Source organism: Streptomyces sp. NPDC048415 (genome assembly GCF_040651675.1).
GTDB lineage: Bacteria > Actinomycetota > Actinomycetes > Streptomycetales > Streptomycetaceae > Streptomyces.
The window spans coordinates 1-41591 of sequence record NZ_JBEZKJ010000075.1 but is presented as its reverse complement, the minus strand read 5'-3'; the positions used below and the strand labels follow the sequence as shown (position 1 = coordinate 41591).

General features: G+C 70.8%; 38 protein-coding genes. 6 read left to right on the top strand and 32 right to left on the bottom strand.

The features are described 5' to 3' along the window. Nucleotides 1-139: 139 nt before the first annotated feature. Nucleotides 140-1849: an NAD(P)/FAD-dependent oxidoreductase gene (locus AB0D27_RS34240; protein WP_362516408.1), complete on the bottom strand. Its 1710-nt coding sequence runs from the start codon at nt 1847-1849 to the stop codon at nt 140-142. A 45-nt stretch (nt 1850-1894) separates the two neighbouring features. Continuing rightward, the gene (locus tag AB0D27_RS34235) at nt 1895-2683 is read right to left on the bottom strand and encodes a carbon-nitrogen hydrolase family protein (protein WP_362516407.1); all 789 of its coding nucleotides are present in this window, start codon (nt 2681-2683) and stop codon (nt 1895-1897) included. Nucleotides 2684-2952: 269 nt separating this feature from the next. Between AB0D27_RS34235 and AB0D27_RS34230 the strand changes: the two genes are divergently transcribed. Further along, a complete protein-coding gene (locus tag AB0D27_RS34230) occupies nt 2953-3531 on the top strand; it encodes a Repetin (protein WP_362516412.1) in 579 nt (192 codons plus the stop codon). A gap of 79 nt (nt 3532-3610) precedes the next feature. Here the strand turns inward: AB0D27_RS34230 and AB0D27_RS34225 are convergent, their stop codons facing one another. From AB0D27_RS34225 to AB0D27_RS34205, 5 genes are read right to left on the bottom strand one after another with little or no spacing between them, the layout of a single operon-like run. Further along, nucleotides 3611-5086: an HAD-IA family hydrolase gene (locus AB0D27_RS34225; RefSeq protein ID WP_362516405.1), complete on the bottom strand. Its 1476-nt coding sequence runs from the start codon at nt 5084-5086 to the stop codon at nt 3611-3613. A 40-nt stretch (nt 5087-5126) separates the two neighbouring features. Further along, nucleotides 5127-6188, bottom strand: a complete 1062-nt coding sequence (locus AB0D27_RS34220; RefSeq protein ID WP_362516403.1) for an ABC transporter ATP-binding protein — start codon at nt 6186-6188, stop codon at nt 5127-5129. A 3-nt stretch (nt 6189-6191) separates the two neighbouring features. Further along, on the bottom strand, nt 6192-7010 hold the full coding sequence (locus AB0D27_RS34215) for an ABC transporter permease subunit (RefSeq protein WP_362516401.1): 819 nt from the start codon (nt 7008-7010) through the stop codon (nt 6192-6194). After that, entirely contained in the window at nt 6998-7906 is a 909-nt protein-coding gene (locus AB0D27_RS34210) for an ABC transporter permease subunit (RefSeq protein ID WP_362516399.1), read from the bottom strand. The genes AB0D27_RS34215 and AB0D27_RS34210 overlap by 13 nt, the downstream gene beginning before the upstream one ends. After that, nucleotides 7903-9060 carry an extracellular solute-binding protein gene (locus AB0D27_RS34205; RefSeq protein ID WP_362516397.1) on the bottom strand — a complete coding sequence of 386 codons (1158 nt, stop codon included), beginning with the start codon at nt 9058-9060 and terminating at the stop codon, nt 7903-7905. The genes AB0D27_RS34210 and AB0D27_RS34205 overlap by 4 nt, the downstream gene beginning before the upstream one ends. 211 nt (nt 9061-9271) lie before the next feature. On the opposite strand from AB0D27_RS34205, the gene AB0D27_RS34200 reads away from it, so the two are divergent. Further along, on the top strand, nt 9272-10012 hold the full coding sequence (locus AB0D27_RS34200) for a GntR family transcriptional regulator (RefSeq protein ID WP_362516396.1): 741 nt from the start codon (nt 9272-9274) through the stop codon (nt 10010-10012). Between the two features lie 8 nt (nt 10013-10020). On the opposite strand, the gene AB0D27_RS34195 is transcribed toward AB0D27_RS34200, so the two are convergent. Together AB0D27_RS34195 and AB0D27_RS34190 are read right to left on the bottom strand one after the other, a co-directional pair. Continuing rightward, complete coding sequence (locus AB0D27_RS34195; RefSeq protein WP_155054451.1) at nt 10021-10473, bottom strand: Lrp/AsnC family transcriptional regulator; 453 nt, start codon at nt 10471-10473, stop codon at nt 10021-10023. 30 nt (nt 10474-10503) lie between these two features. Beyond that, the gene (locus tag AB0D27_RS34190) at nt 10504-11985 is read right to left on the bottom strand and encodes an amino acid permease (RefSeq protein WP_362516394.1); all 1482 of its coding nucleotides are present in this window, start codon (nt 11983-11985) and stop codon (nt 10504-10506) included. A 391-nt stretch (nt 11986-12376) separates the two neighbouring features. On the opposite strand from AB0D27_RS34190, the gene AB0D27_RS34185 reads away from it, so the two are divergent. Next, nucleotides 12377-12658 (top strand): hypothetical protein, encoded by a 282-nt coding sequence (locus AB0D27_RS34185; RefSeq protein ID WP_362516392.1) that lies wholly within the window; start codon nt 12377-12379, stop codon nt 12656-12658. Here the strand turns inward: AB0D27_RS34185 and AB0D27_RS34180 are convergent. The 6 genes from AB0D27_RS34180 to rpe all read right to left on the bottom strand — a co-directional run bounded on the left by AB0D27_RS34180 (nt 12641) and on the right by rpe (nt 17549). Beyond that, nucleotides 12641-13051 (bottom strand): hypothetical protein, encoded by a 411-nt coding sequence (locus AB0D27_RS34180; RefSeq protein WP_362516391.1) that lies wholly within the window; start codon nt 13049-13051, stop codon nt 12641-12643. The genes AB0D27_RS34185 and AB0D27_RS34180 overlap by 18 nt on opposite strands. Nucleotides 13052-13157: 106 nt before the next feature. After that, a complete protein-coding gene (locus tag AB0D27_RS34175; RefSeq protein WP_362516389.1) occupies nt 13158-14600 on the bottom strand; it encodes a GuaB1 family IMP dehydrogenase-related protein in 1443 nt (480 codons plus the stop codon). A 106-nt stretch (nt 14601-14706) separates the two neighbouring features. Then, the gene (locus tag AB0D27_RS34170; protein ID WP_362516387.1) at nt 14707-15084 is read right to left on the bottom strand and encodes a barstar family protein; all 378 of its coding nucleotides are present in this window, start codon (nt 15082-15084) and stop codon (nt 14707-14709) included. Continuing rightward, entirely contained in the window at nt 15081-15485 is a 405-nt protein-coding gene (locus AB0D27_RS34165) for a ribonuclease (protein WP_362516385.1), read from the bottom strand. The genes AB0D27_RS34170 and AB0D27_RS34165 overlap by 4 nt, the downstream gene beginning before the upstream one ends. A 255-nt stretch (nt 15486-15740) precedes the next feature. Continuing rightward, nucleotides 15741-16784 carry a sugar-binding domain-containing protein gene (locus tag AB0D27_RS34160; RefSeq protein WP_362516383.1) on the bottom strand — a complete coding sequence of 348 codons (1044 nt, stop codon included), beginning with the start codon at nt 16782-16784 and terminating at the stop codon, nt 15741-15743. A gap of 78 nt (nt 16785-16862) precedes the next feature. Then, nucleotides 16863-17549 carry a ribulose-phosphate 3-epimerase gene (gene rpe, locus AB0D27_RS34155; protein ID WP_362516381.1) on the bottom strand — a complete coding sequence of 229 codons (687 nt, stop codon included), beginning with the start codon at nt 17547-17549 and terminating at the stop codon, nt 16863-16865. A 134-nt stretch (nt 17550-17683) separates the two neighbouring features. On the opposite strand from rpe, the gene AB0D27_RS34150 reads away from it, so the two are divergent. Beyond that, complete coding sequence (locus AB0D27_RS34150) at nt 17684-19852, top strand: MMPL family transporter (RefSeq protein ID WP_362516380.1); 2169 nt, start codon at nt 17684-17686, stop codon at nt 19850-19852. Nucleotide 19853: 1 nt separating this feature from the next. Here AB0D27_RS34150 and AB0D27_RS34145 read toward each other — a convergent pair whose 3' ends face one another. Next, nucleotides 19854-21287 carry a transcription antitermination factor NusB gene (locus tag AB0D27_RS34145; RefSeq protein WP_362516378.1) on the bottom strand — a complete coding sequence of 478 codons (1434 nt, stop codon included), beginning with the start codon at nt 21285-21287 and terminating at the stop codon, nt 19854-19856. A 307-nt stretch (nt 21288-21594) separates the two neighbouring features. Beyond that, nucleotides 21595-22527 (bottom strand): methionyl-tRNA formyltransferase, encoded by a 933-nt coding sequence (gene fmt / locus AB0D27_RS34140; protein ID WP_362516376.1) that lies wholly within the window; start codon nt 22525-22527, stop codon nt 21595-21597. A gap of 407 nt (nt 22528-22934) precedes the next feature. On the opposite strand from fmt, the gene AB0D27_RS34135 reads away from it, so the two are divergent. Beyond that, on the top strand, nt 22935-23477 hold the full coding sequence (locus AB0D27_RS34135) for a hypothetical protein (RefSeq protein ID WP_362516374.1): 543 nt from the start codon (nt 22935-22937) through the stop codon (nt 23475-23477). Nucleotides 23478-23726: 249 nt separating this feature from the next. On the opposite strand, the gene AB0D27_RS34130 is transcribed toward AB0D27_RS34135, so the two are convergent. From AB0D27_RS34130 to pyrR, 15 genes are all read right to left on the bottom strand, one after another. Beyond that, entirely contained in the window at nt 23727-25874 is a 2148-nt protein-coding gene (locus AB0D27_RS34130) for a primosomal protein N' (RefSeq protein WP_362516372.1), read from the bottom strand. 209 nt (nt 25875-26083) lie between these two features. Next, nucleotides 26084-26317 (bottom strand): hypothetical protein, encoded by a 234-nt coding sequence (locus AB0D27_RS34125; protein ID WP_362516371.1) that lies wholly within the window; start codon nt 26315-26317, stop codon nt 26084-26086. Nucleotides 26318-26433: 116 nt separating this feature from the next. Further along, a complete protein-coding gene (metK, locus tag AB0D27_RS34120; protein ID WP_362516369.1) occupies nt 26434-27642 on the bottom strand; it encodes a methionine adenosyltransferase in 1209 nt (402 codons plus the stop codon). A 262-nt stretch (nt 27643-27904) separates the two neighbouring features. After that, on the bottom strand, nt 27905-29107 hold the full coding sequence (gene coaBC, locus AB0D27_RS34115) for a bifunctional phosphopantothenoylcysteine decarboxylase/phosphopantothenate--cysteine ligase CoaBC (RefSeq protein WP_362516368.1): 1203 nt from the start codon (nt 29105-29107) through the stop codon (nt 27905-27907). A 91-nt stretch (nt 29108-29198) separates the two neighbouring features. After that, the gene (gene rpoZ, locus AB0D27_RS34110; RefSeq protein WP_003982715.1) at nt 29199-29471 is read right to left on the bottom strand and encodes a DNA-directed RNA polymerase subunit omega; all 273 of its coding nucleotides are present in this window, start codon (nt 29469-29471) and stop codon (nt 29199-29201) included. A gap of 37 nt (nt 29472-29508) precedes the next feature. After that, nucleotides 29509-30102, bottom strand: a complete 594-nt coding sequence (gmk, locus tag AB0D27_RS34105) for a guanylate kinase (protein ID WP_362516366.1) — start codon at nt 30100-30102, stop codon at nt 29509-29511. 37 nt (nt 30103-30139) lie between these two features. Then, on the bottom strand, nt 30140-30463 hold the full coding sequence (locus AB0D27_RS34100) for an integration host factor (protein WP_016638838.1): 324 nt from the start codon (nt 30461-30463) through the stop codon (nt 30140-30142). A 310-nt stretch (nt 30464-30773) separates the two neighbouring features. Continuing rightward, nucleotides 30774-31616 (bottom strand): orotidine-5'-phosphate decarboxylase, encoded by an 843-nt coding sequence (gene pyrF / locus AB0D27_RS34095; RefSeq protein ID WP_362516364.1) that lies wholly within the window; start codon nt 31614-31616, stop codon nt 30774-30776. Continuing rightward, nucleotides 31613-32719, bottom strand: coding sequence for a quinone-dependent dihydroorotate dehydrogenase (locus AB0D27_RS34090; RefSeq protein ID WP_362516363.1), 1107 nt, complete (start codon nt 32717-32719; stop codon nt 31613-31615). The genes pyrF and AB0D27_RS34090 overlap by 4 nt, the downstream gene beginning before the upstream one ends. A gap of 54 nt (nt 32720-32773) precedes the next feature. Continuing rightward, the gene (gene carB, locus AB0D27_RS34085; protein ID WP_362516361.1) at nt 32774-36082 is read right to left on the bottom strand and encodes a carbamoyl-phosphate synthase large subunit; all 3309 of its coding nucleotides are present in this window, start codon (nt 36080-36082) and stop codon (nt 32774-32776) included. After that, the gene (carA, locus tag AB0D27_RS34080; RefSeq protein ID WP_362516359.1) at nt 36075-37232 is read right to left on the bottom strand and encodes a glutamine-hydrolyzing carbamoyl-phosphate synthase small subunit; all 1158 of its coding nucleotides are present in this window, start codon (nt 37230-37232) and stop codon (nt 36075-36077) included. The genes carB and carA overlap by 8 nt, the downstream gene beginning before the upstream one ends. Beyond that, on the bottom strand, nt 37229-37786 hold the full coding sequence (locus AB0D27_RS34075) for a hypothetical protein (protein WP_362516410.1): 558 nt from the start codon (nt 37784-37786) through the stop codon (nt 37229-37231). The genes carA and AB0D27_RS34075 overlap by 4 nt, the downstream gene beginning before the upstream one ends. Nucleotides 37787-37800: 14 nt before the next feature. Next, nucleotides 37801-39087: a dihydroorotase gene (locus AB0D27_RS34070; protein ID WP_362516357.1), complete on the bottom strand. Its 1287-nt coding sequence runs from the start codon at nt 39085-39087 to the stop codon at nt 37801-37803. Between the two features lie 4 nt (nt 39088-39091). Beyond that, a complete protein-coding gene (locus AB0D27_RS34065) occupies nt 39092-40069 on the bottom strand; it encodes an aspartate carbamoyltransferase catalytic subunit (protein WP_326788930.1) in 978 nt (325 codons plus the stop codon). 85 nt (nt 40070-40154) lie between these two features. Beyond that, the gene (gene pyrR, locus AB0D27_RS34060) at nt 40155-40745 is read right to left on the bottom strand and encodes a bifunctional pyr operon transcriptional regulator/uracil phosphoribosyltransferase PyrR (protein ID WP_362516356.1); all 591 of its coding nucleotides are present in this window, start codon (nt 40743-40745) and stop codon (nt 40155-40157) included. A gap of 253 nt (nt 40746-40998) precedes the next feature. Between pyrR and bldD the strand changes: the two genes are divergently transcribed. Next, nucleotides 40999-41499: a transcriptional regulator BldD gene (gene bldD, locus AB0D27_RS34055; RefSeq protein WP_067366005.1), complete on the top strand. Its 501-nt coding sequence runs from the start codon at nt 40999-41001 to the stop codon at nt 41497-41499. Nucleotides 41500-41591 lie beyond the last annotated feature (92 nt).

The window sequence follows — 41591 nt, the reverse complement described above, 5'->3', positions numbered from 1 at the left end:
CCGACGCGTCCACCGCTCCAACTCCGCCCGCTCGTCATCAGACAGCAGCAACGGCTCCAACTTGGGGCCCCGACGAGGAACTGACGCACCAGCAGTAGAAGTCATGCAACTTCTAACGATCAACTACTGGCGCAGGACACTAGTCCTCCGGCAGCTCGACGGGCGCGATCTCGTCGTAGACGTCGCCGGGACCGGGGTTGGTCGGGTCGGTCGTCCCGCCCAGCTGGTGCATGACGCCCCAGACGGCGTTCAGCGCGGTCTGCACGGCGCCCTCGGCCCAGCCGGCCGTCCAGGAGATGTCGTCGCCGGCGAGGAAGATGCCCCGCTTGTCCTCGGGCAGCGCGTCCTGCATGAAGTGGGTGAACAGGCGCCGCTGGTAGCGGTAGTGGCCGGGCAGGTTGGCCTTGAAGGCGCCCATGAAGTAGGGCTCGTTCTCCCAGGAGACGGTCACCGGGTTGCCGATGATGTGCTTCCTGATGTCGACCTTCGGGTAGATCTCGCCGAGCGACTTCAGCATGACCTCCATCCGCTCGTTCGCGGACAGCGGCAGCCACTTGAGGCTGTCGTCGCACCAAGTGTACGAGAGGCAGATGACGGCGGGCTTGTCCGGACCCTCGTCGAGCAGGTAAGTCCCGCGCGTCATACGGTCGGTGAGCGTCATCGACATGACGTCACGGCCCGTCGGATTTCCCCTGTCGTCGACGGCCTTGTCCAGCCAGAACGGCCGGTCGACGGGCACGAAGAGCTTGCTCGACTCCATATAGTGCGTGCGCTCCATCGCCGTCCAGTGGTCGATCGGGAAGAGCGAGTCGTCGCAGGCGATCTTCGAGAGCAGCAGCCAGGACTGGGCGGTGAAGATGGCCGCCTTGAACGTACGGATGTCACCGTTCGCGTCCGTCACGGTGATCCGGTTGCCGGACGTGCGGTTCAGGCGGGTCACGGCCGGGCGCGGAGTGCCGTCGTGCAGCTTGGCCAGCGAGGTCCCGTAGGCCCAGTGGACGATCTTCTCCGGCTCGCGCTCCCACAGGCGCAGCGGCAGCTGCTGGGAGCCGCCGACGATGCCGCGGTGGTGGTCGTCGGCCTCGGTGTAGACGACGCGCAGGATTTCGAGGATCGAGTTCGGGAAGTCGGTGTCCCAGCCGCCGGTGCCGAAGCCGACCTGGCCGAAGATCTCGCGGTGCCGGAAGGACTTGAAGGACTCCGACTCGCAGAGGAAGCCGTAGAAGGTCTGGTTGTCGAGCTTCTCGACGAGCTGGGACCAGATCTCGCGGATGCGCGGGACGTCGCGCTCGCGCATGGCCTGGTTCATGTCGGAGAAGTCGGCGCCCTCTTCGAGGCAGGCGTTCCAGGCGTTCATCACGTCGCGGTAGACCTGCGGCAGGTCGTCGACGGTGGTCGCGTAGTGCGACTCGCCCTTGAGGTCGACGACCGTCGAGGGCGTCGACTCGGCGAGCGGGTTGGGGAACGGCCGGGTCTGAAGGCCCACCAGGTCGATGTAGTGCTGGAGGGCGGTGGAGGACGGCGGGAAGCGCATCGCGCCCATCTCGGCGGTCAGCGAGGGGTCGCACCCCTCGAAGCCGACCGTGCGCAGCCGGCCGCCGATCTCGTCGGCCTCGTACACGACGGGCTTGAGGCCCATCTTCATCAGCTCGTACGCGGCCACGATGCCGGACAGACCGCCGCCGATGACCGCGACCTCGGTGCCGTGCTCGGTCGCGGGTATCTGGCCGAGGCCCGCGGGGTGCGCGAGGAAATCGTCGTACGCGTAGGGGAAGTCCGGACCGAACATGGTGATCGGCGGCTGCTGCACGTCGGCGTGCTGGACGGCGTTGGGCACCGTGGACGTCATGGGGTACGGACTCCTTGCGCGAAAGCTTTGAGGGGAAGGCTGGGGTTAGATCAGGGACCCGTAGAGGCCGGGGCGGCGGTCCTTCAGATACGGGTTCGCCTCGCGCGAGGCCGCGAGGAGGGCGGGGTCGGCGTCGGCGAGGACCAGTTCCTCGCCGCGCCCTGCGCGGGCGCGGGCGACCCCGTCGGGCCCGGCCAGCGTGGAGAGCCCGACGAACTCGAACTCCCCTTCAGGGCCGGTGCGGTTGACGTAGGCGACGTACATCTGGTTCTCGAAGGCGCGCACCGGGACGACCGACTCGGCGACGAACTGGAAGGGGTGCATCTGCGCGGTCGGCACGAGCAGCAGGTCGGTGTCGGCGAGGGCGTGCGCGCGGACGTTCTCCGGGAACTCGACGTCGTAGCAGATCATGAGGCCGACACGCAGTCCGCCGAGCTCGGCCTGGACGACCGGCTGCTCACCGGGAGTGAAGTGGTCGCGCTCGAAGCAGCCGAAGAGGTGGGTCTTGCGGTAATTCGCGAGACGGATGCCCTCGGCGGAGATCAGCTGCGCGGAGTTGTACACCTGCTCGCCGGCGCGCTCGGGGTAGCCGTAGGCGACGGCCACGCCGTGCCGGGTGGCGATCTCGGCGATCGCGGCAGCGGAGTCGCCGTCGGCGGGCTCGGCGAGGCGGGCGATGTCGTCGCCGATGGCGTACCCGGTCAGGAACATCTCCGGCGCCACCACAAGCCCGGCGCCCGCGACGGCGGCGCGGCCCGCGGCCTCGTCGAGCACCTTGAGGTTCTCGACGGTCGAGCCGGGGCGTCCGGAGCTCTGGAGCAGGGCGGTGCGCATGCGTTTCCTCACCGGTACGGAGGGTTTGGGGGGCCAGTTAGACGGTACGGTCGCGGGGCTCGGCCGGGCAAGAAGGAGCCGTTGCGCGCCACTGGACGGATCGTTGCGTGCGACGGATGCTCGGCGGCGATTCGTTGCGCGCCCTGGTCGTAGCCCGGATCCCCCTTGAGGCGCAGGTCACAGGCATGGGCCCCGCCGAACGGCGGAGGGAGGTGACATCCGCGGCACGATGTGGCCCGAGGGCGGCGACGCGACAGTGGTGACTGTCCATTTCACCAAGCAGAAAGGACCGTCATGAGCCGCCTTTTACCCGTCGTACGAAGGTCATCGCGCTCGGCGCCGCCGTACTCCTCTGTGCCGGGGCGGCCGGATCCGCCGTCGCGTCCGGCGCCCGACCGCAGGAGAAACGGGAGGCCGCCGCGCTCACCGGCACCGCCAAGCTGTACCGGTCCGCCGGGGACGACATCACGTTCTCCTTCGACGCGCACCTGGCGGCGAAGGACAACGACGACCCGATGAAGGCCACCGGCACCTTCCGGTGGAGCCACTACGCGGACGGCGACGGCGCCTGGGCGAAGGCCAAGGTGGACTGCCTGCTCACCGGCGGCAAGGTCGCCGTCGTCTCCGGAGTGATCACCGACTCCGACCTGCCCGGCGCGAAGGGCAAGCGGGTCGGCGTCACGGTCCACGATCTCGGCCACCACGACCGGCTGGGCTACAGCTGGGCGTCGGTCGGCAACCCGGTGGAGACCAAGGACCTGCCGAAATGCGTGAGCTCGGCGCCCTTCGAGAAGGTGAAGCAGGGCACGGGCGACTACACGGTCGTGCCCTGGCAGCCGAAGTTCTAGGTGTATTGATCACGAGCGTTGTTGACACTGGTCGGGTCTGTCCGGCGCAGCACGCCGCAGACGGGGGGCCGGACAGGCCCTAGCCGAGCCGGAACGTCGTGAGCACCGCCGCGTGGTCCGAGGGCCAGTCGTTGCCCTCCACGTCGGGCCACGCGCGCGGGGCGCCGGTGACGACGGTGCGGGAGTCGAGCACCCGCAGGCCGCGGTGCAGGACGTAGTCGATCCGGTCCTGCGGTTCGGGCCGCCCGCTGCCGTCCTCGTGCTCGACATGGATCGGCGACCAGGTGTGCCCCGGCTCCCGTAGAGGGTCCGGGTGGGCCTCGCGGTAGGAGTCCCGCAGGCCCGCCTCCGCGGCGGCCTTCGTCACGGGCCACTCGACGTCGGGCCAGTCCAGGTGCGAGGGGGCGTTGAAGTCACCGACGAGGACGACCGGCGTGGCGTCGTCGGCCGAGTCGGCGATCCGCCGCAGGATCTCCCGCATCTGACCGAGCCGCACCGCCTCGTGCGCGACCAGCTCGGCCGCCGGGAGTCCGTCGAAGCGGGCCTCGTAGGGGCCGTACGGCGTGTAGTCGAGGTGGGCGCTCCAGACGTCCACTTCCTGGCCGCCGTCCAGCAGGATCCGCGCCCCGGTCCCCCCGTAGAACCCGACGTCCGGGTCGCCGAGGCGGGCGGTGATCGGGTACCGGCTGATGATGCCGAGGTTCTCGCCGGCCCGGTGGTGGTGCCAGCCGAGCGCGACGGCGAGTTCCTCGGCCGAGTCGCCGTACGTCTCCTGGAGGCCGACCACGTCCGCGCCCGTCTCGGCGATGACCTTGAGCTGCTTCTCCCGGTGATCGTCGACCTTGGTGCCGCCGTACCAGAGGTTCCAGCTCATCACCCGCAGCTCGGGGGGCGCGACCATGGCCCGCAGCCGGGCCGGGGTCACCTCCTCCAGGCTGGCGAGGACGGTGCGGCCGGCGGCGGGGGCGATCGGTGCGAGGGAGGGCACCGCGAGCACGGCGCAGCCCGCCGACTCGGCGGAGGTGACGCCGGTCTGGGTGTCCTCGACGGCGACGCACGCGGCGGGGTCGACACCGAGGGCGCGGCAGGCGGCGAGGTAGGGGTCGGGGGCGGGCTTGGTGCGCTCGGTGTCGTCGGCGGTGACGGAGACGGCGAAGCGAGCGGCGCCGAGGGCTTCGAGCACCGTGTCGGCGACCGCGCGCGGTGACGCGGTCACGAGGGCGGTGGGGACGCCGTCGCGGGCCAGGGCGTCCAGCAGTTCGTTCGCTCCGGGGCGGGGCACGATGCCCGTGCGGACGCGGTCCGCGAACTCCCGGTGCAGCTCGGCGGCGGTCTCCTGCGCCGAGGCGCCCGTGATCCCGGCCAGCCATCCGGCGGTGTGCTCGACGGGCCTCCCGAGCACCTCCGGCTGGTCGGCCCCGGTCAGCGCGTGCCCGAGTCCGCCGGCCACCTGCTCCACCGCCTCCCACCACAGCCGCTCGGTGTCCACGAGCGTGCCGTCCATGTCGAACAGGACGGCTTGGAGGAGGAGTTGGGGGGTGGTGCGGTGGGTCACGGGGCTCTCTTTCGTCGAGTGGGGGGAGCGGGTGCGGAGGTCAGTGCGCGCGCTCGGCGACCAGCACCGGCCGCTCCGGCAGGCTCACCGTCACGGCGGCACCCGATACGAGCGTCGCGGCCTCGTGCGTGGGCAGGTCGGCCTTGGCCTCGGTGCCGTCGGCGAGCCGCACGGTGACCCGCGTGGCCGCCCCGAGGAACGCGGTGGCCACGACCCGCGCGTCACCGGCGTCGTCCGCCCGCACCCGCACCGCCTCGGGCCGCACGAGCACATCCACCTCCGCCGCGGCGGGCGCGTCGCCGTCCACCGGCAGCCGCTGACCGAGCACCTCGACCGTCTCGCCCTCCAGCCGCCCCGGGATCCGGCTCATCGTGCCGACGAACTCGGCGACGAAGGGGGTGGCGGGACGCCCGTACAACTCGGCGGGCGCCGCGCACTGTTCGAGCTTCCCGGACCGCATGACCGCGACCCGGTCCGCCATGGACAGCGCCTCTTCCTGATCGTGCGTCACGAAGAGGGTGGTGATGCCCAGTTCCTGCTGGAGGCGGCGAATCTCCTCGCGGAGCGTCAGCCGCACCTTGGCGTCGAGCGCGGAGAGCGGTTCGTCGAGCAGCAGCACGCGGGGCCGTAGTGCGAGCGCGCGGGCCAGTGCGACACGCTGCTGCTGGCCGCCGGAGAGCTGGTGCGGGAAGCGCTCGCCCTTGTCGGCGAGACCCACGAGGTCGAGCAACTCGGCTGCCCGTGACCGCCGTTCGGACGTACGCACCTTGCGCATCCGCAGTCCGAAGGCCACGTTGTCGAGCGCGCTCAGATGCGGGAAGAGGCTGTACGACTGGAAGACCATCCCGGCGTCGCGGCGGTGCGCCGGGACCCGTGTGACGTCCTCGCCGTCGACCAGCACCTCGCCCGCGTCGGGGTGTTCGAATCCGGCGAGCATGCGCAGCGCGGTGGTCTTGCCGCAGCCGGAAGGCCCGAGGAGGGCGAGGAGTTCACCGGGCTGGACGGTGAGGTCGAGTCCGTCGAGGGCGACGGTGGGGCCGAACTCCCGTCGCAGCCCCCGGAATTCAACGGTGGCGGCCTTTTCGAGCGTAGCGACAGTCATGGTTCATCCCCGGGAGGCGGAAGCGGTACGGGAGCGTCCGCCGAAGACGGCGAGCGCGAGGAGCAGTGCCCAGGTGACGAGAAGGCTGAGCACGGAGACGGCGACGGACAGCTGGGCCTGCGAGCCGCCGACGCTGTAGATCCACACGGCGAACGGCTGGAAGCCGAGCAGCTGGGCGACCGTGAATTCGCCGAGGACCAGCGCCAGCGTGAGGAAGGAGGCGTTGAGCAGGGCGCCGCGCAGATTGGGCAGGACGACCCGGACCAGGGCCTGCGGCCAGCCCGCGCCACAGCTGCGGGCGGCCTCGACGAGGGTGCGTACGTCGATCGCGCGCAGCCCCGCGTCCAGCGCCCGGTAGACGAACGGCAGCGCCATCACGACGTACGCGAGAACGAGTACGAAAGGGAAGTCGGGGTTCTGGATGGCCACGAACGTCTGGAACAGCGGGGTGCGGGAGAGGTGTTCGGGGCCCCACTTCAGGACGGTGGCGATTCCGGCGACGAACGCGATCGGCGGGACGACGAGCGGCAGCGAGCACACCACCTCCACGACCGGCCGCAGCCGGGGTGCGCCGAGTCGCAGTACGACCATGGCCGGCACCATCAGGAGGAGCACCACGGCGATGGTGGCGGCGGCCAGTTCCAGCGAGAGCAGCAGGCTGGAGACGAAGCCGTCGGTGGAGACGATCTGGCTGTACGCGTCGAAGGTGACGCCCTGCCCGGGCACGTCGACCGTGAAGATGACGGACGCGGCCAGCGGCACCAGGAAGTACAACCCGGCGAGGGCGAGGACGACCCAGCGCCACAGGTTCAGGCGAGCCATCGCGCACTCCGTCGTTGCAGGGGCAGGTAGACGGCCATGACCAGGCCCGCGATGAGGACCATGTCGAGGCTGAGAGCGAGCGCCACGTTCTCCTGGCCGACCAGGACGTTGCCGGAGATGGCGTCGGCGATCTGCAGGGTGACCAGCGGGACCGCGCTGCCCACCATGGCCGCGGCGGTGGCGTACGCGGCGAAGGCGCTGCCGAAGAGGAGCACCAGACCGCCGAGCAGTGAGGGCGCGAGCACGGGCAGGGCGACGTGCCGCCAGTACTGCACAGAGGTCGCGCCGTTGTTCTGGGCGGCCTCGCGCCACTGGGAGCGCAGTCCGTCGAGGGCGGGCGTGATGGTGAGGACCATCAGCGGGATCAGGAAATACAGGTAGACGATGACCAGACCCCAGAAGCTGTAGAGGTTCCAGCCCTTGTCCGCCAGGCCCAAGTGCCGTGTGAGCACACCGGAGTTGCCGAGGGTGGCGACGAAGGCGAAGGCCAGCGGGACGCCGCCGAAGTTGGCGAGGACACCGGAGGCGGTGAGCACGGCCTCGCGCAGGGCGCGGAAGCGGGAGGTCACCACGGCCTGGGCGAGCGGCAGTCCGAGGAGGGTCGCGATCCCCGCGGACACGGCGGACAGCTTGACGCTGCCGATCAGGGCGGTGAGGTAGGCGCCCTTGAGCGAGCCGGTCAGGTTGGCCGCGGTGTACGAGGTGGCGCCGGTGGCCTGGTCCTTGACGGTGAAGGCGCCGTTCAGCATGGCCAGGGCGGGGATTCCGAAGGCGATCGCCACGAAGACCAGCAGCGGCAGGACGGCGAGCCAGCCGGGGGCGCGGCGCCGCCGCTGCCGTTGATCGGCAACGGCGGGCGCCACGTCGGCCCCGGCCTCGGTGAGGACGGTGGTCATCCGGAGACGGCCTTGCCCCAGCCCTGGGCGAGCACGGTCTTCGCCTTGCTCTGCTGGGCCTCGGTCGGGAAGCTCGGCGTGCCCGAGACCGCGGGAAGCTTGGCGGCGGCGGTCTTGTCGAGCGTGCCCGCCTTCTGCATCGCGGTCATCAGGGCCGGACGCGCGTACCCCTTGAGCCAGAGGTTCTGGCCCTCGGGACTGTAGAGGTACTCCTGCCACAGGCGGGCGGCCGCCGGGTGCGAGGCATCCTTGTTGATCGCCTGGGAGTAGTACTGGGAGAACTGGCCGTCCGAGGGGACCGTGACCTTCCAGTCGACGCCCTTGGACTTGAACTCGTCGGCGTACCCGGCGTTCAGGTAGTCCCAGTCGATGCTGATCGGCGTCTCGCCCTTCTCGACGGTGGCCGGGGTGGACTCGACGGGCGTGTAGTTGCCGTTCTTCTTGAGCTTGGCGAAGAAGTCGAGGCCGGGCTGGATGTCGTCGAAGGAGCCGCCGCCGGCCAGCGAGGCCGCGTACACGCCGCCGAAGGCCGAACCGGACTTGGTGGGGTTGCCGTTGAGGGCGACCTGGCCCTTGTACTGCGGCTTGAGCAGGTCCTTGAAGGTCGTGGGGCACTGCTTGACCTTCTTGGCGTCGCAGCCGATGGAGATGTAGCCGCCGTAGTCGTTGTACCAGCGGCCCTCCGTGTCCTTCTGACCCTGGGGGATGTCACCGAAGGCGCTCACCTTGTACGGAGCGAGCAGGCCCTGCTGGGCGGCGCTCAGCGCGAAGGAGCTGCCCAGGTCCAGGACGTCGGGCGCGCGGTCCTGGCCCTTGCGCGACGTCACGGCGTTGATCTCGTCCTGGCTGGAGCCGTCCGGGTTCTCGACCTCGACCTTGATGCCGTACTTCTTCTTGAAGCCGTCGATGAGGGCGCCGTAGTTGGCCCAGTCGCGGGGCAGCGCGATCGCGTGCAGCGTGCCCTCCTTCTTGGCGGCCTTGACCAGGGCGTCGAGTCCGCCGAAGTCCGCGGCCGAGGTCGCGGTGGCCGCGCTCTTGCCGTTGGCGGTGGTCGCCTTGTCGTCGGGAGCGGCGCCACAGGCGCTCAGGGCGAGTGCGGCGGCGACGGCGAGGCCGCCGGTGAGGACGGCGGTCCTCGGCAGGAACACGGTCACGGTCTCTCCAGGAGTACGCACGAGGGTGAAGTGGAGCGAAGAACTTGTCTGAACAAGTTGGCCCCAGTAGGCCCGGCAATGGTGTCCGGTTCGTAAACTTTGGCGAAACCGTAACCCCTGATTCCCTGCACAATCCCGGCCCGCGACGATCACGTTCAGATCTCGATTAGGCTGATCACGCTGTGCACAGCAGTCGGATCAGAGGGGAAGCATGGCGGCGCGACACGAGGAGATCGCCGACGAGCTGCGGCGGGCGATCGACCGCGAGGAGTACACGGTGGGCAGTCTGCTGCCCGCGGAGACGGATCTCGCGACCCACTACGGCGTCTCGCGCGGCACCGTCCGCCAGGCCGTCGCGGCACTGACCGCCGAGGGGCTCATCGGTTCACGCCAGGGCGCCCGCCGCGTGGTGCTGGCCAGCCGCCGCAGCCAGAGTTTCGCCGAACTGCGCAGCTTCGCCCAGTGGGCGCGCGCGATGGGGCGCGAGGCGACGGGGCATGTGGTGACCCAGGAGTACCGTCCGGCGACCGCGGAGGACGCCGTACGGCTCCAACTTCGCGAAAAGGCCAGGGTGTTGCAGGTCCTGCGCGTCCGCGGCCTGGACGGCGAACCGGTCCTCCTCGAGCGGACGGTGTACGCGGACTGGATCGCCCCGGCCGTCGAGGCGATCGAGCCGGAGTGCCCCTCGGTCACCCAGCGCCTCTTCGACGACACCGGCCTGGTCTTCGCCTACGGCGAGCACGTCATCGACGCGGTCGCGGCGGGCGCCCAGGACGCCGACCTCCTCGGCGTACGCCGCACCAGCCCGCTCCTGCGCGTCCGCCGCGTCACCACGACACGCGAAGGGCGCCCGGTGGAGTGGTCCGACGACCGCTACCGCTCGGACGCCGTGAGCTTCAGCGTGCACAACTCGATAGGGAACAACGCGCTGGCGAGAAAGACGGCGGAGTAACGGCGCCCCTACGTGGGCGACCCGGACGAAAACCGCCGCAGCAGCGGTGAGAGGACGAGCACGGACTTCGTCCGCTCCACGAACGGCTCCCCGGCGATCCGCTCGAGGACCCGCTCGAAATGCCGCATGTCCGAGGCGAAGACCTGCACCACCGCGTCCGCGTCCCCGGTCACGGTCGACGCGGCCACGACCTCCTGATACCGCTCAAGACCCCGCCGGATGGTCTCCGGCGAGGTGTTGTGCCGGCAGTAGATCTCGACGAACCCCTCGGTCTCCCAGCCGAGCGCCGCCGGGTCCACCCGGACGGTGAACCCGGTAATGGCACCGGTGGCCCGCAGCCGGTCCACCCGTCGCTTCACGGCGGGCGCGGACAGGCCGACGAGTTGCCCGATGTCGGCGTAGGAGCGGCGGGCATCCTCGGCGAGGGCGTGCACGATGCGTTCGTCGAGATCGTTCAGCACTGCGGGTGATTCACTTTTCTGCGAGTGGTTCTACGGTTGCTCGGCGACGGGTTCCACGGTCGCCATACGTGACCGGCGATAGCCGTAACTGAAGTAGAACACGAGCCCGACGGCCATCCAGACTCCGAAGACCACCCAGGTGACGGCGGAGAGGCTGTTCATCATCCACACGCACAGCGCGAACCCGATCGCGGGCAGCACGGGCGACAGCGGAACGCGGAAGGTGCGCCGCATGTCCGGGCGCGTCCGGCGCAGCACCACGACGGCGATGTTGACCAGCGCGAAGGCGAAGAGCGTACCGATGCTGGTGGCGTCGGCGAGCTGACCGAGCGGGATCGCTGCGGCGAGGACACCGCAGAACAGCGAGACGATCACCGTGTTGGCCCGGGGCGTACCCGTCTTCGGGTGGACGCGCGCGAAGACCTTGGGCACGAGCCCGTCACGGGACATCGCGAACAGGATGCGGGTCTGCCCGTACAGCACGGTCAGGACCACACTCGCGATGGCGATGACGGCGCAGGCGGCCAGCAGCGTGCCCCAGAAGGACTGCCCGGTGACGTTCTTCATGATCTCGGCGAGCGCGGCCTCCGAGTCGTTGAACCGCTTCCAGGGCTTGGCACCGACGGCTACGGCGGCGACGACGACGTACAGCGCGGTCACGATGACCAGCGAGAGCATGATCGCGCGCGGCAGGTCACGCTGCGCGTTCTTGGCCTCCTCGCCGGCCGTGGAGGCGGCGTCGAAGCCGATGTAGGAGAAGAAGAGCGTGGCACCGGCGGCGCTGACGCCCGCCATGCCGAGCGGCATGAAGTGCTCGTAGTTGCCGGAGCGGAAGCCCTGGATACCGATGGCACAGAACAGCACCAGCGCGGCGATCTTCACGGCCACCATGATCGTGTTGGCGCGAGCGGACTCCTTGGCGCCGCCGAGCAGGAACGCCATCGCGAGCAGCACGACGATCAGCGCGGGCAGGTTGAAGATGCCTCCGTCACCGGGCGGCGCGGACAGCGCGTCCGGGATGGTGATGCCGATCGTGCCGTCGAGCAGCTCGTTAAGGTACTCGCCCCAGCCGACCGCGACGGCGGCGACCGAAACGCCGTACTCCAGGACCAGACACCAGCCGCAGATCCAGGCGATCAGTTCGCCCATCGTTGCGTACGCATACGAGTATGAGGACCCGGCAACCGGAATGGTGCCCGCCAGTTCGGCGTACGAGAGGGCGGAGAAGAGGGCTGTGAGACCGGCGATCACGAAGGACAGGGTGACCGCGGGACCGGCCTTGGGGACGGCCTGGCCGAGGACGACGAAGATGCCGGTGCCGAGCGTGGCACCGATGCTGATCATGGTGAGCTGCCACAGCCCGAGGGAGCGGCGAAGCGCGCCTCCCTCACCCTGGCCACCCTCGGCGACCAGGCGTTCTACGGGCTTGCGACGCATGAGACGCGCGCCTATGCCCGGGGACGGCGGGGCGGAAGTGGTGCGGGACTGCGGGGGTGCGCCTTGGTCGAGCACGCGCTGGCTCCTTCATCGCTGCCGGTCGGGACGGCGGGGACCGGCGGCACCCCTGCGAGCAGGAACCCACCGAGCGGGGTCCCCGCCACGCCTCTGTACAGCGCTTGACCCTACGAGTCCGACCTTCACGGGCGTAATGCAGCAACCTTGCGCATCTCCGCAAGATCGTTGCGTTCATCGCATCCCGGCGCATGTTCGTTGCGCGGGGCCTTTCGATGGTTGCGCGAGGCGCCTTTCAGGGGGTTCGCGCGGTTCCGGAAGCCGGCTGCATCGACACCTCGTCAGGTCTGTTTCACCCCCTTCGGCTTCACCCCCCGCAGCGCCTCGCGGAGAAGGTCGCCGCCGTCGACGTGCTCTCCGACGGGCATTCGGCGGCGCTGCCGTACGAACGGTGCGAGCGTTCCTGACGGTGCTCCGCCAGGGCCACCCGCACGCCCCGCTCCTGGTCGTCTCCCCCGCCGTACGCCCCGACGCGGACACGACCCCGAACCGCTTCGGCGCCACGCTGACGCACCTGCGCGAGGCGGCGGAGCGGGCCGCGCACGACGTACGCCCGCTTCCCGGAGGTGAACTCCTGGACGTGGCGCGCCTGGTGGACGGTGTGCACCCCGGAGACGAGGGGCACGCGCTGCTGGCTGAGGCGGTGGTGCGGGCGCTACGACCGCTCCGTTGAGCGCTCCTCCGGATCCCCCGCCACGGCCCGGGCCCGCGCCACGTCCGTCTCGTCGAACCCCATCTGCCCGGGCCGCCCGTACGCCGCTGCCTGCGCGTCGATCCAGCGGGTGTGGGCCTCCCACGCGGCCTGCTTGCTGGTGCCGAGGGCGGCGCCGATCTGGGACCAGGAGGCCCCGGACTCGCGAGCCGAGCGCACCGTGAGCTGACGGCCGTACGCCGCCTTGCGGGCGACCACCTCGCTCAGCGCGAGCAGCTCCAGCAGCCCGGCCCGGTCGAGCGCCTCGGCCTCGCTCCCGGCCCCGGCGAGCGACTCCCGCACCCGCAGTTCGTCCAGGCGGGCCACGGCGGTCAGCAGGGTGTACTGCGGCTCGATGCTCTGCGGTGTCGTCATGACCTCAGCGTCGCGTCAAGCAGCCTTGACGTCAAGAGGGCCTGACGATACGCGTACGGCCCCTGTTCCCGGCGGCGGGAACAGGGGCCGTAGGCAGGAGAGCGCGTCAGCTCCAGCTGGCGTGCAGCGGCTTGCCCTCGGCGTAGCCGGCCGCGCTCTGGATGCCGACGATCGCGTTCTCGGCGAACTCCTCGAGGGAGTTGGCACCCGCGTAGGTGCACGAGGAGCGGACGCCCGCGATGATCGAGTCGATCAGGTCCTCGACGCCCGGGCGGGAGGGGTCGAGGAACATCCGCGAGGTGGAGATGCCCTCCTCGAACAGCGCCTTGCGGGCACGGTCGTACGCCGACTCGTCGCTGGTCCGGTTCTTGACCGCACGGGCCGAGGCCATGCCGTAGGACTCCTTGTACGGGCGCCCGTTGGCGTCCTGGTGGAGGTCGCCCGGAGACTCGTACGTACCGGCGAACCAGGAGCCGATCATGACGTTGGACGCACCGGCGGCCAGCGCCATCGCGACGTCGCGCGGGTGGCGTACGCCGCCGTCGGCCCAGACGTGCTTGCCGTACTTCTTCGCCTCGGCGGCGCACTCCAGGACGGCGGAGAACTGCGGCCGGCCGACGCCGGTCATCATGCGGGTGGTGCACATGGCGCCGGGGCCGACACCGACCTTGATGATGTCCGCGCCGGCGTCGATCAGGTCCTTGACACCCTCGGCGGCGACAATGTTGCCCGCGACGATCGGGACCTGCGGGTCGAGCGCGCGCACCGTCCTGACGGCGCTGATCATCGACTCCTGATGGCCGTGCGCCGTGTCGATGACGAGCGTGTCGACGCCCGCGTCGAGCAGCTGCTTGGCCTTGCCCGCCACATCGCCGTTGATGCCGACGGCGGCGGCGATGCGCAGCCTGCCGCCCGCGTCGGTGGCGGGCGTGTAGAGCGTGGCGCGCAGGGCGCCCTTGCGGGTGAGGATGCCCGCGAGCTTGCCGCCCGCGTCCACGGCGGGGGCGTAACGGCGGTTGGCGTGGTCGAGCTTGTGGAAGGCCTCGCGCGGGTCGATGTCCGCGTCGAGCAGCAGCAGGTCCCGGGACATGACCTCGGACAGCTGCGTGAAGCGGTCCACGCCGTTCAGGTCGGCGTCGGTGACCACGCCGACCGGACGGCCGTCCTCGTCCACGACGACGCCCGCGTTGTGCGCGCGCTTGGGCAGCAGCGCCAGCGCGTCGGCGACGGTCTGGTGGGGGGCGAGGACGATCGGGGTGTCGAGCACCAGGTGGCGTCCCTTGACCCAGGAGATGACCTCGGTGACGACCTCGATCGGAATGTCCTGCGGGATGACGACGAGGCCACCGCGGCGGGCGACGGTCTCGGCCATCCGGCGGCCCGCGATGGCGGTCATGTTGGCGACGACGAGCGGGATGGTGGTGCCCGTGCCGTCCGGGGCGGTGAGGTCCACGCCCTGACGCGAGCCGACCGCGGAGCGGCTGGGCACCATGAAGACGTCGTCGTACGTCAGGTCGTACGCGGGCTGGATGTCATTGAGGAAACGCACGTGCTGCACATCCCAGTCGTTCGAGGTGACCCCCGGACAGGTCAGCCAGGGGGAAGAGCACGTACTTCATTGTCCCATGTCGGCCGGTATGCGTTGCCCGCACAGATCATCCAGGCTGGTCAGCGGGCAGTTGGTCGGATCCTCCAAGGGTGAGGACGACCGAGAGGACGGCGTCGAACTGCTGGTAGTGCCCGGAGGCCGACTCCAGGACCTCCTGGGCGATCTCCCACTCGTCGGGCCGCGCCTTCGCGTATTGCCGCCAGCCGCTCACCACGAGCAGTCTGCCCGGGCTCGCGGGCCCCCAGTCGGGGTCGCCCAGGGAGTCCGCGAGCGCGTCCCAGTTCCGCCCGAACCACTCCGGCAGGTCCAGGGCGCGCACACAGCGGGCCATGAAGCCGGCCTTGTCCGAGACACCGGTGAGGTCCAGGACGGTGAACTGCCATCCGGCCGCGCGGCACACCTGCGCGAGAGGACCGTGGCTCATCTCAGCACCGCCTTGAACGACTTGTAGTGATCATCGGTGTAGTAGATCTCACCGCTCTGCCCGGTGACAATGCGCCGGGCGCCCCGGTCCCGCTCACCTGGGGTTTTGACCGTGTACTCGTGGTAGTAGCCGCGCTGGTGCCGCGGCAGCAGCCGCTCGAAGTTGCCGAAGACGACGCCGTCCTTGGCGTAGGGGAAGGGGCCGCCCCGGTCGACGAGGGCGAGGGTCCGCCGTGCCTCGGCGGGCAGCTGGGCCGCCTTGACGGTGCCCATGCCCTGCGCCCAGCCGGGCGCGGTGGACGAGGTGGAGACGCTGTCGGTCGCGGAAGAGCACCCCGTCAGCAGAACGCTCAAGCAGAGGAACAGGCCCGCGAACACACGGGGGACGGACCGCAGCAGCATGACGCCGATGCTGCCACGGCCATCCGCTCCCGGCGCGCCATTGGGCCCGGAGGGGCCCGGAAAGGAAGCCATGGAACTGGGCCCGCGGCCCCGAAGAGCCACAGACCATCCGCCCGCAGCCCGCGGGCGGTCCCAGACCATCCGCCCGCAGCCCCGAGCGGTCACGGCCCGTCCGCCCGCAGCCCCGAAGAGCCACAGACCGTCCGCCCGCGGCCCCGAGCGGTCACAGACCGTCCGCCCGCAGCCCCCGAGCGGTCACGGCCCGTCCGGATCCGCCCTGTTGAGTGCCGGGCGGGGCGTCGGCCCCGCCGTCATGAGCACGTCCGCGGCCGACGTGTCCGTCACCAGGCTGGTGACGAGCCCCGACCGCAGCACCGCGTCGATGGCGGCCGCCTTGCGCTGACCGCCCGCGATGGCGACGACCTCGGGGATGCGGCGCAGCCGGTCGGCCTCGACCGTGATGCAGCGCTCGCCCAGGTCACGCCCGACTCGTCGGCCCTCGGCGTCGAAGAGGTGCGCGGACATCTCCGCGGCGACGCCGAGGGACGCGTAGTGGGCGCGTTCCTCGTCGCTGAGCATGTCGTGCACCGTGGAGATGCCGGGCTCCCAGGAGCCGATGGAGACGCAGGCGACCGTGACCTTGTCGAAGTACTCGAAGGCCCGGGCGATCCCGGTCTGATTGCGCAGCGCGGCCGCGGTGGCCGCGTCCGGCAGCAGCATCGGCGCGTAGATGGGGTGGGCGTCGCCCCCGGACACCTGGGCCGCCCGCCGCACCGCCTCCACCGAACCGCGCTCGGCGGTCCCGGCGTCGTACACACCCGTCAGCTGCACCACCGTGCACGGCGGGAGCCGGTCGAGCGCGGCCGCCATGTTGATGGTGGAGCGGCCCCAGGCCAGACCCAGCACATCGCCCTCGTTGACCAGCTCACCGAGCAGGTCGGCGGCGACCTCGCCGAGATTCTCGGGGTCGGGCGACTCCTCCGCATCGGCCGGGGACTCCACCACGACGGCGTGCCTGAGGCCGTAGCGGGCGCGCAGCGCGTCGGAGCGCTCCGCGTCCAGCTCGGCGGGGACGCGGATCTCGATCCTCACCAGATCCCGTTCGAGAGCGGTCTCCAGGACCCGGGCCACCTTGAAGCGGCTGACGCCGAACTCCTCGGCGATCTGGATCTTGGATTTGCCCTCGAGGTAGAAGCGGCGGGCCATGGCCGCCGCCTGCACCAGCTCAGCGGGTCCCATCCGCATGGCTGACCGGCCCGCCGACATACCCGACACGGCGATCTCCTCACTGCTGTTCACACTCTGGATTCGCCGTTCATCCTCGCAGATCCGGCGTACTTGATCAGCCCTGCTGGGCGCCGTTCACGTTCCCTTGGCTCAGTGGTCGCACGCCCATGCCGCGTGGGCGGTCACCGCCTCGGCCTGGGTGCGCAATGCACGTACCGCCTGGGCCGGGTCCGCCGCCCCGTACACGGCCGATCCGGCGACGAAGACGTCGGCTCCCGCCTCCGCGCACCGCTCGATGGTGGACGCCGACACACCGCCGTCGACCTGGAGCCACAGTTCGAGGCCGTGCTTGCTGATCAACTCGCGGGTGCGGCGGATCTTCGGAAGCATGATGTCGAGGAACGACTGGCCGCCGAAACCTGGCTCCACCGTCATGATCAGCAGCATGTCGAGTTCGGGAAGCAGGTCCTCGTACGGCTCGATGGGGGTCGCGGGCTTGAGCGCCATGGCGGCACGGGCGCCCTTGGCCCGGATTTCGCGCGCGAGCCGCACCGGCGCGGCGGCCGCCTCCGCATGGAAGGTGACGGAACCGGCACCCGCTTCGACGTACTGCGGCGCCCATCGATCGGCGTCCTCGATCATCAGATGGCAGTCCAGCGGCGTGTCCGTCGCTCGGGCCAGGCTCTCTACGACCGGCACACCGAGCGTGAGGTTCGGTACGAAGTGGTTGTCCATGACGTCGACATGGAGCCAGTCGGCGCCTTCCACCGCCTTTGCCTCCTCGGCAAGACGGGCGAAGTCGGCGGACAGGATGCTGGGGTTGATCTGCACGGCCATGCCCCAAGCCTGCCATGCCCCGGGCCGGTTGCTCTCCTCGGTCCAGACCTGGGCCGTTCTGCGGATGTCATACGACGGCCCGGCATGCCATGCTGGGCGGCCGACCGGCTCCAGACGCGGCTACGGGGGTGGCCATGACGGACGGGAAAGAGCGCCCTGTGGGCCAGGGACTCATCGGATTCCTGTGCGGGCGGCGCAGCAAGTGGCTGATCGTCGGCCTGTGGCTGGTGGCGCTCGTGGTGGCGGCACCGCTCGCCTCGAAGCTCACCGACGCCCAGGACAACGACGCGGCCTCCTGGCTGCCCGGGTCGGCCGAGTCCACCCAAGTCCTCGACACATCCGGCACGTTCAGGCCGGAACAGATCCCCGTGGTCGTCGTCTACGCCCGTGCGGGCGGACTGACCGCCCAGGACAAGCAGGCGATCGCCCAGGACGTCCAGCAGATCAAGGGACTCACGGCGCACGGCGTGCGCGGCGACGAGACGCGCGGCCCGGTCTACAACAACCCGACCGCGCCCGAGGCCGCCCAGATCCATGTGCCGATCACGATGGACGAGAAGGGCTGGGAGGAGATCGCGCCCGCCGTCGACTCCCTCCGTGACCAGGTCGGCAAGGGCAGCGGCGGGCTCGGCGTGCACATCACGGGCCCGGGCGGCACCTCCGCCGACTTCTCCAAGGCCTTCGAAGGCATCGACTCGACGCTGCTGTTGTCAGCAATGGGCGTCGTGATCGTGATGCTGCTGCTCACCTACCGAAGCCTGACCCTGATCTTCGTGCCGCTGATCGGTGTGGTCGCCGCGCTGTTCACGGCCCAGGCGCTGATCTATCTCCTCGCGCAACACGCGGGCCTGACCGTCAACGGGCAGAGCGCTGGCATCCTCACCGTCCTCGTCTTCGGCGCGGGCACGGACTACGCGCTGCTCCTGGTCGCCCGCTACCGAGAGGAACTGCGCCGCCACGAGGACCGCCACGAGGCGATGGCCCTCGCCCTCAATCGCGCGGGCCCAGCCGTACTCGCGTCCGGCGCCACGGTCGTCCTGAGCATGCTGGTGCTGCTCGCCGCCGAGATGAACTCGACGCGGGGCCTCGGCCCGGTGGCGGCCATCGGCGTGGCGGTCGCGCTGCTCGCCATGCTCACGCTCTTCCCGGCGCTGCTGCTGGTCTTCGGCCGCTGGATCTTCTGGCCGGCGATCCCGCACTTCGGCTCGGCCGACCCGACCGCGAGCGGCGTCTGGGCCCGCATGGGCCGCCGTATCGCCCGCCGCCCCCGCGCCGTCTGGGCCGCCACCGCGCTCGCCCTGGCCGCCCTCTCCTTCGGCCTCCTCCAACTGCACGCCAACGGGATCAGCAACGCGGACGCCTTCACCGGCAAGCCGGACTCGATCACCGGCCAGCAGATCTCCGAGCGGTACTTCCCGGCGGGCAGCGGCGATCCGCTGGTCATCGTCGCGGACCAGACCAAGGGCGACCAGGTCCGCGCCGCGGTGGCCGGTACGAAGGGTGTGGTGCCCGCCAGCATCACCGTGCCGCCGGGCACGAAACCCTCGTACGACGGCAAGGTGCTCTTCGAGGCGACGATGACCGCCCCGGCGGACAGCGACGCCGCGAAACAGACGGTCCAGCGCGTACGGGAGGCGGCGCACGCCGTGCCCGACGCGGACGCCCGGGTGGGCGGCGGGACCGCGGCCCTGCTCGACATGGACGCGGCGACCACCCACGACAACATCCTGATCATCCCGGCGGTCCTGCTGGTCGTCCTGCTGATCCTGGGCGCGCTGCTACGGGCTCTGGTGGCCCCGCTGCTGCTGATCGGCACGGTGGTGCTGTCCTTCGCGGCGGCACTCGGCGCCAGCGCGCTCGCCTTCCGGCACATCTTCGACTACGCGGGCGAGCAAACCGACTTCCCGCTGTTCGTCTTCGTGTTCCTGGTCGCCCTCGGCATCGACTACAACATCTTCCTGACCACCCGTATCCGCGAGGAGGCGGCCCACCAGGGCACCCGCGCGGGCGTGGTGACGGGCCTGGCGGCGACGGGCGCGGTGATCACCTCCGCCGGCCTGGTGCTGGCCGGCACCTTCGCCGCCCTCGGCACCCTCCCGATGGTCGCCTTCGCCGAGATCGGCTTCGCGGTGGCGCTGGGCGTCCTGCTCGACACCTTCGTGGTGCGCTCGATCCTGGTGACGTCGCTGTTCCTCGACATCGGGCCGAAGGTGTGGTGGCCGCACCGCCTCTCGCACGAGGACGGGTCGGCACGGCCTCCGGTGGCGTCCGCGGCACCTGAACCCGCGTCACGCCCCGACTAGATCACGCGGTGCGCCGGATGAGCGCCAGATACATGGCGTCCGTGCCATGCAGATGCGGCCACAGCTGTACGTCGGGGCCGTCGCCCAGCGCAGGCACGTCCGGCAGGAGAGGGTGGGCGTCGAGCAGCTCGGCGGAGCCACCGTCGTAGTGCTTGAGCACGTCGTCGACGACCGCGCGGGTCTCGGCGAGATGCGGCGAGCAGGTCGCATACCCGACGATGCCACCGACCCGTACGGAGTCGAGTGCCGTGCGCAGCAGTCCCCGCTGGAGCGGCGCGAAGCCTTCCAGGTCCTCGGGGCGGCGCCGCCAACGCGCCTCCGGACGGCGGCGCAGCGCGCCGAGCCCCGTGCAGGGCACGTCCATGAGCACCCGGTCGAAGGTGCCGGGCCGCCACGGCGGACGGGTCCCATCGGCCGCGATCACCTGATACGGCCCGGGATTCCCGGCGAGCGCCTTCGCCACCAGTCCCGCCCGGTGCGGCTGCTTCTCGGAGGCGAGCAGCACGGCCCCGCGCTGGGCGGCGAGTCCGGCGAGCATGGCAGCCTTGCCGCCGGGTCCGGCGCAGCCGTCCAGCCAGGCCTTGTCGGGCCCGTCGAGCGGCGCGTTCGCGAGGGCGAGCGCGACCAGCTGGCTGCCCTCGTCCTGGACGCCCGCACGGCCCTCGCGTACGGCGTCGATGGCGCCCGGCTCACCGCCTTCGCTGAGCCGCACGGCGTACGGCGACCAGCGGCCCGGCAGCGCGGACTCGTCCCCGATCACATCGAGGAGTTCATCGGCACTCGACCGCCCGGGCCTGGCGACGAGCGTCACCTCCGGCCGCTCGTTGTCGGCCTCCAGCAGATCCTCGATCCCGGCACGGCCGCCGCCCAGCGAGTCCCACAGCGCGGAGACGATCCAGCGCGGGTGCGAGTGCACGACGGCGAGATGCTCCTCGGGGTCCTCGTCGTAGGGCGGCGCGACCTGCTCCAGCCAAGCGTCGAGGTCCTGCCGCGCGACCTTGCGCAGCACGGCGTTGACGAACTTGGCCCGTCCGTCGCCGAGCACAACACGGGCGAGCTCGACGGAGGCGGAGACGGCGGCATGGGTCGGAATGCGCGTCCCGAGCAGCTGGTGCGCGCCGAGGTTGAGCACGTCGAGAACGGGCGGATCGACTTCCCTGAGCGGCCGGTCGACACAGGCGGCGATGACGGCGTCATACGTCCCCTGCCGGCGCAGCGTCCCGTACACCAGCTCGGTCGCCAGCGCCGCGTCCCGCCCGTCGAAGTCGCCCTTCTCGCGCGCCTTGCGCAGCAGCGGCGGCAGGACGAGGTTCGCGTACGCGTCCCGCTCGTCCACGGCCCGCAGCGCCTCGAAGGCGAGCATACGGACCGGGTCCTTCTGGGGACGGCGATAGGGCTTGCCGGGCTTACCCGCCCGACGGGACTGCTCACTCACGAAAAAGGTGCTCCGGATCCTGGATGGGTCAACCAGTCCAGCGTACGTCGGAAAGCGTTTAGCCCGTCCGGCGCTTGAGGACGAGCGCGAAGCGCGACAGGGGGGTCTGGGGGCGCAGCCCCCACATACGGGACGGGCAGGGGCGGAGGGGGCGAAACCCGCCGTGCCCGGAGTCTGCCCCGGGAACCGCCGTGCCCGGAGTCTGCCCCCCGGGAACCGCGCCGTGCCGGGCGGCTGCCCCCAGGAACCGCCTTACCGGGGGGCGTGGTTCCCGGGGTCCGCCCCCCGGGGACCACGCCCCCGGGGTTCAGACCCCCAGCCGCTCCCCGGAGGGAATCCGCACACCACGCGCCCAGTCCGCGGCCCGCATCGGCTTCTTGCCCTGAGCCTGAACCCAGTGCAGCTCCACCGCGTACGAACCCGTCCCGACGTACACGTTGTTCTTGCCGACGGACAGCTCCCCCGGAGCGAGATCCGTCCGCTCGGGCACCGTCGCGACCTGGATGAGCTTGAGCCGCTCACCACGGAAGACAGTCCACGCCCCGGGCGCGGGCGTGCACCCCCGCACGACCCGGTCGACGCGCAGCGCCGGGGCGGACCAGTCGACCCGCGCGTCCTCGACGGTGATCTTCGGCGCCATGGTGACCCCGTCGGCCGGCTGCGGCACCGCCTTGAGGGTGCCGTCCTCGATGCCGTCCATCGTCGCCGCCAGCAGCCCGGACCCCGCGAAGGCGAGCCGCGTGAGCAGGTCGCCGCTGGTGTCGGTGGGCCGGATCTCCTCGGTCACCGTCCCGTACACCGGTCCCGAGTCGAGCCCTTCCTCGATCAGGAAGGTGGAGGCACCGGTGATCTCGTCCCCCGCCATGATCGCGTGCTGCACGGGGGCGGCGCCGCGCCAGGCGGGCAACAGCGAGAAGTGCAGATTGACCCAGCCCTGGGCCGGGATGTCGAGGGCGACCCGAGGGAGCAGTGCCCCGTACGCCACCACGGGACAGCAGTCGGGCCCGATCTCGCTCAGCCGCGCCAGGAACTCCTCGTCCCGTGGCCTCACCGGCTTCAGCACCTCGATCCCGGCCTCCTCCGCCCGCTGGGCGACCGGACTCGCGACGAGCCGGCGCCCCCGCCCGGCCGGCGCGTCGGGCCGGGTGACGACGGCGGCCACCTCGTGCCGCCCTGAGGCGATCAGGGCGTCCAGAGCGGGAACGGCGACCTCGGGGGTTCCTGCGAAGACAAGCTTCATGGGTGGCGGTTGGCCTCTCGGGCGGGAGTTCTAGTCGGCCCGTCCGAATCCCGGCGTACGGGCCGTGCGGGGCAGCGCACCAGTCTATGCGGCGCGCGGCTTGGGGGCTCGGGTGTCCCGCGGTCGCCGTGTCCGGCTGGGCCCCGCACCGCCGCCGACGCCCGTCAAGAAGGCGCATCGTTTACGAGCGCCGCTCTTTTGAGCCTGACATCAAATCCCGAGGCCGAAGGCGAGGCGAGTCAAGCCTCCGCCGGGGGCGTACGCCTCAAGACGCGCCCCGTGCATATGCCCTTACGCCCCTGATGCGTGACCAGCGGAGCGAAAACGCGTTGGTCAAGAAAGAGTTGACCACAACGGGCCGCAGTCGCGGCCCGATCCTTTTCAACGCCGGTTCGAGAGGCTTGTTCATGGCCGACCACGCAACCCACGACGCCCAGGCTCGGGCCAGCCTGCACTTGCTGGTGCGGGACATCGAGCGGGTCCGCCGGCAGGTGGACGCACTGCGCACGCTCACCGCCCAACTGGGCAACGTCTACCGCCCGCGCCGCTCCGGCCCCTCCACGGGCTTCGTCGTCTACGGACGCGCCCCCGCCCCGACCGTCCGCCTCGCCCAGGAGCTGCGGGACAGCGTCGAGACCCTTGTCACGGCCGCCGTGGACTTCGACCGCTCACTCGGTTTCTCGTGGGACGCGGTGGGCTCGGCGCTCGGGGTCACCAAGCAGGCGGTGCACCGCCGTTACGGCGCACGCCGCGCCGCCGCCCAGGCCGCGGCGGAGGCGGAGCGCGCCACGGAGACGTCGGGCACCCGCACGGTGGCCGTCAACACCGGTATCCCCACGGTGCCGACCGTCCCCGCCGCTCGCTCCATGCCGACCCAGCCGACAGCGGGCAGCCCCACGCTCCGCGACGAGGTCAGGCCCACCGCGTTCCCGGGCCCGCGCAACGGCTGACCCGCTGCGCTTGCGTGCCTCCCGGAGCCGCAAGGCCCGGGAGGCAGCCCTGAGCTCCCGCCGGCGCCGGCACCCCTTTGCCTACGGCCTCCCACCGGTGCACCTCTACCGACAGCACGCCACCCGCACGCCTCTACCGACGGCCCGCCACCCGCACGCCTCTACCGACGGCCCGCGACTTCGTACGCCCTTACCGACGGCCCGCGGTCTTGCATCCCCTCACCGACGGCCCCCGACCCCCGTACGCCCTCACCCGATGTCGAGCGGATCGATCCGAATCCGTACGGGCTCGCTCCCCCCACGCGCCATCCGCGCCGCCTGCGCGGCCTTCAGCGCGGCCGCCAGCGCGGCACCGCTCCCCGGGGGCACGCGGATGAGCGCCCTCTCCCAGTGCTCGCCGGGCGGCGGCCCACCGACCCGCCGAGGCCGCCCCGCCTCGGTGTCGAGTACCGGCACGGGCCCCAATACCTCGGCGTCATGGGGCAGTTCGGCCGCGGTGAGAAACCCGGCGAGTGCCTCCGGTGTACCGGACACGGCCGCCATCCGGGAGACCGGCGGAAAGCCCAGCTCGGCCCGCTCGGCGAGTTCCCGCACCGCGTGTCCGACGGGATCCCACCGTACGAGCGCCTGAACGGGCCGCAGGGTCGGCTCGGCGACGACCACCACGGTGCCGCCGGCGCTCTGCGGACGCACGAGCGCCGCCGCCCCTGTCCACCGCCGCAAGGCGTCTTCACCGGCCCGCAGATCGGGGCGTCCGAGCATCGCCCAGCCATCGAGCAGCAACGCGGCCGCGTATCCGCCCTCGGCGACCGGCTCGGCGCCCGGGGTGCTCACGACAAGCGCGGGCGCCTCCGAGACGGTGTCGAGCACCTGCTCCCGCCCGGACGTCCGCACCGGCACGGCAGGAAACGCCCGCCCCAGCTCCTCGGCGGTCCGCCGCGCGCCCACGACCTGCGCCCGCAGCCGGAACCCGCCGCACTCGGGGCAGTGCCAGGCCGCCTCGTCCCGCCCGCACCACGCGCACCGCAGGGCGTCCGCGTCCCGCGCCTCGAGCGGCCCGGCGCAATGCCGGCACCGCGCGGGCGCCCGGCACTGCGCACAGGCCATCCGGGGAACGTACCCCCGCCGGGGTACTTGCACGAGCACGGGACCCTGCCGCAGCCCCTCCCTGATGACCTGCCAGGCGAGGGTGGGCAGCCGCGCGGCGCGGGCGGCCTCGTCCCGGGCCAGATCCCCGTCGCCGACGGTCCGAACCAGCGGCGCGGCCCCGCGCACCTGCTCCCGGTCCGCGGCCAGGGGCAGTGCCCACCCGCTCTCGACGAGTTGTGCGGCCTCCACCGTGCAGCTCCAGCTCCCCAGCAGGAACCCGCACTTGTCGCGGGAGGCGCGCAGCTCCAGCACCTCCCGCACATGCGGGAAGGGAGCGTTGTCGTCACTGTGACTGGCGTCTCCGTCGTCCCAGACGGCCACGAGCCCGAGATTCCGTACGGGCGCGAACATGGCGGCCCGCGTACCGACCACAGCCCGTACCGCCCCCCGCCGTACGGCGAGCCACTCCCGATACCGCCGCTCCTGCCCGGCGTCGGCGGTCAGCACCGCGTGCTGCCCCTCCCCGAGCAGGGCTCTGAGCGCGGCGTCCACGCGTGCGGCGGGCCGCCCGGCCGGTACGACGACCAGTGCCCCGCGCCCGGAGGCGAGCGTCGCCTGCACGGCCCGGGCGATCTCCTCCGCCCACTGGGGGCCGGGCAACGCGGTCCACACGGCACGCGGCGCCCCGCCGGAAGCGAGCGAGGCGAGGAACTCAGCCCCGCGCCCGTACCGCTGCCAGGTGCCCGGATCGGGCGCGGGAGGCGGCGGCGGAGCGTCGGGCGACTCCCGTGCCTCGGCCCGGGCATGCCGGGGCGGAACGGCCAGCTGCAGCACATCCGCGAGAGATCCCGCGTACCGGTCGGCGACAGCCCGGGCGAGACCCAGCAGCTCGGGCCCGAGCACCGGCTCGGGCGACACGACCTGGGCGAGCGCGGCCAGCGGTCCGGCATAGTCGGACTCGGCGACCCTCTCGACGAGGAACCCGTCGATCAGCCCGCCGCCCTCACGCCGCCCCTCCCGGACATTGCGCCCCCCGGCCCCGAACCGCACCCGGACCCGCACCCCCGGCTGGGCGGCCTCGTCCAGCTCCTCGGGCACGGCGTAGTCGAAGTACCGGTCGAGATGCAGCACTCCCTTGTCGACGAGAACCCGCGCGACAGGCAGCTCCTTCGCGACCGCGGCCCCCCGCCACGTCCGCGGCTTCGCCTTGGGCACCTTGGCTTTCCGCACAGCCTCCCGAATCAACGCGAGCTGCTCCGGCGGCGCGCCCTCCGCACCGCCACCCCCCTGCCTGTCCTCGCTGCTCACGCCTGCATTTCTACCAAACGCCACTGACACAGCTCCCGGCTCCGGGAACGTGACACCGGTTCATCAGGCCCCGACCGGCCCCGGCACATGGCGCGGCATGGACGGCGTGGCACGGCCCGAAGCCCTCCAGAGTGACGCCGGGGCGTTGGAAGAGCAGCACGGACAGATCGGGGTGACGTCGGGCCACCGCCCGCATGCTCCGCGCCTGCTCATGCGGCCTGTTGCCGCCCGTCCCGTCCCGGGCCGGGCGTCTCGATCTCCGGCAGGAGTCGCTCGACGAGGCCGTCGGGCAGCCCCTTCTCGTCGCCGACACACCGCAACCCGCGCCGACGCGTCGGCGAGGGCGTCGCGCACATCCCGGGCACGGGCGCTCCCCCGGCGTCGGGCCGGGTGGCTGCGGCCGTGCTCGCGGTACTCGCCGCGGCGGGCGCGCTGCTCGGCATCGGGCGCAGGCTATCCGCGAGCCGCTGCGGTACCCCGTCCCCCGAACGCCGCCGGCCCCGTACGACCGAGGCCCGGCACCCTTGACGGATGCCGGGCCTCGCCAGGTGAACCGGAACTACAGACCTACGGCCTTCCGCAGCGCCTCCACCCGATCCGTCCGCTCCCACGTGAAGTCGGGCAGCTCGCGGCCGAAGTGGCCGTACGCCGCGGTCTGGGAGTAGATCGGGCGCAGCAGGTCGAGGTCGCGGATGATGGCCGCCGGGCGGAGGTCGAAGACCTCGGCGATGGCGGACTCGATCTTCTCCGCGTCGACCTTGGCGGTGCCGAAGGTCTCGACGAAGAGACCGACGGGCTCGGCCTTGCCGATGGCGTAGGCGACCTGGACCTCGCAGCGCGCGGCGAGGCCCGCGGCGACGACGTTCTTGGCGACCCAGCGCATGGCGTACGCGGCGGAGCGGTCGACCTTGGAGGGGTCCTTGCCCGAGAAGGCGCCGCCACCGTGGCGGGCCATGCCGCCGTACGTGTCGATGATGATCTTGCGGCCGGTCAGGCCGGCGTCGCCCATCGGGCCGCCGATCTCGAAGCGGCCGGTCGGGTTGACCAGCAGGCGGTAGCCCTCGGTCTCCAGCTTGATGCCGTCCTCGAGGAGCGCCTTGAGCTCGGGCTCGACCACGAACTCGCGGATGTCGGGAGCGAGGAGCGAGTCCAGGTCGATGTCCGAGGCGTGCTGCGAGGAGACGACGACCGTGTCCAGGCGGACCGCCTTGTCACCGTCGTACTCGATGGTGACCTGGGTCTTTCCGTCCGGACGCAGGTAGGGGATCGTCCCGTTCTTGCGGACCTCGGACAGGCGGCGCGAGAGGCGGTGCGCGAGGTGGATCGGGAGCGGCATCAGGTTCGGCGTCTCGTCCGTCGCGTACCCGAACATCAGGCCCTGGTCGCCCGCGCCCTGCTTGTCGAGCTCGTCCTCATCGCCTTCGACCCGCTGCTCGTACGCCGTGTCGACGCCCTGCGCGATGTCCGGCGACTGCGAGCCGATCGACACCGACACACCACAGGAGGCTCCGTCGAAGCCCTTCTTCGACGAGTCGTAACCGATCTCCAGGATCTTGTCGCGGACCAGCTGGGCGATCGGCGCGTACGCCTTGGTCGTGACCTCGCCGGCCACGTGCACCAGGCCGGTCGTGATGAGCGTCTCCACGGCGACCCGGGACGTCGGGTCCTCCCGCAGAAGCGCGTCGAGAATGGTGTCGCTGATCTGGTCAGCGATCTTGTCGGGGTGACCCTCGGTCACGGACTCCGAGGTGAACAGGCGACGGGACACAACGCTCCCTGTGGTTGCAGCGGCTGCTGGCTGATCATTGGCGGACGGGACGGGAGCTGCGCCCGGCGTCGTCCGACGACAGTTTATCGGTCGCGCTCGCCCGCGGGCCCCCCTGTCTCGCTTCTCGGAAGCGCTGTGACCTGCGGCACGGGCATTCTGCGCCATGGCGCTCGGTCTCCGCCAGGGCCGCCACGCCCGTTTTCACGGGCTTTCGGGTGCCTGCTGAGCCGGCTGAGACATGCGCCTCCGTCGAGCGCGACGGTTACTCCAGTCGGCGGGTCACCAGGTCCCACACCGTTTCGGCCAGGGCTTCCTTCGGCCCGTACGGCACCGGTGTCTCACTGCCGTCGGCGCCGAGCACCACGGCCTCGTTCTCCTCGGAGCCGAAGGTCTTGCGCTCCCCCACCTCGTTCACCACAAGGAGATCGCAGCCCTTGCGCTCCAGTTTCGTACGGCCGTTGGCGAGCACGTCGTCCGTCTCGGCGGCGAAACCGACCACCACCTGGCCGGGGCGCGGGCGGTCGGTGGAGATCTCCGCGAGGATGTCCGGATTGCGGATCAGGACGATCGGTTCGGGTTCACGGCCGTCCCTCTTCTTGATCTTCCCGGCCGCGTACGTGGCCGGGCGGAAGTCCGCCACCGCCGCCGCCATCACCACGGCGTCGGCGTCCGAGGCCGCCTTCAGCACCGCCTCGCGCAGCTGCACGGCCGTTCCCACCTGCACGACGTCCACGCCCGCCGGATCGGGCAGCCCGGTGTTCGCCGCGATCAGGGTGACCCGGGCGCCCCTTGCGGCCGCCGTGCGGGCGAGGGCGTAGCCCTGCTTGCCGGAGGAGCGGTTGCCGAGGAAGCGGACCGGGTCGAGGGGCTCGCGTGTGCCGCCCGCGCTGACGACGACGTGCCGGCCGGCGAGGTCCGGCTCGGTCACCCCGCGGGCGAGGACGCGGCGACAGATCTCGAATATCTCCCCCGGGTCGGGCAGCCGCCCCTTGCCGGTGTCGACGCCGGTCAGGCGCCCCACAGCGGGCTCGATGACGACGGCGCCGCGGCGGCGCAGCGTCGCCACGTTCTCCTGGGTGGCCGGGTGCTCCCACATCTCGGTGTGCATGGCGGGCGCGAAGACGACCGGGCAGCGGGCGGTGAGCAGGGTGTTGGTGAGGAGGTCGTCGGCCAGGCCGTGGGCCGCCTTGGCCAGCATGTCGGCCGTCGCGGGGGCCACCACCACCAGGTCGGCGTGCTGCCCGATGCGGACGTGCGGGACCTCGTGGACGTCCGACCAGACCTCCGTGGCCACCGGGTGGCCGGAGAGTGCGGACCAGGTGGCGGCACCGACGAAGTGCAGCGCGGACGCGGTCGGCACGACGCGTACGTCGTGGCCCGACTCCGTCAGCCTCCGCAGCAGCTCACAGGCCTTGTACGCGGCGATGCCACCGCTGACCCCCAGCACGACCTTCGGCTTGTCCACCGTCTCTCCCCGAGCTCGGAAACGTACGACTCCATGACACACCACAGGCCCGACAGTCGCGCTGCCGGGCCTGGGATGAGCAAACGAATGACTACTGCGCGGGGCCCTCGACGGCCTCGGACGTCAGCAGACCCGCGTTGATCTCGCGCAGGGCGATAGAGAGCGGCTTCTCGTGGACGTGGGTGTCGACGAGCGGACCGACGTACTCGAGGAGGCCCTCGCCGAGCTGCGAGTAGTACGCGTTGATCTGACGGGCGCGCTTGGCCGCGTAGATCACGAGGCTGTACTTCGAGTCGGTGGCCTCGAGGAGCTCGTCGATCGGAGGGTTGATGATGCCCTCGGGAGCGGTGATGGAAGAGGACACGCTCTGCCTTCCGAAAGGTGGAAAATGACCTGAAAGATCAAACAACTTCCATCAAGGCTAGCAGCTCACGCGCCACGTCCTCGACGGAGGTGTTGACCAGGGTGACATCGAACTCCGGCTCGGCCGCGAGTTCGATCTTGGCCGCCTCCAGGCGGCGCTCGATCACCTCGGGCGGTTCGGTGCCACGACCGGTGAGCCTGCGCACCAGCTCCTCCCAGGAGGGAGGAGCCAGGAACACGAGCAGTGCGTCCGGCATGGACTCGCGGACCTGCCGGGCGCCCTGGAGATCGATTTCCAGGAGGACCGGCACACCCGCCTCCAGGTGCTCGAGGACGGCCTTGCGGGGCGTCCCGTAGCGGTTGCCGGCGAATTCGGCCCACTCGAGAAGCTCGCCGTTGGCGATCAGCTTGTCCATCTCCTCGTCGGAGACGAAGAAGTAGTGGACTCCGTGCTTCTCACCGGGGCGCGGCTTACGGGTCGTCGCCGACACCGAGAGCCAGACCTCGGGGTGTTCCTTGCGCATATGGGCGACGACCGTGCTCTTGCCGACCCCTGAGGGGCCGGAGAGCACGGTCAGCCGCGGACGTGCGTCCGGGGGTACGGGGGTCGTCCCCCGGGGTGTTGCAGCCATGCGGCGATTATTCCAGTAATCCCGGTGTGCCCAGGACTCAGGCGCCAGAGCCCCCGAATTCGCGCTCCAAGGAGGCGATCTGGTTGGAACCGAGGCCGCGCACGCGGCGGCTCTCGGAGATGCCAAGTCGCTCCATGATCTGCTTGGCGCGGACCTTGCCCACGCCCGGCAGGGACTCGAGGAGAGCGGAGACCTTCATCTTACCGATGACGTCATTCTCCTGGCCCTGCTTGATGACCTCGTGAAGGGAGGCGCCGGAGTGCTTGAGTCGATTCTTGACCTCGGCCCGCTCCCGGCGAGCCGCGGCGGCCTTTTCGAGCGCGGCTGCGCGCTGTTCAGGGGTAAGGGGCGGAAGAGCCACGCCTACGTCACCTCGGATGTCGAACTGTCGGATACGGACCGGTGAGGAACCTAGTCGCCCCACACCTGGGGAGCTACGAGCAACACGCTTGCCCGTTCTCCCCCACTGCCTTAAAAGCGTGGGAGGTGGCCCCACTCGACGGAGACTAGCGGGCAAGTGCGCCAGAGTCAGCGAGAACAGCGGAAAAGTCCTGGTCAGCCTCCCTGGAGCCGGACATTTCCGACATACTGCCCCGGATTTGAGAATGTATTCAGACTCAAGGCGCTCCGAAGACACTGATCGGGGGTCTCCCGAGCTGCCGCCGGAGGACTCAGGCAGCCGTCACGGCGGCCCTGATCTCCTCCGCGAAGCGCTCCGCGGACTCCCGCAGCGCGACGACATCGGGACCGTGACGAAGAACACCCCGGCTCACGTTCGGTACGACATTGCGCACCGCCGCCCCGAAGACGCCCGCCAGGTCGGCCGCCGTGGCCCCCTGGGCGCCGATCCCGGGCGCCAGGAGCGGCCCATTGATGTCCAGGTCGTAGGAGGAGAGATCGCCCAGCGTGGCCCCGACGACGGCGCCGAAGGAGCCGAGGGGCGTCTGCCCCGCGTTCTCGGCGGCCAGGTGCCCGAGCATCGTCGCTCCGACGTTCCGTCCGTCCGCCCGGACGGCGTGCTGCACCTCGCCGCCCTCCGGGTTGGAGGTGAGCGCGAGGACGAAGAGCCCCGTCCCGCTCTCCCGCGCCAGCTCCACCGCGGGCTCGAGCGAGCCGTAGCCCAGATACGGCGACACGGTCAGGGCGTCCGAGAAGAGCGGCGCGCCCTTGTGGAGGAAGGTCTCGGCGTACGCGGCCATGGTCGAGCCGATGTCGCCGCGCTTGGCGTCCATGACGACCAGCGCCCCGGCCGCGCGCGCCTGTTCGACGGACTTCTCCAGGACGGCGATGCCGCGCGACCCGAAGCGCTCGAAGAAGGCGCTCTGCGGCTTGAGGACCGCTACCCGGTCGGCCAGCGCCTCGACGACGGTGCGGCTGAAGCGCTCCAGGCCCGCGATGTCGTCGTTGAGACCCCAGTCGGCGAGCAGGGAGGCGTGCGGGTCGATGCCGACGCAGAGCGGCCCGCGCTCGTCCATGGCGCGGCGCAGCCGCGCGCCGAAGGGTTCCAGGCTCATGCGGACTTCCTCACGTCGGCGCCGACCGCGTCGGCGAGGGTGGCGTACGGGCTCATGCGCAGGCGCGCGGCGAGCCCCTTGTGGAGGGCGCGGCTCCAGAACGGGCCCTCGTAGATGAACGCGCTGTAGCCCTGGATCAGCGTGGCGCCGGCCAGGATGCGCTGCCAGGCGTCCTCGGCGTTCTCGATGCCGCCGACGCCCACCAGGGTGATCCGGTCGCCCACGCGCGCGTAGAGGCGGCGCAGCACCTCCAGGGAGCGGGCTTTCAGCGGCGCGCCCGAGAGCCCGCCGGTCTCCTTGACCAGAGAGGGTTCGGACTTCAAACCGAGGCCCTCGCGCGCGATGGTGGTGTTGGTGGCGATGATCCCGTCCAGGCCGAGTTCGACGGCCAGGTCGGCGACCGCGTCGACGTCCTCGTCGGCGAGATCCGGGGCGATCTTGACGAGGAGCGGCACGCGCCGGTCGGTGACGGCGCGGTCGGCGGCCTCGCGGACGGCGGTCAGCAGTGGGCGCAGCGCCTCCGTGGCCTGCAGGTTGCGCAGGCCGGGGGTGTTCGGCGAGCTCACGTTCACCACGAGATAGTCCGCGTGCCGGGCGAGCCGCTCGGTCGACTTCACGTAGTCGCCGACGGCCTCCTCCTCGGGGACGACCTTGGTCTTGCCGATGTTGACGCCGACGACGGTCCCGAAGACGGGCGTACGAGCCGCCAGACGCTCGCTGACGGCCTCGGAGCCCTCGTTGTTGAACCCCATACGGTTGATCAGCGCCCGGTCCGGCACGAGGCGGAACAGCCGTTTCTTGGGGTTGCCGGGCTGCGGCTCGCCCGTGACCGTGCCGATCTCGATGTGGTCGAAGCCGAGCATGGACATCCCGTCGATGGCGACGGCGTTCTTGTCGAAGCCCGCCGCGAGTCCGAACGGGCCGTGCATCCGCAGCCCGAACGCCTCGGTCCGCAGTTCCTCGTAGCGGGGCGCGAGCGCGGCGGCGACGAAGGTGCGCAGGACGGGGACGCGGGCGGCGAGCCGGATCCAGCGGAAGGCGAGGTAGTGCGCGTTCTCCGGGTCCATGCGCTTGAAGACCAGGTTGAAGAAGAGTTTGTACATCTCAGTGTCCTCACGAAGAGGGGGACACCGTTTCCGATGTCCCCCTCAGGGCTGCTAGTCGCGGGCCGCGGTCAGATGCTCGGCGTGTTCCTGGAGCGAACGCACGCCCACGTCACCGTGGTTGAGCGCGTCGATGCCCTGGACGGCGGCGGCGAGCGCCTGGACCGTCGTCAGGCACGGCACCGACCGGGCAACGGCGGCCGTACGGATCTCATAGCCGTCGAGGCGGCCACCGGTGCCGTACGGCGTGTTGACGATGAGGTCGACCTGACCGTCGTGGATGAGCTGGACGATGGTCCTCTCGCCGTTCGGGCCCTCGCCCTCGCTCTGCTTGCGCACGATCGTGGCGTTGATGCCGTTGCGCTTGAGCACCTCGGCCGTGCCGGAGGTGGCCAGCAACTCGAAGCCGTGGGCGACGAGTTCACGCGCCGGGAAGATCATCGAGCGCTTGTCGCGGTTGGCGACCGAGATGAAGGCCCGGCCCTTGGTCGGCAGCGGACCGTACGCGCCGGCCTGCGACTTGGCGTACGCCGTGCCGAACACCGAGTCGATGCCCATGACTTCACCGGTGGAGCGCATCTCCGGGCCGAGCACCGTGTCGACGCCGCGCCCGTGGATGTCGCGGAACCGCGACCACGGCATGACGGCCTCCTTGACGGAGATCGGCGCGTCGAGCGGCAGTTCCCCGCCGTCGCCATTGGCCGGGAGGATTCCCTCGGCCCGCAGTTCGGCGATGGTCGCGCCCAGCGAGATGCGCGCGGCGGCCTTGGCCAGCGGAACCGCGGTCGCCTTCGAGGTGAAGGGCACGGTGCGGGAGGCACGCGGGTTGGCTTCGAGGACGTACAGAATGTCCCCGGCCATCGCGAACTGGATGTTGATCAGTCCGCGCACGCCGACGCCGCGGGCGATGGCCTCCGTGGACGCCCGCAGCCGCTTGATGTCGAACCCGCCGAGCGTGATCGGCGGCAGCGCGCACGCCGAGTCGCCGGAGTGGATACCGGCCTCCTCGATGTGCTCCATGACGCCGCCGAGGTAGAGCTCCTCGCCGTCGTACAGGGCGTCGACGTCGATCTCGATCGCGTCGTCGAGGAACCGGTCGACCAGGACCGGCCGGGAGGGGCTGATCTCGGTGGACTCGGCGATGTACGAGGACAGCCGCGTCTCGTCGTACACGATCTCCATGCCGCGCCCGCCGAGCACGTACGACGGCCGTACGAGGACGGGGTAGCCGATCTCGTCGGCGATGGCCTTGGCCTCGGCGAAGGTGGTGGCGGTGCCGTGCTTGGGGGCCGGGAGACCGGCCTGAGCCAGCACTCGCCCGAAGGCGCCGCGGTCCTCGGCGGCGTGGATGGCCTCGGGCGACGTGCCCACGACCGGCACGCCGTTGTCCTTGAGCGCCTGCGACAGGCCCAGCGGGGTCTGGCCGCCGAGCTGCACGATCACACCCGCGACCGGACCGGCCAGCGACTCCGCGTGGACGATCTCCAGCACGTCTTCGAGGGTCAGCGGCTCGAAGTACAGGCGGTCGGAGGTGTCGTAGTCGGTCGACACCGTCTCGGGGTTGCAGTTGACCATCACGGTCTCGTAGCCCGCGTCGCTCAGCGCGAAGGAGGCGTGGACGCAGGAGTAGTCGAACTCGATGCCCTGGCCGATGCGGTTCGGGCCCGAGCCGAGGATGATCACGGCGGGCTTCTCGCGCGGGGCGACTTCGCTCTCCTCGTCGTACGAGGAGTAGAAGTACGGCGTCTTCGCCGCGAACTCGGCGGCGCAGGTGTCGACCGTCTTGTACACCGGGCGCACGCCCAGCGCATGCCGCACCTCGCGCACGACGTCCTCGCGCAGCCCGCGGACCTCGGCGATCTGCGCGTCGGAGAAGCCGTGCCGCTTGGCCTCGGCCAGCAGGTCGACGTCCAGCCGCTCGGCGGCGGCCAGCTCGTCCGCGATCTCCTTGATCAGGAAAAGCTGGTCCACGAACCACGGGTCGATCTTCGTCGACTCGAAGACCTCCTCGGGCGTGGCGCCCGCGCGGATGGCCTGCATGACGGTGTTGATCCGGCCGTCGGTCGGGCGCACGGCCTCTTCGAGAAGAAGCTTCTTGTCGCCGGGCTCCCCGACGAAGGTGAACTGGCTGCCCTTCTTCTCCAGCGACCGCAGCGCCTTCTGCAGCGCCTCGGTGAAGTTGCGGCCGATCGCCATGGCCTCGCCGACCGACTTCATGGTGGTCGTCAGCGTCGAGTCAGCGCTCGGGAACTTCTCGAAGGCGAAACGCGGCGCCTTCACGACCACGTAGTCGAGCGTCGGCTCGAAGGACGCCGGCGTCTTCTCGGTGATGTCGTTCGGGATCTCGTCGAGCGTGTAGCCGACGGCGAGCTTCGCGGCGATCTTGGCGATCGGGAAGCCGGTCGCCTTGGAGGCCAGCGCCGAGGAGCGCGACACACGCGGGTTCATCTCGATGACGATCACGCGGCCGTCCTCGGGGTTCACCGCGAACTGGATGTTGCAGCCACCGGTGTCGACGCCGACCTCGCGGATCACGGCGATGCCGATGTCGCGCAGCACCTGGTACTCGCGGTCGGTGAGCGTCATCGCGGGGGCGACGGTGATCGAGTCACCGGTGTGCACGCCCATGGGGTCGAAGTTCTCGATGGAGCAGACGACCACGACGTTGTCGTGCTTGTCGCGCATCAGCTCCAGCTCGTACTCCTTCCAGCCGAGGATGGACTCCTCAAGGAGCACCTCGGTGGTGGGAGACAGGGTCAGGCCCTGACCGGCGATGCGGCGCAGCTCCTCCTCGTTGTGCGCGAAGCCGGAGCCGGCACCGCCCATGGTGAAGGAGGGCCGGACGACGACGGGGTAGCCGCCGAGCGTCTCGACGCCCCCCAGCACGTCGTCCATCGAGTGGCAGATGACGGACCGGGCGGACTCGCCGTGCCCGATCTTCGCGTTCACCGCCTCCACGACGCCCTTGAAGAGCTCTCGGTCCTCGCCCTTGTTGATCGCCTCGACGTTGGCGCCGATGAGCTCGACGCCGTACTTCTCGAGGGTCCCCGCCTCGTGCAGCGAGATGGCGGTGTTCAGCGCCGTCTGGCCGCCCAGGGTGGGCAGCAGGGCGTCCGGACGCTCCTTGGCGATGATCTTCTCGACGAACTCCGGGGTGATCGGCTCGACGTACGTGGCGTCGGCGATCTCCGGGTCGGTCATGATCGTCGCCGGGTTGGAGTTGACCAGGATCACCCTGAGGCCCTCGGCGCGCAGGATGCGGCACGCCTGGGTGCCGGAGTAGTCGAACTCGGCGGCCTGGCCGATGACGATCGGGCCGGAGCCGATGACCAGGACGGACTGGATATCGGTGCGCTTAGGCACGCTGGCCCTCCATCAGGGATACGAAGCGGTCGAACAGGTAGGCGGCGTCGTGCGGGCCCGCTGCCGCTTCGGGGTGGTACTGGACGCTGAAGGCCGGCTGGTCGAGGAGCTGAAGTCCCTCGACGACCTGGTCGTTCAGGCAGACGTGGGAGACCTCGGCGCGGCCGTAGGGGGTGTCGGAGACCTTGTCGAGCGGGGCGTCGACGGCGAAGCCGTGGTTGTGCGCGGTGACCTCGACCTTGCCGGTCGTACGGTCCTGCACCGGCTGGTTGATGCCGCGGTGGCCGTACTTCAGCTTGTAGGTGCCGAAGCCGAGCGCGCGGCCCAGGATCTGGTTGCCGAAGCAGATGCCGAAGAGCGGCGTCCTGCGGGCCAGCACTTCCTGCATGACGGCCACCGGGCCGTCGGCGGTCGCCGGGTCACCGGGGCCGTTGGAGAAGAAGACCCCGTCAGGGTTCACGGCGTAGACGTCCTTGGCCGTGGCGGTCGCGGGCAGCACGTGCACCTCGATGCCGCGCTCGGCCATGCGGTGCGGGGTCATGCCCTTGATGCCCAGGTCGACGGCGGCGACGGTGAAGCGCTTCGCGCCGATCGCGGGGACGACGTACGTCTCCTTGGTGGCGACCTCGGCGGCCAGGTTCGCGCCCTCCATCTCGGGGGCCTGGCGGACCTCGGCGAGCATGGTGCCGTCATCGGGCAGGGCGTTGCCGGAGAAGATGCCGACGCGCATGGCGCCGCGCTCGCGCAGATGCCGGGTGAGGGCACGGGTGTCGATGCCGCTGATGCCGACGACGCCCTGTTCCCGCAGCTCCTCGTCCAGCGAGCGGCGGGAGCGCCAGTTGGACGGCACGCGCGCGGGGTCGCGGACGACGTATCCGGCGACCCAGATCCGCTTCGACTCGGGGTCTTCGTCGTTGACGCCGGTGTTGCCGATGTGCGGGGCGGTCATCACGACGACCTGGCGGTGGTAGGACGGGTCGGTGAGGGTCTCCTGGTAGCCGGTCATGCCGGTGGAGAACACCGCTTCGCCGAAGGTCTCCCCCACGGCCCCGTAGGCACGGCCGCGGAAGATCCGGCCGTCCTCCAGGACGAGTACGGCGGGAGCTGCCTTGTGCCTCTGCGAGGCGGCTCCCTGGATGGAGGTCGTCATCGTGCGCCTTCCGTCTTGTTGATCATGTTGTTCAGGGTGTCGACCCACTCGATGTGCTCGGCCGCGCGGTCCGAGCGGAAGCCGGAGTCGATCAGCTTGTCGCCGTGCGCCCAGGTGACGACGAGCAGTCCGCCCTCGCTGAGGACCTTGCCCGCGATGCCCTTGTCGAGCCGGGCCTCGCGCAAGGCCCGCAGAGGGACAAAGAAGTCGGCCGCTCCCGGTCGTACGACATCAAGACCCGCCTCCGTCAAGGTCAGCTCGACCCGGCTGCGGGTGCCGAGGCCGTGCGCCACGATGCGGTCGAGCCACTGCCCGGCGGTGGTGGAGCCGTGATAGCGGCCGCTCATGCTCAGTTTCACCGGGCCCAGGTCTTCCGGCGCGGCAGGCAGCTCCGGCAGGTCACCCTGGAGCGTGCCGCGCCACTTCCAGCCCTCGCGCATCAGCCAGTAGACGAGCGCGACGAAGAGGGCGAGGCCGACGAGCCAGCCGACCCGGGCGGCCCAGTCGGTCACTTCCGCCGACTTCTGTTCGGCTGCCAAGGATTCGGCGGCCATCGAGATGAGAGGTGTCACGCGAGCTTCCCGTCGACGAGGGTGGCCTTGCCCCGCAGCCAGGTGTGGGTGACCCGGCCCGGCAGCTCACGGCCCTCGTAGGGGGTGTTGCGGCTGCGCGAGGCGAAGCCCGCGGGGTCCACGGCCCCACGGTATGCGGTGTCGACGAGCGTGAGGTTGGCGGGCTCACCTGCCGAGACGGGGCGGCCGTGGCCCTGGGCCCGACCGATCCGCGCGGGCTTGACGGACATGCGGTCGGCGACACCGGCCCAGTCGAGCAGCCCGGTCTCGACCATCGTCTGCTGGACGACGGACAGCGCGGTCTCCAGGCCCACCATGCCCATGGCGGCGGCGGCCCACTCGCAGTCCTTGTCCTCGTGCGGGTGCGGCGCGTGGTCGGTGGCGACGATGTCGATGGTGCCGTCGGCGAGCGCCTCGCGCAGGGCCAGGACATCACGCTCGGTGCGCAGCGGCGGGTTGACCTTGTAGACCGGGTTGTACGTGCGCACCAGCTCGTCGGTGAGGAGCAGGTGGTGCGGGGTGACCTCCGCGGTGACGTCGATACCGCGGGACTTCGCCCAGCGCACGATCTCCACGCTTCCGGCCGTCGACAGGTGGCAGATGTGCACGCGGGAACCGACGTGCTCGGCGAGCAGCACATCCCGGGCGATGATCGACTCCTCGGCCACCGCCGGCCAGCCCCCGAGCCCCAGCTCGGCGGAGACGACACCCTCGTTCATCTGGGCGCCCTCGGTGAGGCGGGGTTCCTGCGCGTGCTGCGCGACGACACCGCCGAACGCCTTCACGTACTCCAGGGCTCGGCGCATGATCACCGCGTCGTCCACGCACTTGCCGTCGTCCGAGAAGACCGTGACCCCGGCCGCGGACTCGTGCATCGCGCCCAGCTCGGCGAGCTTCTTGCCCTCAAGGCCGACGGTGACCGCGCCGATGGGCTGCACATCGCAGTAGCCGTGCTCCTGGCCGAGCCGGTACACCTGCTCGACCACGCCGGCGGTGTCGGCGACCGGGAAGGTGTTGGCCATGGCGAACACGGCGGTGTAGCCCCCGGAGGCGGCTGCCCGCGTACCGGTCAGCACGGTCTCGGAGTCCTCGCGACCGGGCTCGCGGAGGTGGGTGTGCAGGTCGACGAGCCCCGGAAGGAGCACCTTGCCGTCGGCCTCGACGACCTCGGCGCCTTCGTCCGAGAGGCCGCTACCGACGGCCTCGATGACAGCGCCGTCGATCAGAACGTCCTGCGGCTCGCCCCCGAGCACCTTCGCACCACGGATAAGGATCTTGCTCATGGTCTTACTTCTCCTCGGTACGGGTGTGGGTGACGGCGGGCTCGTTGCCGCCCAGGAGCAGATAGAGCACGGCCATCCGGATCGAGACCCCGTTGGCGACCTGCTCGACGACGGTGCAGCGTTCGGAGTCGGCGACCTCGGCGGTGATCTCCATGCCGCGGACCATCGGGCCGGGGTGCATCACGATGGCGTGCTCGGGCATCTTCGCCATGCGGTCGCCGTCGAGTCCGTAGCGCCGCGAGTACTCGCGCTCGGTCGGGAAGAACGCCGCGTTCATCCGCTCGCGCTGCACGCGCAGCATCATCACCGCGTCGGACTTGGACAGGGTGCTGTCGAGGTCGTAGGAGATCTCGCAGGGCCAGGACTCGACACCGACCGGCACCAGGGTCGGCGGGGCGACGAGGGTGACCTCGGCGCCGAGAGTGTGCAGCAGGTCGACGTTGGAGCGGGCGACCCGGCTGTGCAGGACGTCGCCGACGATCGTGATGCGCTTGCCGGACAGGTCCTGACCGATCCCGGCGTCCCGCCCGACCAGGCGGCGGCGCATGGTGAAGGCGTCCAGCAGGGCCTGTGTGGGGTGCTGATGGGTGCCGTCACCGGCGTTGATGACGGCGGCGTCGATCCAGCCCGAGGTGGCGAGCCGGTACGGGGCTCCGGAGGCGCCGTGGCGGATGACGACGGCGTCGACACCCATGGCTTCGAGCGTCTGGGCGGTGTCCTTCAGGGACTCGCCCTTGGACACGCTCGATCCCTTGGCGGTGAAGTTGATGACGTCCGCGGAGAGGCGCTTCTCGGCGGCCTCGAAGGAGATCCGGGTGCGGGTCGAGTCCTCGAAGAAGAGGTTGACGACGGTACGGCCGCGCAGGGTTGGCAGTTTCTTGATCGGCCGGTCGGCGACCCGGGCCATCTCCTCGGCGGTGTCGAGGATCAGGACGGCGTCGTCACGGGTGAGGTCGGCGGCCGAGATGAGATGACGCTGCATCTGTCAGGCTCCGTAAGGCAGTTCATTCGGGAGGATTCGGGCATGCGTGCGCGCACGAGCGCACTCAGGGGCGTACGGCTGAGTGCTACCGCTGCTCGCCCGGGGAGGTCCGCTTCGCACCGAGCAGCACGGTGTCTCGACCGTCCTCCTCGGCGAGCTGGACCTTGACCGTCTCCCGCAACGACGTGGGGAGGTTCTTGCCGACGTAGTCGGCGCGGATGGGCAGTTCGCGGTGGCCGCGGTCGACGAGGACCGCGAGCTGCACGGCGCGCGGGCGGCCGATGTCGTTCAGCGCGTCGAGCGCCGCGCGGATGGTGCGGCCGGAGAAGAGCACGTCGTCGACGAGGACGACCAGGCGGCCGTCGATGCCGTCACCGGGAATCTCGGTGCGGGCCAGCGCCCGCGGCGGGTGCATGCGCAGGTCGTCGCGGTACATGGTGATGTCGAGGGAGCCGACCGGGATCTTGCGGTCGGTGATCTCTTCGAGCTTGTCGGCCAGCCTGCGGGCCAGGAAGACGCCTCGGGTCGGAATGCCGAGAAGCACCACGTCGTCGGCGCCCTTGGCGCGCTCGACGATCTCGTGGGCGATACGGGTCAGTACCCGCGCGATGTCGGGGGCCTCGAGAACGGGCCGCGCATCGGCTGCGTACTGCTGCTTGTCCTGCTCTGTGTCCATACGAAACGGACCTCCTTCTCCGCCTCACGGGACGGATCATTAAAGGACGTCGGAATTGCGCCACCCACGGTACCAGCCCGGCAACGCGCCTGATCACATCCCTTTGAGCCACCGCCGGTGACTCCCACGGGTGGGTCGGTCCGGACCATTCGGCTTGACGGGGAAGAGTAACGCTGCGTAACCTCACAGTGAGTCACCAGAGTCACCAGCCGCGCGGCGGAGCCGCACGTTGATACAGCGTCCGGGGAGCTATATGTCCAGCGAATACGCCAAACAGCTCGGGGCCAAGCTCCGGGCCATCCGCACCCAGCAGGGCCTTTCCCTCCACGGCGTCGAGGAGAAGTCCCAGGGACGCTGGAAGGCGGTCGTGGTCGGTTCGTACGAGCGCGGCGACCGCGCCGTCACCGTGCAGCGCCTCGCGGAGCTGGCGGACTTCTACGGGGTGCCGGTGCAGGAGCTGCTGCCGGGCACCACGCCGGGCGGGGCCGCCGAGCCGCCGCCGAAGCTCGTCCTCGACCTGGAGCGGCTGGCCCACGTGCCGGCCGAGAAGGCGGGCCCCCTGCAGCGTTACGCGGCGACGATCCAGTCCCAGCGCGGCGACTACAACGGCAAGGTGCTGTCGATCCGCCAGGACGACCTGCGCACCCTCGCCGTCATCTACGACCAGTCGCCCTCGGTCCTCACCGAGCAGCTGATCAGCTGGGGTGTCCTGGACGCGGACGCGCGCCGCGCCGTCTCCCACGACGAGGGCTGATCCCTTCGGACAGCTGAGCAGAAACGTGCCGCCGGGGTGGCCTTGGCCCGGCCGCGCCCCATGGCTCGACCCCCTCGGTGACGGGGCTCGAC

Excerpts from the sequence above, each read along its gene's own strand:
- AB0D27_RS34150 (WP_362516380.1), top strand. The coding sequence starts at position 17,684 with ATGACGGACGGGAAAGAGCGCCCTGTGGGCCAGGGACTCATCGGATTC.
- AB0D27_RS34075 (WP_362516410.1), bottom strand. The coding sequence starts at position 37,786 with ATGGCCGCCGAATCCTTGGCAGCCGAACAGAAGTCGGCGGAAGTGACC.
- AB0D27_RS34065 (WP_326788930.1), bottom strand. The coding sequence starts at position 40,069 with ATGCAGCGTCATCTCATCTCGGCCGCCGACCTCACCCGTGACGACGCC.
- carA (WP_362516359.1), bottom strand. The coding sequence starts at position 37,232 with ATGACGACCTCCATCCAGGGAGCCGCCTCGCAGAGGCACAAGGCAGCT.
- AB0D27_RS34215 (WP_362516401.1), bottom strand. The coding sequence starts at position 7,010 with ATGGCTCGCCTGAACCTGTGGCGCTGGGTCGTCCTCGCCCTCGCCGGG.
- AB0D27_RS34240 (WP_362516408.1), bottom strand. The coding sequence starts at position 1,849 with ATGACGTCCACGGTGCCCAACGCCGTCCAGCACGCCGACGTGCAGCAG.
- AB0D27_RS34165 (WP_362516385.1), bottom strand. The coding sequence starts at position 15,485 with ATGCTGCTGCGGTCCGTCCCCCGTGTGTTCGCGGGCCTGTTCCTCTGC.
- pyrF (WP_362516364.1), bottom strand. The coding sequence starts at position 31,616 with ATGAGCCTGGAACCCTTCGGCGCGCGGCTGCGCCGCGCCATGGACGAG.
- bldD (WP_067366005.1), top strand. The coding sequence starts at position 40,999 with ATGTCCAGCGAATACGCCAAACAGCTCGGGGCCAAGCTCCGGGCCATC.
- AB0D27_RS34125 (WP_362516371.1), bottom strand. The coding sequence starts at position 26,317 with ATGCCGAGCAGCGCGCCCGCCGCGGCGAGTACCGCGAGCACGGCCGCA.
- AB0D27_RS34235 (WP_362516407.1), bottom strand. The coding sequence starts at position 2,683 with ATGCGCACCGCCCTGCTCCAGAGCTCCGGACGCCCCGGCTCGACCGTC.
- AB0D27_RS34210 (WP_362516399.1), bottom strand. The coding sequence starts at position 7,906 with ATGACCACCGTCCTCACCGAGGCCGGGGCCGACGTGGCGCCCGCCGTT.
- AB0D27_RS34170 (WP_362516387.1), bottom strand. The coding sequence starts at position 15,084 with ATGAGCCACGGTCCTCTCGCGCAGGTGTGCCGCGCGGCCGGATGGCAG.
- AB0D27_RS34135 (WP_362516374.1), top strand. The coding sequence starts at position 22,935 with ATGGCCGACCACGCAACCCACGACGCCCAGGCTCGGGCCAGCCTGCAC.
- fmt (WP_362516376.1), bottom strand. The coding sequence starts at position 22,527 with ATGAAGCTTGTCTTCGCAGGAACCCCCGAGGTCGCCGTTCCCGCTCTG.
- gmk (WP_362516366.1), bottom strand. The coding sequence starts at position 30,102 with ATGGCTGCAACACCCCGGGGGACGACCCCCGTACCCCCGGACGCACGT.
- AB0D27_RS34200 (WP_362516396.1), top strand. The coding sequence starts at position 9,272 with ATGGCGGCGCGACACGAGGAGATCGCCGACGAGCTGCGGCGGGCGATC.
- rpe (WP_362516381.1), bottom strand. The coding sequence starts at position 17,549 with ATGGCCGTGCAGATCAACCCCAGCATCCTGTCCGCCGACTTCGCCCGT.
- AB0D27_RS34220 (WP_362516403.1), bottom strand. The coding sequence starts at position 6,188 with ATGACTGTCGCTACGCTCGAAAAGGCCGCCACCGTTGAATTCCGGGGG.
- pyrR (WP_362516356.1), bottom strand. The coding sequence starts at position 40,745 with ATGGACACAGAGCAGGACAAGCAGCAGTACGCAGCCGATGCGCGGCCC.
- AB0D27_RS34090 (WP_362516363.1), bottom strand. The coding sequence starts at position 32,719 with ATGTACAAACTCTTCTTCAACCTGGTCTTCAAGCGCATGGACCCGGAG.
- AB0D27_RS34180 (WP_362516391.1), bottom strand. The coding sequence starts at position 13,051 with ATGACGACACCGCAGAGCATCGAGCCGCAGTACACCCTGCTGACCGCC.
- AB0D27_RS34070 (WP_362516357.1), bottom strand. The coding sequence starts at position 39,087 with ATGAGCAAGATCCTTATCCGTGGTGCGAAGGTGCTCGGGGGCGAGCCG.